Genomic DNA, 55,010 nt, shown 5'->3' on the forward strand with positions numbered 1-55,010 from the left:
CCCCGCCGCGCGGGCGACGCCGACCGCCGCCGAGCTGACACCGGCCCCCAGCGCACCGCCCACGCCGGATCGCTGCGGGTTCCGGCCGAGCCCGCTCGCGCCGCCACCCCGCCTCGCCGCGGCGACACCGGGCCGCAGCCCCTTCCCGCCGACACCGCCGCCCGGCCCCGGCGCAAGCCCCTGGCCGAAACCGGCCACGGGCACGGCCAGGCCGCCCGGCCCCGGCCCAAGCCCTTGGCCGAAACCGGCCACGGGCACGGCCATGGACACGGCCACGGCCCCGCCGCCCCCGCGTCCCGTCGTGTGCGGCTGCTCTTGATCTGGCTGCTCGCCCCGCTCGCCCTCGCCACCGTCGTCGGCATGATCGTGCTTTACCCCTGGGGCAAGGCCTCCCCGACCAGCGTCGTCCCCCAGGGCACGCCCGTGCACGCCGACATCCGCGCCACCGCCACCGGGCCGTGCCTCGCGCAGGGGCAGGTGCAGGTCGGCGACCAGTCCGACCCGAACGCGAAACCCTGCCTGACCGTCGAGCTCACCATGACCGACGGCCCCGCCACCGGGAAACCCCTGCGGCTGACCGTGCCCATCGAGCCCAGCACCCCGCGGTTCGCCGCCGGGGACGCCGTCGTGCTCGCCTACAACGGCGGGGACGCCGGCGATTCCGCCAGCTTCCAGCTCGTCGACTTCCAGCGCGGGACCCCGCTGCTCGTGCTGGCGGCGCTCTTCGCCGTCGCCGTGCTCGTGCTGGGCCGCTGGCAGGGCATCGCCGCGCTCGTCGCGCTCGGGCTGTCCTTCGTCGTCATCGCGCTGTTCATCCTCCCGGCCATCCTCGCCGGCGAGAACCCCCTGGTCGTGGCCATCGCCGGGGCCGGCGCGATCATGTTCATCGCGCTGTACCTGACCCACGGCCTCTCCGCGCGGACCTCCGCGGCCGTGCTCGGCACGCTCGTCAGCCTCGCCCTCATCGGCGTCCTGTCCGCGATCTTCTCCGCCGCCGCCTCGCTGACCGGCCTCGACGACAGCACCTCGACCCTGATCGGTTCGCTGGGCCACGGCATCGACGCGCGCGGGCTGCTGCTCGCCGGCGTCGTGATCGGGGCGCTCGGCGTGCTCGACGACGTCACCGTCACCCAGACCAGCGCGGTCTGGGAACTCCGGCGCGCCAACCCGGACCTGACCTGGCGCGAGCTGTACCACTCGGGCCTGCGGATCGGCCGGGACCACGTCGGCTCGGCGGTCAACACGCTCGTGATGGCCTACGCCGGGGCCGCGCTGCCGGTCCTGCTGTACTCGTCGATCTCCGGCGTCGGGCTCGGCGCGCTGCTCGGCAGCGAGGACATCGCGCAGGAGATCATCCGCACGCTCGCCGGCAGCGTCGGCATCGTCGCGGCCGTCCCGGTGACCACCGTCCTGGCCGCCCTGATCGCCTCACGCGAGCCCGCCGGGCACCTCAGTCCAGCGTTGCCACGAACCGGCTGACGGCTTCCATCGCGAAGCGCTGCACGTACTTGCCCGACGGCGCCACCGACGCCAGCCGGTGAAGCGGGCGCTCGGCCACGCCCGCGCCGCGCGCCTCCGCCTTCAGCTCGGCCACCAGGAGCTCGCCGAAGACGAGGCCGTTCGCCTCGGTGTTGTTCATCAGCGCGTTCGCGAGCTTCCGCAGCTGCAGGATGCCCAGCTCGCGCCCGCCCGTCCCGGAGAACACCGCGAGGTCGACCTTCGCGACCTTCCCCCGCTGCCCCGCGTTGACCAGCAGGCTCACCGTGCGGCTGCCCCGGACGTCGCCGACGACGAGGTCGAGGCGGGTGGCCGTGACCAGGTCGACCCGGCGCAGGCCCCACGTGCGCACCAGCAGCGTCGAGCCCTCCAGCCAGACGCGGCGGCGGATGCTGACCGCCATCACGTACAGCAGCGGCAGCGCGATCACCAGCGCGACGACCAGGCCGGTCACCGTGCCGCCGATCAGGCCGGCGATCCCGCCGAACGCCGCGGCGACGATCACCACGCCGATCAGGCCCGAGATCCCGCGGCGACGGCGGCCGCGCGGGTCCTCCTCGAACAGCGCAACGCGTTCGGTCACCGGCCCGCCCCCGTCCCGGCGAGGAACGGGTTGCCCGCGCGTTCCCGGCCGATCGTCGTCGCCGGGCCGTGGCCCGGCAGCACCACCGTGTCGTCCGGGAACCCGGCCAGCAGGCTCCGCAGCGCCTCCCCCACGTCCCCGCGGCCGACCGAGCCGGCGAACAGCGTGTCGCCGGTCAGCGCGAGCCTGCCGCCCTCGGGCGTCTCCAGCGCGATGACCACCGAGCCCGGGGTGTGGCCCGGCACGTGCCGCACGTCGACGTCCAGGCCCGCGAAGGTGCCGGACGTCAGCGGGACGCTGTCGCCGTCGTGGAGAGGCGCGTCGGCCGGGTGCAGGTGCAGCGGGACGCCGTGCTCGGCCGACAGCGCGGCGGCCGAAGCGACGTGGTCGGGGTGCCCGTGGGTGGCCAGCAGCGCCGCCGGGACCAGGCCGTGCTCGCCGAGCGCGGCGGCCAGCGGCGCGGCCACCTCCTGCCCCGGATCCACGACCACGCACGGCCCGCCGGCGGCCGCCGCCAGCAGGTAGCAGTTGGCCTGCAGCGGGCCGCTGCCGAACCCGACGACGAGCACCGAACGCCTCCCCGGACATCCGCGCCGGATGGCGCCGATCACGATCGGGTTGAGACTAGCGGGCCCTGTACATGGTCCTCACAGGCTGTGCCCATACACTGCCGCTACCTCAGACGTGTGACACGAGCGGAAACCTGGAGGGTACGGGGTGGCGACCAACCAGCAGCGCCGCGAAGCTGCGAAGCGCAAGCTCGAGCGGCAGCTCGAGCGCCGATTGGAGCAGCAGAAGCGACGCCGGATGATCGGGGCTGGTGTAGTCGGCGTGGCCGTCCTCGTCGTCGCCGGTGTCGTGGTGTGGATCGTGAGCGCCAACAGCGGCGACAGCACGGACACCGCGGCGTCGTCGTCTTCGGCCGCGCCGCCGCCGACCGACCTCCAGATCCCGACGCAGCGCACCGCGCTGCCGAAGCGGGCGACGGCGCTGCCGAATCCGACGACGTGCGACTTCAAGGCCGACACGACGGGCAAGGCACCGAAGAAGGTGAACCTGCCCGACGGCAAGAATGTTTCATCGACCGGCACGGTGAACGTGACGCTCAAGAGCACGGCGGGCGACATCCCGCTGACGCTCGACCGGGCGCTCGCCCCCTGCGCGGTGCAGAGCTTTGTCAGCCTCGCCGAGCAGAACTTCTACAACGACACCATGTGCCACCGGCTCGGCACCGAGGGCCTGCAGATGCTGCAGTGCGGTGACCCGTCGGCCACCGGTGACCCGACCCAGGACGGCCAGGGCGGCCCGGGCTACACGATGCCGGACGAGGCGTTCCCGGAGATCAAGTACGGCCGCGGCATCCTCGCCATGGCGAAGACGCAGGCCCCGAACTCCGGCGGCAGCCAGTTCTTCATGGTCTACGGCAACGCCGACGGCCTCCCGGCGGACTACTCGGTGTTCGGCAGCATCAGCGACGACGGCCTGAAGGTCCTCGACGCGGTGGCGAAGGCGGGCATCGCGAACCCGAACCCGCAGGACGGCACCGGAGCGCCGACCAAGCAGGTCAAGTTCACCGGAGTCACGGTCTCGTAGATTCGGCTCGAGCCACGAAGCCCGCCAGGTACGCCCTGGCGGGCTTCGTGCTGTCAGCCCGGCGGGCAGAGCCACCTTCGGCACGTCCGTGAGCCACCAGGCCCCCTGAGCGGGCTCCCGCACCGCCTTCGGCCCAGGCCGCGGCCAAGATCTGAACCCCGGCCGCGCCGGGCCCGTGTCAAGGGCAACACCGGAGACCCGCCGGGTCGCCGGGGGAAGGTGCCCACGATGGTCGAAAACCGGGTTCCCGCGGTTCGCCGCGTTCTCGGGCGGGCCGGCCAGGCCGGCTGCGCCGGTGCCCTCTTCGCCGTGCTCGCCGGCGGTCCCGCGTTCGCGCAGGCCGGTCCGCCGCCGCCGGTGAAGTACTACATCGTGCCGCACGCCGACAACCCCGACGACATCACGCTGTTCAAGATCGCCGAACGCGCGCTCGGCGACGGACAGCGCTTCCCGGAGATCTTCCGGCTGAACCAGGGCCGGTTGCGGCCGGACGGCACGCCGTTCACCGATCCCACGGCGATCGAACCCGGTCAGGTGCTCCAGCTGCCCGAGGACGCCGCGCAGGAACCGGGGGTGGAGTTCGGCCCGCTGCCGCCGGCCGCCGTCCCCGCGGCGAACCCCGCGCCGGCCGGGGAACCGTCCGGGCTCGGCGTCGGGCTCGCTTCGGCCGTGAGCGGCACCGGGGGCCTGCTGACCGGCCTGCTCGCCGGGCTCTGGTGGCGGCGCCGGCCGCGGCCGGCGGCCCCGGCCGAACCGGCGGACGAGGACTTCGGCTCCGGCTCGGTGAGCGGCACCCTGCCGCTGCCGGTCGTGGTTCCCGAACCGCGTCCGGACGTCGTCCTGCGGCCCGAGCCCGTCACCACCGAGCTGGCGATCATCGTGCTCGACGCGGCCGAGAACCAGGTGATCGCCGCGGTCCGGCCGGGCTCGCGGTTACCCTTCCGGATCGGCCCGGAGCCGGACTTCGCGGACAGCTCCACCGTGCTCGTGATCGACGGCGAGCGCGACGCGCCCTGACCCCCGCGGCGTGCGTGCCGATCACGGCTTCCGGCCGGCTCGGCGGCTCTGCGCTGAACGGATCAACCGGCCCCGGAACACTGGCCATCGGGCCGCCGGGCCCGCGATAGTCGTCTCATGACCTGGGATCCGTTCGGCACCCTCCAGAAGGCGCTGTGGATCGGCGGCGCCCCCTGGACCGGGAAGTCCACCGTCGCCCGGCTGCTGGCCGAGCGGCACGGCCTGACGACCTACCACCACGACGACCGCGCGCGCCCCGGCAACCCGCTGCCGGACGACCTCCCGGCCGGCGACCAGCTGACCGCGATGATGGCCGAGTTCGGGCACCGCTTCCGCTGCGCGCTCGACGACCTGCGCGCCCTGACGTCGCCGCGGCCGATCGTCGCCGAAGGGCGGGGACTGCGGCCGGAGCTGGTCGCGCCGCTCGTGGACTCCCCCGGCCGCATGGTGGTGCTGGTGCCGACCGAGCTGTTCCGCCAGCACCAGCTCCGGCACCGGCCGGGCGGACCGGCGATCCCCGAGCAGCGGACCCGGCTGACGCGCGACCGGATGCTCGCCGCCCACGCCGTGCGCGCGGCGCGCGACCTGGGCATCCGCGTCATCGAGATCGACGGGCGGCTCGACCCCGCCGGGGTCACCGACGTCGTCGCCGGGCACTTCCACGCGTACCTGGAGAACTGAGGGGTCAGCGGAAGGTGAAGCGCGGCGGGCGGCGCTCGAGGAACGCGGCGACGCCCTCCGCGTAGTCCTCGCCGTGCAGGGCGTCCGAGCGGATCTCCTCGACCTCGGCGTCCGGGGCTTCCTGCCCGGCGACGATCTTTTCGATGATCCGGTTCATCCCGCGGATCGACGCCTGGGAGCGCGAGCACAGCGTCTCGGCGAAGGCCAGCGTCGAGGCTTCCAGGTCATCGGCCGGGAAAACGTCGTTGAGCAGGCCGATTTCGCGGGCCCGGCCGGCGGAGATCAGCTCGCCGGACAGCAGGAAGTACCGGGCGTGGGCGGGGCCGACGAGCGACACCAGCTGGCGCGTCGAGTCGAAGTCGTAGACGATGCCGAGCTTCGCCGGGGTGATGCCGAACCGGGAACCCTCGGCGGCGAACCGGAAGTCGCAGGCGACCGAGACCTGGCAGCCGCCGCCGATGCAGTTGCCCTGGACCATTGCGATCGACGGCTTGCGCATCGCGGTCAGCGCGGCGACCGCGCCGGCGACGGCCTTGTCGTAGCTCGCCGCGCCGTCCGCCGTGGTGCGCAGGTCCCCGAACTCGCTGATGTCGGCACCGGCGGAGAAGTGCTTCCCGGCGCCGGCGATCACCAGCACCTTGAGCGCCGGATCGGCCTCCACCTCGGCCACGACGTCCGGGATCGCCGACCACATGCCGTAGGTGATGGCGTTCATCTTTTCCGGCCGGGTCAGCGTCAGGCGGGCGGCTTCGCCGTCGCGCGTCAGGTGGAATCCGTCGGTCATGAACCGCACCCTAGCCGCTCGCCCTCAGCGAAACCGGGGGTGTGTGACGCGGTCGTGCCGCTAGCTTGGGGCCATGGCGACGATCGAGATGGACGGGACGGCGTTCGGCTACGACGAAGAAGGTGAGGGGCCCGCGGTCGTGCTGCTGCACGCCGCCATCGGCGACCGGCGGATGTGGGACGCGCAGTTCACCGAGCTCGCCGGCGGCCACCGGGTGATCCGCTACGACCGCCGCGGGTTCGGCGAAACCGGCGGCGAAACCGGCGAACACGCCCACTACGAGGACCTGCTGGCCCTGCTCGACGCCCGAGGGATCGAGCAGGCCGCGCTGGTCGGGGCGTCGATGGGCGGGGCGTGCGCGCTGGACGCCGCCCTGGCCGCGCCGGAGCGGATCACCCGGCTGGTGCTGCTCGGTTCCGGGCTCACCGGGCACGCGTGGCCGGACCACATGCAGGCGGACATCGCGGCGGTGACGGCGGAAATCCTGCCCGCCGGCCGCCTCGACCGCTACCGCGCCCGCGAGGGTGACGTCGATCCGGCGGACGTGCGGGCCATGGCGGAGGCCAACATCCGGTACCTCGTCGCCGGCTCCGGGCGCGACGTCTCGGTGCTGCCGGCGGAAATGCTCGCGCTGGTGCGGGAGATGTGCGAACAGGTGTACCGGCACGACTGGACGGCTCCACAGTGGACGGAACGGATCCCGGACACCCGGCACCGGCTCGCCGAGATCACCACGCCCGCCCTGGTGGTGATCGGGACGGCGGACGCGCGCGGGCTGGTGGAGCTGTCCACGCACCTGGCGGAATCGTTGCCGCACGCGGAACTCGTCGAGCTCGCCGACACCGGCCACCTGCCGTCGATGGAACGGCCGGCCGAGGTGAACGCCCTGCTGCGGAAGTTCCTCTAGCCGAAGATCTTCTGCACCTGGTCGGAGATCTTGGCGACCAGTTCCGAGAACTGAGCCACCCCGCCCAGCAGGCCCTTGACCTTCTCCCAGCGGCTGCGCACCACCGCCGGCTCCGCGGCGTCACCCGCGCGCAGGTCGGCCGCCAGGTCGGTCAGCGTGTCCGCCAGCACCTCCTGCTTGGCCAGGTCCTGGCCGCGCACCTCGGCGGCCAGCCGGTCGACCAGCGCCAGCAGCGAAGCCACGTCGCCGCCGGCTTCGATGCCGGTCTGGGTGATGTCGCCGGCGTTGTCGCCGCCGATGCTGACCTTGTTCGTGATCCGGTGTCCCATCAGGTCTCCGTCCTGGCCGGGCGGCCGGGCGCCGCGGGCGGGCGCGGGTGCCGGCCCTGCTGCCCGGTCTGGGTGATCGGGGCGCGGTTGTCGCCCCGGATGGTGACGTCGTTGTTGATCACGACCGCCGCCTGCTCCTCGAACTTCGCCGTCGAGAACCCCGCGTCGCCGAGGCGCTTGCCGACGGCGGGCAGGAGCCGGCTTTCGATGATCTTCTCGTACCGCACGATGTCGACGAGCTGGAAGTAGTCGGCGAACCGGTTCACCGACGCGAGTTCCCGCAGGGTGCTCGCGGCGCCGTAGCGGTCCGGGTCGAGGACGCCCGGCTCGCGCTTGGGCTGCCGGATCCACGACCCGAGGTGGGCGATCCGGCCCGGCAGGCTCGCCGGCATTTCCAGCCACGCCTGCAGTCCCTGGCCGAGCGGGCGCAGCGAGTCCGGCCGCATCTTGTCCACCACGCGGTACTCCGCCCGGATCGGCGGGAGCACGAACGGCGTCCACTCGACGTACAACGTCGTGTCGTCCACGGCGACGTGCAGGAACGTGGTGAGGACCAGGTCGCGGTCCCAGGTTTCCACCTGGAAGCAGAGGTAGTAGCGCGCCCACTCCTTCGGCTCGGTCCGCAGCCGGGCGACCTCGGCCGCGGTGAGCCGGGTGAGCGGCGGCAGCTCGATGTCCGGCAGGTACGCCTCGGCTTCCGGCTCTCCCAGGTGGTCGATGAGCTCGGTGGCCGGGGTGAACACGCCCTCGGTCACGGTCAGCCCGCCCAGCCGGTGGGCGGGCGACAGCGCGGTCGCGTGCCGCAGGTTCTCGACCGCCACGCGGATCCCGTCGTACAGCGCTTCGGTGGTGAGCTCCGGCCGGCCTTCGCCGTCTTCCAGCCGCTCCAGCGGAATGGCCATCGACCACGCGTCACGCCGGAACCCGGCGCCCACGAACGGGTTGTAGCCGCGGTAGACCACCAAGGGGGCGCCCGGCGCGTCGGCGGGCCCGTCGTCTTCGCGGTAGCGGACGAGCTGGTCGCGGAAGTCTTCGGTCAGCAGCCCGGTGAGCCGGCCGCCGCCGTCCGTCGGTTCGGCGAGGCGCTTGAAGCGGGTCGTCAGCAGGTTCCACAGGGTCCAGCGCTCGATCGTCACGAGCACGAGCACGGCCACCGCGAGCAGGATGCCGATGACCGTCCGGGCGGTGTCCCCGTCCGATGACTCGTCTTCGTAGCCGTAGTCGTCGTAGTAGCGGGACGACCGGGTGCCGAACAGCTCGTCCGCGTTCGCCAGCAGCACCACGGCGATCATCACGGCGACGCCGAGCGCGACCAGCGTCCTGGTGTTGAAGGGTTTCTCCGGCGAAGCGGCGGCGTTCCTCCCCGCCCGCGCGATGACGAGCAGCACCGACAGCACGATCCAGCCGTACAGCAACGGGTTGTCCCACATCAGCCCGATGACGACGGCCATCAGCACGACGAGCGCACCGTCGTAGGTCTTCCGCCGCGCCCGTGCCCGCACGGCCTCGGTGAGCACGCGGCCCGCGTCGAGGCCCGGCGACGGCGGGACCGGCCGGGTCGGCTCGACGAGGAATTCGGTGATCGCCCGCTTGCCGTACCCGGGATCGAGGTAGGACGCGGCGCACAGGTAACGGGTCGTGTCGTCGGCCATGCCGGCCCCCTCCGTCGGGTCGGGGACCCCGGCCACCGGGCAGCGCGCTCCCCCGCAAGCTGCGGACGGTATCATGCAGGACTCGGGAAGCGGGACGGCAATTGCCGCAATTCCGGCACGCGGACGGTCAGGACAGCAGCGTCGCGGTCAGCTCGCCCCGGCTGCGCACCCCCACCTTGCCGAACACCGACGTCAGGTGGTCCTGGACCGTGTGCGCCGAGCTGGCCGACCGGCCCGCGATGTCCACAGTGGACCTTCCGGCCGGCACCTCGCGGCAGACGTCGCGCTCCCGGGCGGTGAGGCCGTAGGCGGCGAGCAGCACGCCCAGCAGCTCGATGCTTGACGCGCGGCCGACCGTCACGACCGTCTCGCCGTCGTCCTCCCCGGCCACCAACCGGCCGGCGTGCCACACGATCCACCCGCCGCGGGCGTCGCGGACGCGGGCGCGGAAGCTGCCCGTCGCCGCCGCGCGGGCCCCGGTCACCACCGCGCGCAGCAGCACCGCGAACCGACCCGGCGCGATCTCGTCCAGTTCGGACCGCCACGCCGCGGTGGCCGTCCGCTCCCGGCCGTCCGGGCCGGCCACCACGACCGCCGGCTCGGCCCGCTCCCCCGCGCCGCGGATGCGCGCGGCCACCCGCGTCGCGGCCGCCAGCGCCGGCGCGGCGGACGTCAGGAACTCCCCCTCGCGGTCGCCGAACTCGCCCCGGCGCACCAGGCCGGCGGCGCCCCACGACGTGCCGTCGACCCGGAACACCACGCGCAGCTCGTGGCCGAGCCCCAGCGGCCGCCAGACGTCGGCGAACCGGCCGCTGCGTTCGACGACCCGGCGGGGCAGGTCCGACAGCCGCGCCACGGGCACCGGCCGCCGGGCCAGCTCGGCGAAGGTGTGCGGCTGGGCGCCGTCGTATTCGCAGGTCGCCAGCAGCGGCTCGTACGCGCCGGGGACGCGGGCCCGGCCACTGGTCATCGAGCTGATCACCGCGGTGTCCGGGTCCAGCGAAGCCCAACACGTGAGGTCGGCGGGCACCACGCGCTCGACCAGCTCGATGGCGGCGGCGTGCAGCTCGGCGACGCCGAGGCCCGCCGCCGCCAGCGCGGCGACGTCCCGGCGCACCGCCTCGGCCCGGCCCTCCCACATGGACGCAGTATGCGCCGCCCGCTGCGGCGCCGGTATCCCGCTTTTCCGGGATGTCGCCGCGGCGCCGGGGTTCCTACCGTCGTCGTCCAGACCCACTTCACCGCCCCGGGCGAAGGCCCGGAACTCGACACCTCCGACGCCCGGATCACCGTCAAGGCCGGCGCGGAGGACACCGGCGGCGCCTACGAGCTCTTCGAGACGGCATCGAGCTCGTGCCGTGAACGCCGTCGCGCAGGTCCTCGCCGTGGTGGCGGTGCTGGTGCACGTGCTCGCGTTCACCTGGGAGGTACTTCTGTTCGAGCGGCCCGGCGTGCACGAGGGCATCTTCCGCATCCCGGCGGCCGACCTGCCGGCCACCCGGCTGTGGTCGTCCAACGTCGGCTTCGACAACCTGTTCCTCGCGGCCGGCCCGGCCACGGGGCTCGCCCTGCTGCACACCGGCCACGCCGACGCGGGCCGCGCGCTGGTGCTCTACTGCTGCGGATTCATGCTGCTGGCGGGGATCGCGCTCGGCGTGTCGGACGCGCTCGCCCTCAGCCGTCCCCGCGGCGCCGGCCGCACCGGCGCGCTGGCCCAGGCCCGCCCGGCACTGGGCGCGCTGCTCGCCGCGCTGTGCTAGCCGTCGAGGCGACCGACGACCTGCTCGCTCCAGCCCCGGATGACCTCGGCCTGCTCCGGCGTCAGCCGGTCGAGGACGTGCCGCCGAACGTTGGCGCCGTGGGCCCGGGTTGCGCTCTCCGCCAGGCGGCGGCCTTCGGCCGTCAGCTCGATTCCCGTGCGCCGGCCGCCCGCGCCGTCCTCGGTCCGGGCGACCAGGCCGCGCTTCTCCATGCGGGTCAGCAGGTGGGAGACGCGGCTCTTCTCCCAGCCGAGCGCGTCGGCCAGCTCGCCGACGCGCATCGGGCGGCGCAACGCCACCAGCACGCTGAACTCGGCCTTCGAGATGCCGCAGTCGCGCTGGAGGCCACGGTCGAGCTCGCGGAGGAGCAGGCGCTGCGCGCGCATCCAGGTGTCCCAGAACGCCCAGTCCTCGGGGCTCATGTCCGCCATGACCCTCAGTCTAGGCTAGAGTTGACGTATCAACTCTTGGGGAAAGGACAACCATGGACACGCTCGTACGCGGCGGCACGGTGGTCAGCATGGATTCGGCGGCCGGGACGCTCCCCCGCGGTGACGTGCTCATCCGGGACGGCCGGATCGCCGCGGTCGCGCCGGGCATCGACGCGGCCGGGGCCGAGGTCGTCGACGCCTCGGGCATGCTCGTCCTGCCCGGTTTCGTCGACACCCATCGGCACACCTGGCAGACCGCGTTTCGCGGCCTCGGCGCGCGCTGGACGTTCGGCCAGTACCGCGTCGCCGTGCACGGCACGCTCAAGCCGCACTACCGCCCGGAGGACGTCTACCTGGGCAATCTGTCCGGCCGCCTCGAAGCCCTGAACTCGGGCGTCACGACGATGCTCGACTGGTTCCACTGCGCCCGGAGCCCGGAGCACGCCGACGCCGCGATCCAGGCCCTGCGGGACGCGCCCGGCCACTCGATCTTCTGTTACGGCGCCGACGGGCCCGGCATCGCGCCGGAGATCCGGCGGGTGCGAGCTCTGCTGCCCGGCGACGAAATGGCGCTGGGCCTGCGCGGACCGGTCATCTCCACGATGGACGAAACCGCGGCGGATGTTGCGCTGGCGCGGGAACTCGGGCTGCCGGTGAGCATGCACGTCCACGGGACCGGCGGCTGGCCGCACGGCGACCGCCCGCTCGCGGGGATGCACGAGCGCGGGCTGCTCGACGACCGCACGACCGTCGTGCACGGCAACGGCCTCTCCGACGACCAGCTCGCCATGCTGGCCGACGCGGGCGGCTCGGTGTCGATCAGCCCGGACGTCGAGCTGAAGATGGGCTTCGAGCCGCCGATCACCGGGCGGGCGCTGGCCGCCGGGATCCGGCCGTCGCTGTCGGTCGACGACTGCCCGTCGGCCGGTGGCGACCTGTTCGGCGCCATGCGCACGGCGATCGCCGTCGAGCGCGCGGTCACGGCGCGGGACGTCCTCGGGTTCGCCACGATCGACGGCGCCCGGGCCTGCGGGCGCGGCGACCGGACCGGCAGCCTGACCGTGGGCAAGGACGCCGACCTCGTCCTGCTCGACGCCGAGGACCCGGCGGTCTTCCCGGTGGGCGATCCGGCCGGCACCCTCGTCAGCGCCGGGCACCCCGGCCTGGTCGACAGCGTCTTCGTCGCCGGGAGGGCGGTCAAGCGCCACGGCCGGCTGCTCGGCGTGGACCTGCCGTCGCTGCGCGCCCGGCTGCTCGCCTCCCGCGACCGGATCGCCGCGGCCGCGGGTATCGCCGTCGACGGGTCGTGGCAACCTCAGGAAGCCGACGTCACGCGGTAGACGTCGTAGACGCCTTCCACGCCGCGGACCACCTTGAGGACGTGGCCGAGGTGCTTCGGGTCGCCCATCTCGAACGAGAAGCGGCTGACCGCGACCCTGTCCCGGGACGTCGTCACCGAGGCCGACAGGATGTTGACCTTCTCGTCGGCCAGCACCTTGGTCACGTCCGAAAGCAGCCGGTGCCGGTCGAGCGCCTCGACCTGGATGGCCACCAGGAACACCGAGGACGCCGAAGGCGCCCACTCGACCTCGACCAGCCGGTCGGGCTGGGACTGCAGGTCGCCGGCGTTCGTGCAGTCCGTGCGGTGCACCGAAACGCCACCGCCGCGGGTGACGAACCCGAGGATCTCGTCGCCCGGCACCGGGGTGCAGCAGCGGGCGAGCTTCGCCCAGACGTCGCTGGCGCCCTTGACCACCACGCCGACGTCGTTGGAGCCGCGGCGGCGGGTCACCGTGGACGGCGTCGCGCGCTCGGCGAGCTCCTCCTCCGCCGCGTCGACCCCGCCGATCAGCGCGACCAGCCGCTGGACGACGTGCTTCGCGCTGGTGTGGCCCTCGCCGACCGCCGCGTACAGCGACGAGATGTCGGCGTGCCGCAGCTCGGTGGCGACCGCGCCCATCGACTCCGCGGAGACGAGCCGCTGGATCGGCAGGCCGACCTTGCGGATCTCCTTGGTGATGGCTTCCTTGCCGCCTTCGATCGCCTCGTCGCGGCGTTCCTTGGCGAACCACTGCCGGATCTTCGCGCGGGCCTTCGGCGAGCCGGCGAACTGCAGCCAGTCGCGCGACGGGCCGGCGTTCTCCGCCTTCGACGTGAAGATTTCGACGACTTCGCCGTTCTCCAGCTTGCGCTCGAGCGCGACCAGGCGGCCGTTGACGCGCGCGCCGATGCAGCGGTGGCCGACCTCGGTGTGCACGGCGTAGGCGAAGTCCACCGGCGTCGACTCGACCGGCAACGTGATCACGTCGCCCTTCGGCGTGAACACGAAGATCTCGCGCGAGGCCAGCTCGTAGCGCAGGGACTCGAGGAAGTCGCCCGGGTCCGCCGCCTCGCGCTGCCAGTCGAGGAGCTGGCGCATCCACGCCATCTCGTCGACGTCCATCGCGTTGCCGTTGTGCGTGCCCTTGGTTTCCTTGTACCGCCAGTGCGCGGCGATGCCGTACTCGGCGGTGCGGTGCATCTCGTAGGTGCGGATCTGCACTTCGAGGGGCTTGCCGTCCGGGCCGATCACCGTCGTGTGCAGCGACTGGTAGACGCCGAACCGCGGCTGGGCGATGTAGTCCTTGAACCGGCCGGGCACCGGCTGCCACAGCGCGTGCACGACACCCATCGCCGCGTAGCAGTCGCGGACGTCCTCGACCAGGATCCGGACGCCGACCAGGTCGTGGATGTCGTCCAGGTCGCGGCCGCGGACGATCATCTTCTGGTGGATCGAGTAGTAGTGCTTCGGCCGGCCCTCGACCTTCGCGGTGATCCGCGAGGAGACGAGGTTGCTGGTCAGATCGGTGATGACCGAGCGCAGGTAGATGTCGCGCGAGGGCGCGCGGTCGGCGACCAGGCGGACGATCTCGTCGTACTTCTTGGGCTGCAGGATGGCGAACGCCAGGTCCTCCAGCTCCCACTTGACCGTGGCCATGCCGAGCCGGTGGGCCAGCGGCGCGAGGACTTCGAGAGTCTCGCGGGCCTTGCGGGCCTGCTTCTCCGGCGGCAGGAAACGCATGGTGCGCATGTTGTGCAGCCGGTCGGCGAGCTTGATGACCAGCACCCGGGGATCCTTGGCCATCGCGATGACCATCTTGCGGATGGTCTCGGCCTCGGCGGAGGAGCCGAGCTGCACCTTGTCCAGCTTCGTGACGCCGTCGACCAGCTCGGCGACCTTGTCGCCGAAGTCGGCCTTCAGGCTCTCGACGGCGTAGCCGGTGTCCTCGACCGTGTCGTGCAGCAGCGCCGCGACGAGCGTGGTCGTGTCCATGCCCAGCTCGGCGAGGATGGTGGCGACGGCCAGCGGGTGGGTGATGTACGGGTCGCCGGACTTGCGCCGCTGGTTGCGGTGCAGCTCCTCGGCGACGTCGTAGGCGCGCTGGAGCAGGCCGAGGTCGCCGTTGGGGTGGAGCTCGCGGTGGATGACGGCCAGGGGTTCGAGGACCTGCTTGACCGGGGCGGCGCGCTGGGCGGTGATCCGCCGGGCGAGGCGGGCCCGGACGCGGCGGGTCGCGGACGGGTTCGGCGCCGCGCCGTTCGGCTTCGGCGACGCGGGCTGTGCCGCCGCCTGCCCGTTCTGCTGGGCACCCTGCTTCGCGGGCACCGCGGCGTCGAGCTCCTGGCTCACCCGCACCTCCTGCTGCTCGTGCGGCCTTCGGACCACCAGAGTAGCCGTTGCGCCTCGCAGCCTTGTCGGGTGCGCCCGTTCAGGGGGATGTGGCCGCCGCCACCAGCCGTTCTCCGCTCAGCAGACCTGCAGGGCGTGGACCTTGCGGTCGCCGAGGATCCGGCGGCCGCCGAGGGCGGCCAGTTCCAGGACCACCGACACGCTGTCGACCACCGCGCCCGCGTCCTCCAGGAGCTTGCCCGTGGCCGCCACCGTGCCGCCCGTGGCCAGGACGTCGTCGAGGACCGCGATGCGGTGGCCCGGCCGGACCACGCCGGCCGGGAGCTCCACCGTCGCGGTGCCGTACTCCAGGGCGTAGTCGACGCGGCCCGCCACGGCCGGCAGCTTGCCGGGCTTGCGGATCAGGACCACGCCCAGGCCGCGGGCGTACCCGACGGCCGCGGCGAGGAGGAACCCGCGGGCCTCCACGCCGGCGAGCAGCTCGACTTTCGCGTCGAGCGTGCCCGCCAGCGCGTCGGTCACCGCTTTGAACGCACCCGCGTCCGCGAAGAGCGGGCTCAGGTCGCGGAACAGCACGCCGGGCTCGGGGAAGTCCGGCACCTCGGCGATCAGGCCGAGGGCGTCGTCGAGCTGCACGTCAGCGCTTCCGCTTCCCGGCCGGGCGCTGCTTCTGGATCCGGGCGGGGACGCTGGACGCGGCCGCGTACGCCTTCTCCTTGCGCAGTTCCTTCGCCAGGGCGTCGTCGTCCGAGGCGTCGAAGTCCTCGCCCGCCGCCGCCTTGCGCTCCTGGCCGGCGCGACGCTGGCGGACGCGCTCGGCCTGCTGCGCGTACTTCGGGTCGCGCATCTTGAAGTCGACCAGCAGCGGCGTCGCCAGTGCGACCGACGACAGGACGCCGACGAGGGTACCGGTGAGCTGCACCAGCGCGAGGTCCTGCAGCGTGCCCGAGCCGAGCAGCACGTACCCGACGATCAGCAGGCCGAGGATCGGCAGCAGCGCGATGAACGCCGTGTTGAACGACCGCATCAGGGTCTGGTTCAGCGCGAGGTTCGCGGCCTCGCCGTACGTGCGGCGGGTCAGGCCGAGCAGGCCGCGGGTGTTCTCGCGGACCTTGTCGAACACCACCACCGTGTCGTACAGCGAGAACCCGAGGATGGTCAGCAGGCCGATGACGGTCGCCGGGGTGACCTCGAAGCCGACCAGCGAGTACACGCCCGCGGTGACGAAGATGTCGTGCAGCAGCGAGATCAGGGCCGCCAGCGCCATCCGCCCGTCGAAGTAGATCGCCAGGAAGATAACGACCGCGACGAGGAACACGCCGAGCGCGATCAGCGCCTTCTGCGAGATCTCCCCGCCCCACGACGCGCTCACCGCGCTGTCGGAGATGGCCTGGACGCTGGGCTGGCCGTTGGTGCCCTTCGGGCCCAGGTCGGCGACCAGGCCCTGCTTCAGCTTGGCGACGTCGGCCGCGTTCAGCGTGTCGGTGCGGATCTGGATGGTCGCCGCGTTGCCGGTGCCGACCTTCTGCGCCTCCGCGGCCGGGCGGCCCAGCGCCTTCTGGAACGACTCCTTGGCCTGCTCCTCGGTGATCACGCCGTGGATGCCGTCGGCCGGCATCTGGAGCTGCGTGCCGCCTTCGAACTCGATGCCGAGGTTGAAGCCGCGGAAGATCATCGAGGCGAGGCAGACGAGCACCAGCCCCGTGAAGAAGATGTACCAGCGCTTGCGCTTGCCGACGACGTCGAACGCGCCGGTGCCGACGTACAGCCGGTGGAAGACGCTTTCCTTCTTGCCGGGCTTCGCCGCGACCTTGGCGTCGCCGTCGGCGTCCGTGCCCAGTCCTTCGACCCCCACGTCAGGCCTCCTTCACGTTCGCGCGGCCGACCGTGGTCGACTTCTTACGCTGCGAACCCACTTGCTGCACGGCGCCGAGACCCAGGTGCCTCGGATTGGACAGGAACGCGTTCTTCGACGTGGACACCATGGCCACCAGCGGGTGCGTCACGAGGTACACGACGACCAGGTCGAGCACGGTGGACATGCCCAGGGTGAACGCGAAGCCCTGGACGTCGCCGACCGCGATGACGTACAGGATCGCCGCGGCCAGGAAGCTCACCGCGTCGGACGCCAGGATGGTGCGCCGGGCGCGGACCCAGCCGCGCGGCACCGCGGACCGGAACGACCGGCCCTCCCGGATCTCGTCCTTGAGCCGTTCGAAGTAGATGACGAACGAGTCGGCCGTGATGCCGATGGCGATGATCAGGCCGGCGATGCCCGCGAGGTCCAGCGTGTAGCCGATCCAGCGGCCGAGCAGCACCAGCACCGCGAACACCAGCGCGCCGGACAGGGCCAGCGACAGGATGGTGAGCACGCCGAGCAGGCGGTAGTAGAACAGGCAGTAGATGAACACCACCAGCAGGCCGATGCCGCCGGCGATCAGGCCGGCCTGCAGCGAGGCCAGGCCGAGGGTCGCCGACACCGTGGTCGCGTCCGAAGAGGCGAACGACAGCGGCAGCGAGCCGTACTTGAGGATGTCCGAGAGGTCCTTCGCCTCGGACTGGGTGAACTTGCCGGTGATCTGGGTGTTGCCGTCGAGGATGGCCACCTGGATGTTCGGCGCGGACACGACCTGCGTGTCGAGCACGAACGCGGCCTGCTGGCCGGTGTTCTTCGACGTGAAGTCCGCCCAGGTCTTGGTGCCCTCGCTCTTGAAGCTGAGGTTCACCACCCACTGGCCGCGCTGCTGGTCGTAGCCCGAGGTCGAGTCGGCGATCTCGGTGCCCGGCAGGAACTCCGGCTCCAGCAGGTACTTGTAGGTGTTGTGGTCACCGCAGGCGACCAGCGGCAGCTTCGGGTCGTCGTTGCCTTCGAGGGCGTCCTTGGCGTTCGGCGCGCAGGTCAGCGACGCCATCGCCTTGGCGACGAGCTCCTGGTTCGGCTGGCCGTCGGCCCCGATGAGCTGCGGGTTCTGGCGGACCGCCTTGGCGGCCTGGATCTGCTGCGCGGTCTGCGCGTCGACCGAACCGTCCGCGGGGGCCGGCGCCGGGGTGGCGGCGGGCGGCGGCGTGGCGCTGCTGCTCGGCGCGGCCGGCGTGCTGCTCTGCTGCTGCGCGGGCGCGGCACCCGGGGCGCCACCGCCACCGGACTTGGTCGAGCTCGGGGCGCCGGAGGAAGCCACGGGAGCGCCCGAGGACGGCGGCGTCGAGGCCGGCGCGCCCGAGGTCGGGGTGCCGGTGGCCGGCGGCGGGGTGGTCGTCTGCGGCGGCACCACCGGCTGGGTGGCGTTCGCGACGACCTTCCGGAAGCCGAGCTTCGCGGTCTTGCCCAGGTTCTTCGCCTGGTCGCCCTGCTCACCCGGGACCGTGATGACGACGTTGTTGCCGTCGAGGAGGACCTCGGTGCCGCTGACGCCGATCCCGTTGACGCGCCGCTCGATGATCTGGCGCGCCTGGTTCAGGGACTCGCGGGTCGGCTGGCCGCCGTCGGGAGTGCGGGCGGTGAGCGTGACCCGGGTGCCGCCCTGCAGGTCGATGCCCAGCTTCGGGGTCGGCTTGTGGTTGCCGGTGAGGAACACCAGCGCGTACAAGACGATCACGATCAGGGCGAACAGGGCGAGATAGCGTCCCGGGCGGAGATGCCCGGCGGAAGCTGCCACGGTGCTTCGGTCTCCTCGGACGGGGTGGACCCCAACGTTGCGGTGCCCGCCCGGAGGGTTACCGGGAGGGACTGTGTGCGATTCACTCCCGGGCACGGGTATGACGGCGGACACGCACGCAGCACCGAGACAGTACTCGGTGCTGCGTGAGCCCGGCGTGCGAGGCCGTACCGACTTTCGTCGGGAATCCCGCCCGGCCCAGGAGTGCCGCGGACGGCTACTTCTTGCCGTGCTCCAGCGGCGGCGCCACCTGGGCGGTGGTCTGCGGCTCGTCGGCCTTGACGCCGGCGCCCGACTCGATGATCGACGGCTCCTCGACGGGGGCCACCGCCTCGTCGGCGGCGTCCTCCTCGGTCTCGACGACCGGCTCGACCTTCTCGCGGACCGCGAGCCGCAGCCAGGTGGTGACGACGCCGGGCGCGATCTCGATGTCGATCGTGGTGTCACCGGACGTGTCCGCGACGGTGCCGTAGAGACCGGAAGTGGTCATCACGCGGTCACCGGGCGCCAGGCTGCTCTGCAGATCCTGCTGCGCGGCCTGCTGCTTCTTCTGCTTGCGCGTGCTCATCACCAGCGGCACGGCGAGGACGAGCACGAGCAGCAGGGGCAGCAATAGCTGTTGCATGATTCTCCGTTCGACGGACACCGGGCCCAGCCGAAATGTCCGGTTTTTGGGTATGTGCTCCGGTCAAGTGTGCCAGGTACCAGCGCGGACGCCAGCACCCACCCGCCGGTTCCGGCCGCCCGCTCCTGTTTGAACTCAGTCCTGCTCGAACGGCGACGGCCCGCCCTGGTCCGGGCGCCCCGGGAGGTCCGCGGGCGGCACCATGCCGAGGTGTTCCCACGCGGTCGCGGTCGCGACGCGGCCGCGCGGGGTGCGGGCGAGCATACCGGCGCGCACCAGGTAGGGCTCGCAGACCTCTTCCACGGTGGTCGCCTCCTCCCCCACGGCCACCGCCAGCGTCGAAATGCCGACCGGCCCGCCGCCGAACGACCTGGTCAGCGCGGTGAGCACGGCCCGGTCGAGGCGGTCGAGGCCGAGCTCGTCGACGTCGTAGACGGCCAGCGCGGCCCGGGCGACCTCGAGGGTCACCTTGCCGTCGGCGCGCACCTCGGCGTAGTCGCGGACGCGCCGCAGCAGCCGGTTCGCAATCCGGGGGGTGCCCCGCGAGCGGCCGGCGATCTCCGCGCAGCCGTCGCGGTCGATCGGGATGTCGAGGATGGTCGCCGCGCGGCGGACGACCAGCTCCAGCTCGGCGTCGGTGTAGAACTCCATCTGGCCGGTGAAGCCGAACCGGTCGCGCAGCGGGCCGGTCAGCGAACCGGACCGGGTGGTCGCGCCGACCAGCGTGAACGGCGCGATCTCCAGGGGGATGCTGGTCGCGCCCGGGCCCTTGCCGACCACGACGTCGACCCGGAAGTCCTCCATCGCCAGGTAGAGCATCTCCTCGGCGGGGCGGGCGATCCGGTGGATCTCGTCGATGAAGAGGACGTCGCCGGGGGCGAGGTTGGACAGCATCGCGGCGAGGTCGCCGGCGCGTTCCAGGGCGGGACCCGAGGTGATCCGGATGGCCGCGCCCAGCTCGGCGGCGACGATCATCGCCATCGACGTCTTGCCCAGGCCGGGTGGCCCGGACAGCAGGACGTGGTCCGGCGGCACGCCGCGCCGGCGCGCGCTTTCCAGCACCAGCTCCAGCTGCTCCCGCACGCGCGGCTGGCCGACGAACTCGTCGAGCTTGCGCGGCCGCAGGGTGCCCTCGACGTTCTCCTCGCCGGTCTGGGCCCACGCCGAGAGGGCTTCGTCATCCTCCACGGCTTCATACTCCATGCCCGCGCCTACCGCTTCCGGCCGAGGGTGGCCAGCGCGGCCCGCAGGACGCCGGGCGTCGTGTGGCCGTCACCGTCGGCGAGCACCTTGTCGACCGCCTGCTCGGCCTGCTTGGCCGGAAAGCCGAGCCCGGCCAGCGCCTCGACGACCTCGGCGCGCAGGGCGCCGGGCGCGGTCACGGCCGGCGCGTCGCCGGTGCCGCCGAGCGCGGTGACCTTGTCGCGCAGTTCGAGGGTGAGCCGTTCGGCGCCCTTGCGGCCGATGCCGGGCACCGAGGTGAGCACGGTGATGTTGCCTTCCACCAGCGCGCCCCGCAGCTTGTCCGGGTCCAGCACGGCGAGGGTGGCCAGCGCGAGCCGCGGCCCGATCCCGGACACCGTCTGCAGCAGGCCGAACAGCTCGCGCGCGTCGGCGTCGGCGAAGCCGAACAGGGTCAGCGAGTCCTCGCGCACGATCAGCGCGGTGTGCAGGCGGGCCTCTTCGCCGCGGCGCAGCGTGGCGAGGGTCGCCGGGGTGGCCTGCACGGCGAAGCCGACCCCGCCGACCTCGACCACCACGTGGTCGAGGCCGACGATGAGGACTTCTCCGCGTACCGACGAGATCATCGTGCTGCTCCTGGGTTCTTGGCTTGTTTCGCGGCCGCGGCGAGGCGGGCCTTGTGCGTGCGGGCCATCTCGGCCGCCCGGGCTTCGGCCTCGGCCAGCCGGGCCCGCATCGGCTCCCGCCAGAGGTGGCAGATGGCCAGGGCGAGGGCGTCCGCGGCGTCGGCCGGGTGGGGCGCGACCTCGAGGTTGAGCAGGCGCATCACCATGGCGGTGACCTGGGCCTTGTCCGCCCGGCCGGACCCGCTGACGGCGGCCTTGACCTCGCTCGGGGTGTGGAACACGACGGGCAGCCCGCGGCGGGCGGCGGCGAGCGCGACCACGCCGCCGGCCTGCGCGGTGCCCATCGCGGTCCGGACGTTGTGCTGGGCGAAGACGCGCTCGACCGCCACGGCCTGCGGCCGGTACCGGTCCATCCACCGCTCGACCTCGTCGGAGATGCCGAGCAGGCGGTGCGCCAGATCGGCGTCCGGCGGCGTCCGCACCACGTCGACGGCGACGCAGCGGACGGCCCGGCCCCTGCCGCCGTCGACCACCCCGAGGCCGCACCTGGTCAGACCGGGGTCGACCCCGAGCACCCGCACCCGTTCTTCCTTCCCGCCGCGAACACCAGTTCGAGGTTGCAGGCTACTGGGCAGGTCTGCGGCAGGATGGGTGACATGCCGGAGCCGTCGGATTTCGTCACCCACCTGGACCTTCGGCCGCTGCCCGTGGAAGGGGGGCGGTGGGCGCAGAGCTGGCGGTCGGAGGCCGGCTCGGCGATCTACTACCTGCTCGTCGCGCCCGAGTCCTCCGCGCCGCACCGGCTGGACCGCGTCGAGGTCTACGCCCACCACGCCGGCGCGCCGGCGGAGATGCTGCTGCTGCACCCGGACGGCTCGGTCGAGCGGCCGGTGCTCGGGACCGACGTCGCCGCCGGGGAACGGCCGCAGGTCGTGGTGCCCGCGGGGACGTGGCAGGCCACCGTCACGCGCGGGGCGTGGAGCCTGCTGGGGACGGTCGTCGTGCCGCCCTACACCGACGAGTGCGTGGAGTTCGCGGCCGCGGCGGACCTGGCGCTGCGGTACCCGGAAGCGGCCGCCGACCTGCGGAAGTTCTAGGGGCCGTCGACGCCGGGGGTCCAGCTTTCGGGGCGGCCGCTTTCGGTCAGCACCGGCTGCCACCGCGCGAAGCCCTCGGGCGCGTCCGGGTGCCACGGGAACTTGCCCTCGGGCGTGGCCACGATCAGCTGCAGGGCCGGGAAGTCGCCGTCCGGGTAGATGAGGAACGCCGTGCCGAAGTACTCGGGGTAGTGCCCCTTGGCGACCCGCTCCAGGACCACCGGGACGCCCTCGAAGAAGTCGTCGTAGCGGCGGCCGACCTCGAAGATTTCGCCGTTGGCGGCCCGGTCGACGTAGGCGTCGAGCAGGACGGGCCCCATCTGCACGGGCAGCCCGACCACGACGGCCTCGGGCACGTTGTGCAGCGCCCAGGCGCAGGCGGTGAAGCAGTAGCCGGCGCCCTCGTCGTCACCGGCGACGTCGATGACGGCGTTGCCGCGGTCCTTCGCCTGCCCCTCGATCCATTCGATGAGGCGCAGTTCTTCCGCGGACAGCTCGGCGGTGATGTCGGCGGCAGCGGCGGGGGTCGTCGAGGTCACGGCGCACATTCTGCCTGACGAGCCCGCCGCAGCCCAGGGCCCGGGCCGGAAAGTTTCCGGCCCGGGCCCGAAAGCGCTGCGGCATAAGGGTAGAGTCAGCCGACTTCGGCGAGCACCTCGTCGGAAACGTGGAATGCCACGCCGTGCGTAGACGTTCTGGACGTCGTCAGCCGACTTCGGCGAGCACCTCGTCGGAGACATCGAAGTTCGCGTAGACGTTCTGGACGTCGTCGCAGTCCTCGAGGGCGTCGATCAGCTTGAAAACCTTCTTCGCGCCGTCGACGTCCAGGGGGACGTTGACCGTCGGGAGGAAGGTGAGCTCCGCCGACTCGTACTCGAACCCGGCCTCCTGGAGCGCCTTGCGCACCGGCACCAGGTCGCCGCCCTCGCAGACGATTTCGAAGCTCTCGTCGAGGTCGTTGACCTCTTCGGCGCCGGCGTCGAGCACCGCCATGAGGACGTCGTCCTCGGTGGCGTCGCCCTTCGGCATGATCACCACGCCCTTGCGGTTGAACATGTAGGCGACCGACCCCGGGTCGGCGAGGGAGCCGTTGTTGCGCGTGAGCGCGGTGCGGACCTCCATCGCGGCGCGGTTCTTGTTGTCGGTGAGGCACTCGATCAGCACCGCCACGCCGTTGGGGCCGTACCCCTCGTACGTGATGTCCTGCCAGTCGGCGCCCCCGGCCTCTTCACCGGCACCGCGCTTGCGGGCGCGCTCGATGTTGTCCTGCGGGACCGAGTTCTTCTTCGCCTTCTGGATGGCGTCGTAGAGCGTGGGGTTGCCGTCCGGGTCGCCACCACCGGTGCCCGTGCGGGCGGCCACCTCGATGTTCTTGATCAACCGCGCGAAGAGCTTGCCGCGCTTCGCGTCGAGGTTGGCCTTCTTGTGCTTCGTGGTGGCCCACTTGGAGTGGCCGCTCATCTCTCCTCCATCTGTTCCGTACCCCGGCCGGGCACCGCGTCTCAGGCAGCCTTTCGCACGAGGTCGACGAACAGCCGGTGCACCCGCACGTCGGGCGTCAGTTCCGGGTGGAACGCGGTCGCCAGCACCGCCCCCTGCCGGACCGCGACGATCCTAGCGGTGTCGTCCGCCACGCCGGCCACGCCGCTGACGGTGGCGAGCACCTCGACGCCGTCACCGGCCTTCTCGACCCAGGGCGCCCGGATGAACACGGCGTGCACTTCGTCGTCGATCCCGGCGAAGTCGAGGTCCGCCTCGAAGGAGTCGACCTGCCTGCCGAAGGCGTTCCGCCGCACGACGACGTCGAGCCCGCCGAGCTGCTGCTGGTCGGGCCGCCCGTCGAGGGTCTGCCGCGCCAGCAGGATCATCCCGGCGCAGGAGCCGAAGGCGGGCAGCCCGTCGGCGATCCGCGCTTTGAGGGGTTCCAGCAGTTCGAAGCTCTCCAGCAGCCGCGACATGGTGGTCGACTCGCCGCCGGGCAGCACCAGACCGTCCACTTCGGACAGCTCGGCCGCCCGCCGGACGGGCTTGGCCCGCGCGCCCGCGTCGGCCAGCATGGCGACGTGCTCCCGCACGGCACCCTGCATGGCGAGCACACCGATCACCGGCTCCGACGACACCCGACCTCCCGAAAGACCTTCCCACCAGCCTAGACGCACCACCTCGCCGCCTTACCGGCAGGTCAGCCCCCCTCACCCGTGACCAGAGAGGCATCACCCGTGACCGGAGGGGCATCGGGCCGATGCCCCCTCAATCACGCGTCATGCCTCTTTCCGCACGCGGCCCGGTCAGGGGACGCCGGCCAGGCGGAGCAAGGCCGCTGTCGCCGCGGCCGCGATCACCACCAGCGCGAACGGGGCCTTCCGCCACGCCAGCACCCCCGCCACCAGCACCCCCGCCGGGCGGGCGAAGCCCGCGAAGCCGTGGCCCTCCGTCAACGCGCTCACCGCGACCAGCGCCGCCAGCAGCACCACCGCCGCCAACGCCATCAGCCGCTCGGCCTTCGGCGACAGCTTCACCTGGCTGCGCAGCACCGGGCCCGCCAACCGGAACGCGAACGTCCCCAGGGCCAGCACCACCGTGCCGATCAGCAGCTCACCGGTGTCCATCAGCGTGCCTCCTGCAGCTCGGGTTCCTTGGCCGCGACGCCGGCCACCACGCCGGCCAGCGCGAGCAGCACCGGCAGCCCGGCCGGCAGGAACGGCGCCGCCGCCAGGGCCACCACCACCCCGATCAGCACCGGCAGCCGCGCCGCCTTGTCGCGCAGCGACGGCAGCACCAGCGCCAGAAGCACCGCCGGGAACGCCGCGTCGAGGCCGAAGGCGTCGGTGTCGCCGATCACCGTCCCGGCGAACGCGCCCGCCACGACCCCGATGTTCCAGCAGGCGAACAAGCCGATCCCGCACGCCCAATACGCCGCGCGGCGGCGGTGGGCGTCCCGCTCGGCCAGCGCGAACGCCACCGATTCGTCGATCATCAGGTGGCTGCCGGCGAGCCGCGCCGCCCAGCGGCCGCCCAGCACGTCGCCGACCGCGAAGCCGAACGGCAGGTGCCGCGCGTTGGCCAGCAGGCCGGCCAGCACCGCCGCGAACGGGTTGCCGCCCGCCGCCACGATCCCGATGAACATGAACTGCGACGCGCCGGCGAACACCAGCAGCGACATCAGCATCGGCAGCCACAGGGGGAAACCCGAACTCACCGCGATGGCCCCGTACGACACCCCCACGAGACAATCGGCGAGACAGACCAGGCCGACGTCACGGGCGAGGCCCCGATCGAGTGTTCGCCATATCGAACGCATGTGTTCTATAGTGAACACAGCACCGCGTGTTCGTCAAGGCGAACGAACAGACCGATGGAGCGAACAGTCATGAGCCAGGAAGCCACCGGCGCGCCACTGGAGATCATCGCGGCGTCCCTGCGCCGCGAACGCACGCGCGCCGGCCTGTCCCTGACCGAGGTCGCGCGCCGCGCCGGCCTGGCCAAGTCGACGCTGTCCCAGCTCGAATCCGGCACCGGCAACCCGAGCGTCGAGACGCTGTGGGCGCTCGGCGTCGCCCTCGACGTGCCGTTTTCCCGGCTGGTCGAGCCGGACCGGCCCAAGGTCCGCGTGATCCGGGCCGGGAAGGGCCCGACGGTGTTCGCCGAGCACGCCGACTACGCGTGCACGCTGCTGTCGGCCTGTCCCCCGTCCGCGCGGCGGGACATGTACCTCATCCGGGCAGAACCCGGGACGCCGCGGCGGTCCGACCCGCACATGACCGGCGTGATGGAGCACATCGTGCTGTGCGCGGGACGCGCCCGGGTGGGCGTCCTGGAGGCACCGGAGGAGCTGAACCCCGGCGACTACATCTCCTACCCGGGCGACGTCCCGCACATCTTCGAAGCCCTCGAGCCGGGCACTTACGGCGTCGAGATCTCCGAATACATCTGAGAGGTCACCAGCCGCGCTCGGCGAGGCGGTGCGGCTCCGGCAGCTCCTCGACGTTGATGCCGACCATCGCCTCGCCCAGGCCGCGGGACACCTTGGCCAGGACGTCCGGGTCGTCGTAGAAGGTCGTCGCCTTGACGATGGCCTCGGCGCGCTGGGCCGGGTTGCCGGACTTGAAGATGCCCGAGCCGACGAACACGCCCTCGGCGCCGAGCTGCATCATCATCGCCGCGTCGGCCGGGGTGGCGATGCCGCCCGCGGTGAACAGCACCACCGGCAGCTTGCCGGCCTGCGCCACCTCGCGAACCAGCTCGTACGGCGCCTGCAGCTCCTTCGCCGCGACGAACAGCTCGTCCTCCGGCAGGTTCTGCAGCCGGCGGATCTCCTGGCGGATCTTGCGCATGTGGGTGGTGGCGTTGGAGACGTCGCCGGTGCCGGCCTCGCCCTTGGAGCGGATCATCGCCGCGCCCTCGGTGATCCGGCGCAGGGCCTCGCCGAGGTTGGTCGCGCCGCAGACGAAGGGGACGGTGAACGCCCACTTGTCGATGTGGTTGGCGTAGTCGGCCGGGGTGAGGACCTCGGACTCGTCGACGTAGTCCACGCCGAGGGACTGCAGGACCTGCGCCTCGACGAAGTGCCCGATGCGCGCCTTCGCCATCACCGGGATCGAGACGGTCTCGATGATGCCGTCGATCAGGTCGGGGTCGCTCATCCGGGCGACGCCGCCCTGGGCGCGGATGTCGGCGGGCACGCGCTCCAGCGCCATCACCGCGACCGCGCCGGCGTCTTCGGCGATCTTGGCCTGCTCGGCGGTGACCACGTCCATGATGACGCCGCCCTTGAGCATCTCGGCCATGCCGCGCTTCACCTTGGCGGTGCCGGTGACGGACTGGACGGTGCCGCTGGTGGGGGCGGTCTGCTGCTCGGACACGACGAGGCCTTTCGACATGAAACCGGGGGGTACGCCTCCGAGGGTAGGTCCGTGGTGGACCCTTCAGGCAGGCCAGTACGCGGGTATCTCAGCAGTCCACTTCGCCGGTGCCCGCGACCAGGGCTTCCGCCAGCGCCGTGCGCGCGTAGAGCACGTGACGTCCGGCACGGTGGCCGCTGACCAGGCCCGCAGCCTTGAGGACGCCGAGGTGCTGCGACACCGCGCCGGCGGTCAGCCGGGTCCGGCGGGCCAGCTCGGCGGTCGACGCCGGCGCGGCCAGTTCGGTCAGCAGCATCGCGCGGCCGCGGCCGACCACGGCGGCCAGCGCGTCCGGCGCGGTCGCGGTGCCGGTCTCCCACAGCGTGGCGATCCCGCGCGGCGGGTAGCGCAGCACCGGCTGCCAGCGCGCGTCGGTCTTGGAGAACACCCGCGGCCAGACGAACGCCGAGGGCACCAGCACCAGGCCGCGCCCGTCGAGCGGCACCGCGGCGTGCAGGTGCCGGTGCGCCACCGTGAGCGTGCCGCCCTGCCAGCGGACCAGCGGGGTGAGGTCGTTGAACAGTTCGGCGGCCCCGCCTTGGGCCAGCAGCCGCGACCGGTGCAGCACGTCGGCCTCGAGCAGCGCGCGGATCCGGGGCCAGTCGGGCGCCAGCACGAGTTCCCAGTACTGCTCCATCAGCGCAGCGAGCCGATCGAGGCCCGCCTCCGGGTCGCGGTGGAAGCGGCCCAGCGCGGGCGTGCGCGGCCCGGCCATCGCGTCCAGCTCGCGCCGGACCAGCCGGGCCGGCACGTCCCGCAGGTCGGCGAGCTCGTCGGCCAGTTCCGGCAGCGGCGTCGACGGCGTCGCGGCCAGGAACCCGGGCAGGTGCCGGAGCGGGACGAGGTCCCGGAGCAGCTCGATGTCCAGGCCGGCGCCGTCGAGCGCCGCCGTGGCGCGCTTGACCCACGGCAGGTGCAGGGCGTGCCGGCCCGGCGAGTTCAGGACGCGCACGCTCGCCACGATTTCCCAGGCCGGGGAGAACGCGAACCGGGTGTGCGCCAGGTCCTCGGTGGAGAATGCCAGGTCGAGCACGCGCGCTGCCTCTCTCTGCCGACGTCCGGCGGAGTCTATGTCGCTCCGATGTGGACAGTCGAGCGGGGCGCGGAAAGCCCTTGCGGGAAGGCGAAAACTCCTCGCGGGTCATACTTCCGGGCGACAGCGCGCAACCGCGGCAGGTTCACCCCGTAGTACGCCTGCGCCCAGTCCGGCATCTCCGGGTCGAGGTAGTTGACGTACCCGGTGGTGCCGAACTCCGGCCCCAGCCCGTCGCGCGCGGCGGCCACCGCGCGCCGGGCCGCGGCCTCGCCGCCGCGTTCGGGTTCCGCCCCGCGCAGGAACTGGAAGCTCGCCAGCGCCTTCCGGTGCGGGAACGCCGTTTCGCGGGCGCCGACGCGGGCGATGGCGCCCCCGCCCGCGTCGATGATCGTGTCGACGCCGGGCGGCCCGAGCAGCACCTCGACCACCGCGGCGGGGTCGGGAGCCCGCCGCATGAGCATCCGCGACGTCCCGACGTAGGCCGCCCGGTTCAGGGCCAGGCCGGGCCGGGACTCGCGGTCGTCGAACGACCGCATCGCGCTCAGGTGGTCCCGGACCTGCCGCCGCCGTTCGAGCGGCGGCGTGCCGACCCGGCGGATCAGGTCGTCGAGCAGCGCGTCCAGCTGCGCCTGCGGCCCGAGGAACGTGCCGCCGAGGTTCGCGTGGTCGGCGCCGAGGTTCATCCCGGACCACAGCTCGTCCGGCATCGCCGGCTGCCAGTCCTGCCAGGCGGCGAACAACGCGGCCTGCGTGCCCGGCGGGAACTTGAGGTCGAAGGTGGCGACGTCGGTGAGCGGCACGGTCCGGAAGGTGAAGCCGGTGACGATCCCGAAGTTCCCGCCGCCCCCGCCGCGCAGCGCCCAGAACAGGTCCGGTTCCGCCGAGCGCGACACCGTGCACGCGCGGCCGTCGGCCGTGACGATCCGCGCCGCCTCCAGGTGGTCGCAGGTCAGCCCGTACGCGCGGTCGAGGACGCCGACCCCGCCGCCGAGGGCCAGCCCGGCGATGCCGACCGTGTCGCAGCTGCCCGCCGGCAGCACCCGCCCGGCCGCCGCGAGCGTCGTCGCGATCGGGCCCAGCCGGGCGCCGGCCCCGATCACCGCGCGGCCGTCCGCGCGCACCTCGACGCCCGAGAACCGGCTGAGGTCCACCACGATCCCGCCGTCCACAGTGGAATAGCCGGGGTAGCTGTGCCCGCCGCTGCGGGCGGCGACCGGCAGCCGGTGCCGCGCGGCGAAGCCGACCGCGGCCTGGACGTCCTCGACGCGGGCCGCGCCGACGACCGCCGCCGGCATCCGGGCGTCGTACATCGTGAAGTAGCCCTGCTTGGCCTCCGGGTAGCCCGGGTCGCCGGGCCGGAACAGCGGCCCGGCCAGCTGCCGGCGCAGCTGCGCCCAGTCGTCCGGCGGCGGCCACACCCCCAGGCCCGCCACCGGTACCGCCCCGGAAATCCGCAGGAAAGTCCGCCTGTCCATGCCACTCCCTCCCCCGCCCCCGGGGCATTCGGCTGGTCCCGGGAGCCCTGCCTTGCCGTGACCAGGGTAGCGGGTGTGTGATCGAGGACACATCCCGTACGCCAGCCGTTCGCCGAGGAGTCGTCATGGCAGACAAACAAGCCAAGAACGCCGACACCGGGGCCGCCGTCGCTGTGGACGACCCCGCCAAGGTCCGCAACGTCGTGCTCGTCGGCCCGGCCGGGTCCGGGAAGACCACCCTCGCCGAAGCCCTGCTCGCCGCCTCCGGCACGGTGCCGCGCGCGGGCTCGGTGGTCGACGGCACGACGGTGTGCGACCACGACCCGGCGGCGGTCCGCCAGCAGCGTTCGGTCGGCCTCTCGGTCGCGCCGGTGCTGCACCAGGGCCACAAGATCAACCTGATCGACACGCCCGGGTACGCGGACTTCGTCGGGGAGCTGCGGGCCGGGCTGCGGGCGGCCGACGCGGCGCTGTTCGTCGTCTCCGCCGCCGAAGGCGTCGACGCGGCCACGGTCGCGGTGTGGGAGGAGTGCGCCGCGGTCGGGATGCCGCGCGCGGTCGTCGTCTCCCGGCTCGACCACCACCGGGCCGACGCGATGTCCGAGATCGCCGCCTGCCAGGCCGCGTTCGGCGCCGGCGTGCTGCCGCTGTACCTCCCGGCGGGCGACGGCCTGGTCGGGCTGATCACCCAGCGGTACTTCGACTATTCCGGCGGCCACCCGCCGAAGACCGGCGAACCCGACCCGGCCGACCTGGAACGGATGGCCGAGGCCCGCAACGAGCTGATCGAAGGGATCATCGCCGAGAGCGAGGACGAGTCCCTGATGGACCGCTACCTCGCGGGCGAGGAGATCGCCGAGGCCACCCTGATCGCCGACCTCGAAACCGCTGTCGCGCGCGGTTCCTTCCACCCCGTCATCCCGGTGTGCTCGACCAGCGGGGTCGGCCTGGCCGAGGTGCTCGACGGCATCGTCCGCGCGTTCCCCTCCCCGCTGGAGCACCGGCCGCCCGAGGTCACCACGCCGGACGGCGGCGAGCACGCCGCGATCACCGCCGACCCCGCGGGCCCCCTCGCCGCGGAGGTCGTCCGGACCGCGGTGGACTCCTACGTCGGCCGGGTGTCCCTCGTCCGGGTGTTCTCCGGAACGCTGCGCCCGGAGCGGCCGGTGCACGTGTCCGGGCACGGCCTCGCCGAGCGCGGCCACGAGGACCACGACGCCGACGAGCGCGTCGCGCACCTGTATTCGCCGCTCGGCTCGTCCTTGCGGGAGGTGCCCTACTGCGTCGCGGGTGACCTGTGCGCGCTGACGAAGGTCGGCTCGGCGGAGACCGGCGACACCGTCTCCTCCCCCGACGACCCGCTGCTGATGGAGCCGTGGGCGATGCCGGAGCCGCTGCTGCCGGTGGCGGTGGTCGCGAAGACCCGCAGCGACGAGGACACGCTGGCCCGCAACCTGTCGCGGCTGGTCGCCGGTGACCCGACGCTGCGGCTGGACCGCAACGCCGAGACCGGCCAGCTGGTGCTGTGGTGCATGGGCGAGGCCCACGCCGACGTCGTGCTCTCGCGGCTGCGCGCGGGCGGCGCCGACGTCGACACCGAACCGGTGAAGATCAGCCTGCGCTCGACGTTCGCCAAACCGGCCAAGGGCCACGGGCGGCACGTGAAGCAGTCCGGCGGGCACGGCCAGTTCGCGGTCTGCGACATCGAGGTCGAGCCGCTGCCGCGCGGCGGCGGGTTCCAGTTCGTGGACAAGGTCGTCGGCGGGTCGGTGCCGCACCAGTTCATCCCCAGCGTGGAGAAGGGTGTGCGGGCCCAGCTGCAGCGCGGGCTGGCCGACGGCCACCCGGTGGTCGACGTCAAGGTGACGCTGGTGGACGGCAAGGCGCACAGCGTGGATTCGTCGGACGCGGCGTTCCAGACGGCGGGCGCGCTGGCCCTGCGCGAGGCCGCGGCGAACGGGCACATCACGATGCTGGAGCCCCTGGAGGAGGTGGCGATTTGGCTGCCGGACGAGCACCTCGGCACGGTGCTGGGCGACCTGTCCTCCCGGCGCGGCCGGGTGCTGGGCACGGAGGCCGGCGACGGCGGCCGGACGGTGATCCGCGCGGAGGTCCCGGCCACGGAACTGATCCGCTACCTGATCGACCTGCGCTCGATGACGTCCGGAACGGCGACGTTCACCCGCCGCCACGCCCGCTTCGAGCCCATGCCGGAAGGAATGGCGGTCCACTAGCCGTAACTCGCGTGATCAGAACCGGAACTCGCGTGATCGAGCCCGGAACTCGCGTGATTCGAGGCGGTACGGGCGCAATCACGCGAGTTCCGGCTTCAATCACGCGAGTTCCGGCTTTAATCACGCGAGTTACGGGAACCGGCCCGGTCAGGACGTGAAGTCGAAGCCGCCGGGGCGGTCGTTGCGGTCGGCCAGGAGGCCCGCCAGCGTCGCCAGCGCGATTTCCGGCGGGGTGCGGGAGCCGATGTTGAGCCCGACCGGGCGGTGCACCCGGGCGATGTCGGACCCGGGCACGCCCAGCCCCTGCAGTGCGGCCACGTGCGGACCCGGGTGACGCGGGTTGCCGAGCACACCCACCCACCGCGGCTGCCCCGCGAGCGCGGCCTTGAGCACCGCGCCCAGCTCGGGCCGGTGGTGGTCGGTGACGACCACGTCCGCCGACGCGTCGAGCGGCGGCAACGTCGTCTCCGCCTCGAACCCCTCCGGGACGTCGGTCGCGCGCGCCGCGTCGGGCTCGAACAGCGCCACGCGGTAGCCGAGGTCCTTCGCGAACTTCAGCAGGTACCGCGAAACCGGCGACGCGAACACCGCCACCAGGGTCCGCAGTCCCGGGTCGGCCGGGGCCGTGCCGTGGGCGACGTCGCAGGTCTCACTCATGCCGCCCAGTGTGTCAGCCGCCGACCTGCTCGCCCACCGTCACGCGGAACTGCCAGACGTCGGTCCTGCCCTTGACGAGCACCAGGTACCCGTCGCTGACCCGCAGCACGACCCGCTTCTGCGGCGACGACGGCCGCGGCGGCCGGTGCCGCTTGGCCAGCAGGTGCGCCTCGCCGAACGCGGTGTCGCGGTCCGGGTAGCCCGCCGCGTCGGCGACTCCCCAGCCGCGGCCGTCCCCCGCGCCGCCCTGCTCTTCGATGACCACCCACCACATCGCACCCATGCCGGTCCGACGCGCCCGGGTCGCCGGCGGTTTCAGATCTCTTCGAGCACGCTCAGCCGGAAGTGGAACGTCGACGTCCGGCCCTCGACGATCACCACGTACCCGCCCGGGCCCCGCAGCACCGTCCGCGACTTCGGCGACCACGGGTAGGCCGGCTGGTACTCACGCGCCAGCCGCAGCGCTTCGGCCTCGGCGGTCTCCTGGTCGGCGTAGGAAAACCGCTCGGACAGCGACCAGTTCCGCTCCGAGGTGCGCTGCTCCTCCACGAGCACCCACCAGGTCATTCCGGTTCCGCCACCGTCTCGCCGAGCGTCACGCGGAAGTGGAACGTCGTCGTGCGGCCGGTCGCGATCACCAGGTAGCCGTCGCCGACCCGCAGCACCTTCCGCTCCTTGACCGCCGGCGGGTGCACCGGCTGGTGCGAGAACGCGAGCCGCCGCGCCACCTCGTCGGCGTGGGCGCGGTCGGCCCCCGCCGGTTTCGTCTTCGTGACGTTCCAGGCGCGCGCGTCACCGCCACCGCGCTGCTCCTCGACGACCACCCACCACATGTCAGACCTCCGGCTCGGCGAACTCGAAGTACTCCGGCAGCGGCGCGGTCCCCGCGAGGCGGAAGTACCGCACCTTCCGCCGCCGCCGCAGCCGCAGCGTGTCGCGGACGGCGTCGTTGTGGACGCGGCGGGCGATCACCACCCGGTGCTCGGCGTCGGTCAGCTCCTCGGCCAGCTCGGCCGGCAGGCCCGCCCGGTCGACGCGGCCCAGCTGCAGCGTCAGCTCGTTTTCCGCGCCCTCGCGGTCGGCCCGCGGCGCGGCTTCGGCGCGCTCGGCCGACGTCCGCAGCGTGGTGTCACCCGAGACGGCCGCGACCGCCCGCGCGACCACCGACCGCCGGGCCAGCGCGGCGTCCAGGGCGGCCCAGCCGGCGTCCGTGCGGATGTGCAGGCGGTCGAGCCGGTTGGCCGTCGCCACCAGGAAGAGCCCGCCCAGCAGCACCACCAGGGCGAGCACCGGGAACAGCCAGCCGAGCACGCTCACCGGGCGAGCTCCCGCTCCGGCGCCGCGACCCGCCGGGGATCGGCCGCGACGGCCGTCTCGTAGACGCGCAGCACCTGCGTGGCCACCACCGACCAGTCGTACATCGTGACGCGCTCCCCCGCCGCCGCGGCCAGCGACGCCCGGCGCGCCGGGTCGCCGAGCAGCTCGCGCAGGCCATCCGCGAGCGCGGCCGGGTCGCCGGTGTCGACGAGCAAGCCGGCGCGGCCGTCGTCGAGCACCCGCCGGAACGAGTCGAGCCCGCTGGCCAGCACCGGGGTGCCGGCCGCCATCGCCTCGGTGAGGATCATCCCGAAGCTCTCGCCGCCGGTGTTGGGCGCGCAGTAGACGTCGACGCTGCGCAGCGCTTGGGCCTTCACGTGGTCGTCGGCCTGGCCCAGCAGCTCCAGGTGCGGGGCCAGCTCCGGCCCGGCGTCGCGGCGCAGCTGGTCTTCGTCGCCGCGGCCGACCACGACCAGCCGCAGGTCCTCGAACTCCGGCAGGATCCGCCGCAGCGCTTCCAGCAGCACACCCATGCCCTTGCGCGGCTCCCCGAACCGGCCGACGAACCCGACGGTGCCCCCGGCCCGCGGGTAGCCCGGCAACGGCGTCGCCGCGGAAAAGAAGCCGACGTCGACGCCGTTGGGGATCTCGACCGCGTCGCCGCCCGCGTGCTCCACCTGGACGCGGCGGGCCAGCGCGGACACCGCGATCCGCGCCGTGATCTTCTCCAGCAGCGGCCGCAGCACCGGCTGGAACGCCGACAGCGTGCGCGAACGCGTGGTAGCCGTGTGGAACGTCGCCACGATCGGACCGTCCGCGATCAGCAGCGCCAGCAGCGCCAGGCTGGGCGCGGCCGGCTCGTGCAGGTGCAGGACGTCGAAGTCGCCTTCACGGATCCAGCGGCGCACGCGCGCGTAGGACACCGGGCCGAACTGCAGCCGCGCGACCGAGCCGTTGTACGGGATCCCGAGCGCCTTGCCGGCCGGGTGCACGAACTCCGGCAGCTCCGCGTCCTCGTCCGCGGGCGCCAGCACCGACACCTGGTGGCCTCGCGCGAGCAGCGCCTTCGTCAGGTCGATGACGTGCCCTTGGACGCCGCCGGGCACGTCGAAGGAGTAGGGGCACACGATGCCGACCCGCATCGGCCGCGCGGCCACCGCTCAGCTCGCTTCTTCGAGGCTGACCCGCTCGGCGGCCTCGAGGTCGGCCGGCCAGAACTTCTGCACCATGTGCCAGTCGGCCGGGTGCGCGGCGATGTCGCCGGCGAAGATGTCCGCCAGGGCCTGGGTGGCGGCCGGGACCTCGGCCCGCGCGGTGACGCGGATGCGCGGGTGCAGCCGGATCTGCCAGCCGTCCTCGGTGAACCAGCAGCCGGCCGGGATCAGCGCGGCGCCGGTCGTCGCGGCCAGCCGCGCCGGGCCGCCGGGCAGCCGGGCCGGCTCGCCGAAGAACTTCACCGGGATGCCGCTGGTGGTCAGGTCGCGGTCGCCGACCAGGCAGACGGCCTTGTTCTCGCGCAGCCGCTTGAGCAGCACGCGCATCGCCGAGCTGTCACCCGTGAGGGGGACGATTTCGAAGCCGAGCGACTCCCGGTACTCGACGAACCGGCGGTAGAGCGACTCCGGCTTCAGCCGCTCGGCCACCGTCGTGAACCCGCCGAGGTAGCCGGCCAGCCACACGCCGGCGACGTCCCAGTTGCCGCTGTGCGGCAGCGCCATCACCGCGCCGTTGCCCTCGGCCAGCGCCGCGTCGAGGTTCTCCACGCCGGTGATCGACGCCGCGACCTTGGCGCTGACCTCCTTGTGGTCCATCGACGGCAGCCGGAACGTCTCGTGCCAGTAGCGGGCGTACGAGCGCATCGCGCGCCGGGTCAGCTCGTCGAGCTCGACCGGGTCGGCCTGCGGCACCACGCGGGCGAGGTTCGCGCGCAGCTGCCGCACGCCCCCGCCGTCGCGGCGGACGGCGAGGTCCGCGCCGAGCGAGAAGACCGTGCCGCCGAACCCGGCGGGCAGCCAGCCGGCGAGCTTCCACCCGGCCGCGTAGCCGAAGGCGCTCAACCGCTCTGACAGCTTGCTCATGCGCACGCCTCGCTGACGCTCCGCGCGGCCTGAGCCGAAAGCGCAGTGGTGGATGATGCGTTCGCAGGCTCTCTCATGCGGGCTGCTCCCCCGCGGCGGCCTCGCGGGCCGCCTTCGCCACCGCGGCCGTGCGCTGCAGCAGCGTGATCACCGACAGGACGGCGAGCAGCCAGAGCGTCACGTCCACGGTGTACGGGATGCCGAAACCGTGCAGGCCGGTGCCGACCAGCGCGATGATCAGCCGCTCGGCGCGTTCGACGAGCCCGCCGTCGACCGGCAGGCCGGAGGCGTCGGCGCGGGCCTTGACGTAGGAGATGACCTGGGCGAGGACCAGGCACAGCAGGGCCGCGGCGGCGGCCGGGCGGTTGTCGTCGACGACGAAGCACCACCAGGCGATGGCGGCGAACAGGGCGCCGTCGACCAGCCTGTCGCAGGTGGCGTCGAGGACCGCGCCGAACGGGGTGCCGTAGCCGCGGGCCCGGGCCATGGCGCCGTCGAGCAGGTCGAGCATGGCGAAGCCCCACACCGTGAAGGTGCCCCACAGCAGGTGGTCGGTCGGGAAGAAGGCCAGCGCGCAGACGACCGCGCCGGCGGTGCCGAGCACGGTCATGGCGTTCGGGGTCAGCCCGGCGCGGACCAGCGCCTGGCCGATCGGATCGGTGACGCGGGAGACGGAGGCACGCGCGAAGATATTGAGCATCGGTTCGTCGAGGCACCTGGCTACGAGGGTCGGGTGGGCGAATGCAGCCTATCCACCCGCCTCGGTGATCCCGACGCGCCGTCCCGGGTCAGCCCGATTTGGTGAGCTCGCCCTCGTGTTCCCGCGCGTCTTCGGCGGCCTTGGCGGCCGCGCACTTCGGCGAGAGCTGACGCCGGATCGCGGCGCTGATCTCCCCGAGCGCCGTCACCTGCTCGGGTGTCAGCGGGTCGAACAGGCTCTCGCGGACGGCTTCGACGTGCCCGGGCGCGGCCGCCTCGAGCGCGGCGAAGCCGGCCTCAGTCAGCACGGCCCACGCGCCGCGCTTGTCGGTCGGGCACGCCTCGCGGCGCACCCAGCCGTTCGCCTCCAGCCGGGCGACGGCGTGCGAAAGGCGGCTGCGGGACGCCTGCCGCGCGTCGGCGAGTTCGCTCATCCGCAGGCGGCGGCCGGGCGCTTCCGAGAGGGCGACGAGGACTTCGTAATAGGTGTGCGGCATGCCCGAGTCGTGCTGCAGCTGGCCTTCGAGGTGCGCGCTGAGCATGCGGGTGGCCGAATTGAACTCACGCCAGACGCGCTGTTCGTCGTCGCTGAGCCATCGGGTTCCGGACATAACCCCATCATACTCTCGGTTGAACACTCAATCAGGAGTTTTTGCCGGTCAGGGCGCCGGTGATGCGGACGCGCGTCACCAGGCGCCGGCCAGCAGGTCCCGCGTTTCCCCCAGCAGCTGCGGGAGCACCTTCGTCTGGCCGATGACCGGCATGAAGTTCGCGTCCCCGCCCCACCGCGGCACCAGGTGCTGGTGCAGGTGCGCGGCGATGCCCGCGCCCGCGATGTGGCCCTGGTTCAGGCCGATGTTGAACCCGTGCGCGCCGGACACCGCGCGGATCACCTTCATCGCGTGCTGCGTGAATTCGGCGACCTCGCGCGTCTCCTCGACCGTCAGGTCGGTGTAGTCCGCGACGTGCCGGTACGGCACCACCATCAGGTGCCCCGGGTTGTACGGGTACAGGTTCAGCACCGCGAAGACCAGGTCGCCGCGGGCGACGATCAGGCCGGTTTTGTCGTCCAGCGAAGGGATCCGGCAGAACGGGCAGCCGGTGTCGCCGTCGTCGTCCGGCCTGTCCTGGCCCTTGATGTAGGCCATCCGGTGCGGGGTCCAGAGGCGCTGGAACGCGTCCTGGACCCCGACGCCCTGCTGCTCGACGAGCTCGGGACCCTCACTCACCGAACGACCGTCTCCAGCGCGTCGGCCGACGGCGACGCGTTTTCGCGGCGCCCGACCCACTCCGCGATCGCCTCGACCGCCTTTTCCACCGGCACGCCGTTGATCTGGCCGCCGTCGCGGAAGCGGAACGACACCGCGCCCGCCTCGACGTCCTTCGCGCCGGCCAGCAGCATGAACGGCACCTTCTGCGTGGTGTGCGTGCGGATCTTCTTCTGCATCCGGTCGTCGCTCGCGTCGACTTCGGCGCGGATCCCCTTGGCGCGCAACGCCTTCTCGATGCCCTGCAGGTGCTCGACCTGGTCGGCGGTGATCGGGATGCCGACCACCTGCACCGGCGCGAGCCACGCCGGGAACGCACCCGCGTAGTGCTCGGTCAGCACGCCGAAGAAGCGCTCGATCGAGCCGAACAGCGCGCGGTGGATCATGATCGGCCGCTGGCGCGAGCCGTCCGGCGCGGTGTACTCGAGCTCGAACCGCTTGTTCTGGTTGAAGTCCAGCTGGATGGTCGACATCTGCCAGGTGCGGCCGATGGCGTCCTTCGCCTGCACGGAGATCTTCGGGCCGTAGAAGGCCGCACCGCCCGGGTCCGGGACCAGCTCGAGGCCGGAGTCGACGGCGGCCTGCCGCAGCGTTTCGGTGGCCTCCTCCCACTCCCAGTCCTCGCCGATGAACTTGTCGGAGTCACCGCGGGTGGACAGCTCGAGGTAGAAGTCGGAGAGGCCGTAGTCGGCCAGCAGGTCGAGGACGAACTTGAGCAGCGACCGCAGCTCGCCCGGCATCTGCTCCTTGGTGCAGTAGATGTGCGAGTCGTCCATCGTCAGGCCGCGCACCCGGGTGAGGCCGTGCACCACGCCGGACTTCTCGTAGCGGTAGACCGTCCCGAACTCGAACAGCCGCAGCGGCAGTTCGCGGTAGGACCGCCCGCGCGAGCGGAAGATCAGGTTGTGCATCGGGCAGTTCATCGCCTTGAGGTAGTAGTTCTCCTCTTCGAACTGCACCGGCGGGAACATCGTGTCCGCGTAGTACGGCAGGTGGCCGGAGGTGTGGAACAGCTCGCCCTTGCTGATGTGCGGGGTGTTCACGAACTCGTAGCCGGCCTCCTCGTGGCGGCGGCGCGAGTAGTTCTCCAGCTCGCGGCGGATGATGCCGCCCTTCGGGTGGAACACCGGCAGGCCGGAGCCGATCTCCTCGGGGAAGGAGAACAGGTCGAGCTCGGCGCCGAGCTTGCGGTGGTCGCGGCGCTCGGCCTCGGCGATGCGCTCGAGGTAGGCGTCCTGCGCCTCGGCCGACTCCCACGCCGTGCCGTAGATCCGCTGCAGCTGCGGGTTCTTCTCGCTGCCCCGCCAGTACGCGGCGGCGACGCGGGTCAGCTTGAACGCCGGGATGAACTTCGTCGTCGGCACGTGCGGGCCGCGGCAGAGGTCACTCCAGACACGTTCCTTGGTGCGCGGGTCGAGATTGTCGTAGATGGTGAGTTCGCCCTCGCCGACTTCCATCACCTCGGAGGTGTCCACTTCGGACTTGAGGTCGACCAGTTCGAGCTTGAACGGCTCGTCCGCCAGTTCCTTCTTGGCCTTGTCGACGGAGTCGAAAACGCGCCGCGAGAACTGCTGGGCGCCCTTCACGATCTGCTTCATGCGCTTTTCGAGCGCCTGCAGGTCTTCCGGGGTGAACGGCTTTTCGACGGCGAAGTCGTAGTAGAAACCGTCCTTCACCGGCGGGCCGATGCCCAGCTTGGCGTCCGGGAACTGCTGCTGCACGGCCTGGGCGAGCACGTGCGCCGCCGAATGGCGGATGACGCTGCGGCCGTCGTCGGTGTTCGCGGCGACCGGCTCGACCTCGGCGTCGGCTTCCGGCGCCCAGGCGAGGTCGCGCAGCTTCCCGCCGGCGTCCCGGACGACGACGATCGTGTCCGCGCCCTTGGTCGGCAGGCCGGCTTCGCGGACCGCCGCGCCCGCCGTAGTGCCCGCCGGTACCACCACACGGGAGGCGGCCACGGGGGAAACGGGGGGCGACTGGGACACGATCGGCTCCTCAAGCTGGAGTGACAAAGATGACGCCGTCGATGCTAGTCGTCGGCGTCTTCGGGCCTCACGCGCGTGGCGCGAACGCCGGACCGGCCGCTTCCCCGCGGGGAAGCGGCCGGTCCGGTCGGGCTCAGAGGGTCTCGACGACCTGGTCGAAGTCCAGCCGCGGCAGGCGGTCGAACCAGGGGTTCTCGCCCGGCTTGCCGACGTTGACGACGACCAGCGAGCGCCACTTGCGGTCCGCGAAGAACTCGTCGTCGACGCCCTGGGCGTCGAAGCCGGTCATCGGGCCGGCGGCCAGGCCGGCGGCGCGGACGCCGATGATGAAGTAGCCCACCTGCAGCAGCGAGTTCAGCTTCGAGAACTCGACGCGGCCCTGCTCGTCGGCGAAGTTGTCCTTCACGTGGGGGGCGTGCGGGAAGACCTGCGGGATGTTCTCGTGGAAGTCGACGTCCGCGGCCAGCACGACGGTCAGCGGCGCGGCTTCGGTCTTGTCGCGGTTGCCCGGCGACATGTGCGGGAGCAGGCGGGCCTTCGCCTCGGCGGTCCGGAGCACCAGCGCGCGCAGCGGCTGGGTGTTCATCGACGTCGGGGCCCACTTGACGAGGTCGTAGATCGCGCGGACCTGCTCCTCGGTCACCGGCTCGGAGCTGAAACTGTTGGCCGTGCGGGCGTCGCGGAACAGCAGGTTCTGGACGTCCGCGGGGAGGGCGAGGGCCTCGTTCTGCTCGGCAAAGGTGGTCATGGGGCTGGGCTTCCTTCCGTTGGGTCGGTACCCCGTGCAACCAAGTTGAGCGTTGAACTATTTCGCGTTCGACCAGTTGCCTGGATCACAGGCGGAAGACACCCGGACGCGAGCCGTTCACCCGGCCGGCGACGGCAATCCCGGGAGTACCTGCGCCCCCGGATGCGAACACGGCCGCCGGCTCCCCACGGCGGGGAGCCGGCGGCCGTGGCGCGCGGCGCGGCGTGGACGGGTCAGTAGGCGCCCTGGCCGCCCATCACCGCGCGGAAGGTCTTCCAGAGGATCACCAGGTCCAGGGCGAGGGACCAGTCCTCGACGTAGCGCAGGTCGAGCCGGATGCTCTCCGCCCACGTGAGGTCGCTGCGGCCGCTCACCTGCCAGAGACCGGTCAGCCCCGGCTTGACCAGCAGCCGGCGGCGGGCGTCCGGCGCGTACTGCGCGGTCTCCTCCGGCAGCGGCGGCCGCGGGCCGACGAGCGACATCTTCCCGGACACGACGTTGAACAACTGGGGCAGCTCGTCGAGCGAATAGCGGCGCAACAAACCACCCACCCGGGTGATACGCGGGTCGCGCTTCATCTTGAACAGCGGCCCCGCGCCCTCGTTTTCCTGCTCGAGGGTTTTCCGGATTTCGTCGGCATCGGTGACCATCGTCCGGAACTTGAGCATGGTGAACGTCGCGCCGTCGCGGCCCACGCGGCGCTGGCGGTAGATGACCGGGCCGCGGTCGTTCAGCTTGATCGCGACGGCGATCACCAGCAGCAGCGGCGACATCAGGGTGAGCAGCAGCGCCGAGCCGCAGCGGTCGACGATCTCCTTTACCACCCGGCGGCCGCCGGTGAACATCGGCGCGGTGACCCGCAGGAGCGGCATGCCGAGCACGCCGGTGACGTTGAGGCGGGGCCCGGCGACCTCCATCAGCACGGGCGCCACGACCATCTCCGCGCCGGTGCCCTCCATGTCCCAGGCCAGCCGCTGCAGCCGCTTCGGCGTCCAGTACTGGTCGGCGGTGATCGCCACGACCCGGTAGCCGCCGCGCCGTACGTGCCGGGACAGCTCCTCCAGCCGGCCGACGACCGGGACGCCGTCGATCTCGCCGCTTTCGCGCTCGGCGCCGTGGCCGCTGAAGGTGCAGGCCGCCTCGACGCGCCAGCCGACGTGCACCTCGGAGCGGGTGCGGGCGATCAGGTCGGCGACGGTTTCCGGGCTGCCGGCGGCCATCACCGGCAGCAGGCACAGCCCCTTGGCCCGCTTGCGGTGCAGCACCTGGCGCAGCAGGTACCGCTGCGGGAAGGCGACCAGCGCGATGGCCGGGACGACGACGAACACCCAGATCTGGACCTCGAGCGCGCCGAACAGCAGGCCGCCCAGCGCGACGAGGACGGCGGCGGTGATGAAGCCGCGGCCGAGGGTGCGGTACTCCTCCGCGCCTTCGCCGAGCACGCGCGGACTCCAGGCCCGGCTCACCGGCAGGGAGACGAAGATCGCGAGCATGGTGCCGAAGGCGTGCATGTCGTGTGGGGCAACGCGGTCGATGACGAACGCGCTGATCGCGATCACCAGCAGCGTGATGAACACGTCGCTGCCGATGACCCAGGCTCTGTACCGCGCTTCCCAGGCCGCGGGCCACGCCTTGGCGGCGGGGCCGCCGGCGTCGTCACCGTCCCGCTTGGCGGGACGCGGGATGGCCTGGAGGTCGATGTGCGGCGGTGGCTGGCTCACCGTGTACGAAGGCCGCACCGACTCTTCCATCTGACCTCCCGGGAACATGATCCAGTTGACCCGCGGGCACGCAGCGTCACCGAAAACGATTTCGGAGAGTCACTACAGTTCTGTAGTCGCGCAGAGCCCGCGGAGGCTTCACACGGCAAGTTATCGGCGACTCTCTCGGCAGCGTTACAAGGATTTCCAGCCACATGGTGCGAGAGTTCCCCGCCAGAAAATGGCCGGGACATAACAAGATGATGACGATGGGTAATAGCGCGTATCCCCGTGAAAATCACGTTCCGTAGCCAATAGAGCGATGCCCGCACTCGGGTGGACCAAGCAGCGCCGAACGGCCGAACGGGCCGGTCGGCTCTACTGTGGACACTGACGGCGCCCGCTGGTCCACAGTGGACCAGCGGCCCGGCGGCCGCCGGCGCGCGGACCGTCAGTGACATTCATCGCCACCGCGTCACGCGCGACCGTTGTGTCACACGTCGGGCCGCGCGGGTCCGGCGCGGGAACGCGGGCGGCTCGGGCGCTGCGGCGTGCCGAGGATCACATCGTCCTCCCACGGGGTCACGTTCGACAGAAAGCCGTCGCGGCGACACGGTCCGGAGGCAGTTCCGGCGGGCCTCGGCGGCGGGGGCGCTGACTGCGCTCGTGAGCAGATACGGCCGGGCCGAACGGATCGTTCACTCCGGTTGGCCCGGCGACGGCGGCCGGCGCGGAAATGCGGCCCGGCCTGGGCGCGGCTGCGGCGGCGCGCATGAAGAAAGCCCCGTCCGCATCTCGGCAGACAGGGCTCTCTGAGTTCTCGCGTGGGCGATACTGGGATCGAACCAGTGACCTCTTCGGTGTGAACGAAGCGCTCTCCCGCTGAGCTAATCGCCCGCTCGCGGTGGTGTGGTGAACTCTACCGTACGACTTTCAGGCGCCTGCAAACGGGTGGTCCTCGGCGACCACACTCCGCTTACCGGCGGGTACGGAACGCACAACCCCGAGCTAGCCGGGGTTGCGCGGACGGGGGGCCGCCTGACGCCACGTTCGACATCCGTGCGACGGTGCTATCGCCCGGCGGCTAAACCGCGCAGTATGGAGGTCGTGGGCCCCACGGGGCGCGCCGGTCAGCTGCGCGCCGTGGGTGGTCACGGGTGGAGACGGGGGCCGAAGAGCCCGTACGGGTGATCTGCGGCGCACCCGCGACGGAACAGGCCTCCCGATGCGTCCCAGTGGTGATGCCCTCGGCCGGGCCGGGCCGGGAAGGGAGACGAAGGGTAGGACGATGCGCAACGATCACGTGACGCTCCGCTCGACGGCGGTCTTCGACCTGCTGGCGCCGCGGACTCCCGCGGTTCCGGTGAAGGTGGAGCTGCGCTACGACACACGCGACCCGTACGCGGTCGTCGCAGCCTTCCGCACCGGCCGCGCCGGCTGGGTCGAGTGGGTGTACGCACGTGACCTCCTCGCGGACGGCCTCCTGGCCGACGCGGGCGACGGCGACGTCCGCATCCGCCCCTCGGTCGAGGACCCCGAAGCGGTCCTGATCGAGCTGAACTCCCCGTCCGGCCACGCGATGTTCGAGGCGTCGGCCCAGGAGCTGGCGGACTTCCTGGACCGCACGTACGACGTGGTCCTCCCGGGCAACGAGCACCTCTGGGTCGACGTCGACGACGCCCTCACCCACCTCATCCCCCACGATCTGGCCTGATGACGGGGTTGCAACAGCGGAGTGACACCCCGGTGTCGGACGCGGTTTCGGGATCCGATATGGTTTTCCCACACCACGGCGACGGGTTCCCGGAGCTGCGGAGTGCGGATGTAGCGCAGCTGGTAGCGCATCACCTTGCCAAGGTGAGGGTCGCGGGTTCGAATCCCGTCATCCGCTCGATAGGCTCTCGGGCCTAGTCACGGTGGAGTGGCCGAGAGGCGAGGCAACGGCCTGCAAAGCCGTGTACACGGGTTCGAATCCCGTCTCCACCTCGCGCGATTAGCTCAGCGGGAGAGCGCTTCCCTGACACGGAAGAGGTCACTGGTTCAATCCCAGTATCGCGCACTCGATCGCGGGAGAGCCCTGTTTGCGGAACACGCAAACAGGGCTCTCTTTGTCGTGTCCTGTGGGGGCCGAGCCTCACACCCCCGCCGGGGCGCACGCACCCGGACCCCCAGGGTGGTCACCTTCCGGGGCATGCTCGGCAGCCGGCCTCGAGGTGCGATGGTCCTCAGTCCCCGTGTCCGCAAAGCCTGGGAGCCTTACCAACTCTGCCCTCGCCCCGCCCGCTGCGCGACCTCCGGAATCCGATCCTTCGTCAGCCACCTGCTGTGGCTGTGGCCCTCTTGGAAGGCGGACGTCGGCAGAATCGGCGGACGCCGCTCCTGCCCACGCCCCGGGGTCGTCGAGCTCGTTGCCGTCCCAGGCCGGCCACCAGAAGCGGATCCGGAAGTTGAACCGCCGCCACGGATGTCCCTCCGGCGTACACAGCACGAACGGCTCCTGATGGCTGTCCATCAGCTCCGCGTAGAGCACCGCGATGCCGGGCGGCAGCACCACGAACCTCGTGCCCGCAGGCGTCTCGGTCCGTCCCTTCTTCGGGCGTGAGTTCCCACGCCGCGTCGGGGGTTGCTGACGGCCGTCCGCATGATGATCATCACCCTTCCAGCCTCCTTTGTAGACCTTCCCACCGACCTCCTTCAGCGGCGTCCGGATCTCGATGCCACGGCGCTCGGAGTCGTACTCGTGCCGCTGCTGCCCGACAAGTTCACCCCATCGGGCGCCGGTATAGGAATCCATACCCGAACGTCGTTACACGGGTTCGCCGGGATCATCCGGGCGCGCACGGCGGCGTTGAGGATGGTGGAGAACAGCGCGAAGTACGAGGCCACCGACGACTCGGCATAGTCCTCGTGCAGCTCCGACAGCCACCGCTCGATCTCGACATAGCCGTTGAAGATCGCGATCAGCGGCCACGCCTTCCACTGCGGCAGCAGCTGCGTGTCGAGGAACGACCGGTACTTCGCGACCGTGTTCAGCTCCAGCCGCGGAGCCACGCCCGCCAGCCACTCCTCGGCAAAGTCATCGAACCGGGTCTCCCCATCCCGCGGGCCCAGCCAGAGGTTTCGCCGGATCAGGGCCTCCTGCTCCAGCCCCACTCCTCGGCAGCCTTCTTGGTGGGGAAACCGGACCTACTCCCCCACGTCCCGTCGGGACGCTTGTACCGGGCACGCCACTCACCCGTGCCGGGCTCTTCCTGGCCGTGGGCCATCCTTGACTCCTCTTCTTCTCTACGATCTCGGCGACATCGGCGCGGGTGAACCGGTAGTGCTTGCCGAACCGGTGATGCGGCAACACGCCGACAGCGGCCTGGTCCTTCAACGTCCTCGGCGACAGCTGCAACAACTCCCCCACCTCCTCCGCGGTCAACAACGCATCCGGATCCGGCAGCGGCTCCGTCAGTGTCGCCCGCACCGCCACGGCGAGCTCACGGATGGCCACGGCGACAGCACAGCTGTCGCCTTCGCCGTGGTCGCATTCGATCTCCATCGCGCACTCCATTCTTCTTGTCGAGCAATCGAGCCAGCTCGAAATAATCTCGAAGAGCCTCGAGCATGAGCAAACCCAACGACGGCCCCACGATTCCACGACGCTGCTATTCATAGAACCGATATCCGAACCATCGTTGAACGTGGGCTCGAGAAAACGGAAATGATGCCCCATCAGCACCGAAACACCTCTGGATTTTCACGACCCCTCCGAAGCAGCGATGATGCGCCAAGTGCGGCACACCGACGCTCCCAACTCTGGCGATCGGCTCCGCCGGAGACATGCAGTGGCCAGCAGACCAGCTCCGAGGGCGACAGCCGTCCGGTACGTCCCGGCCACCGCCACTGGAGAGGATCCCAGGCGGGTCGCGGTCGATGCCCAGTCCGCCAGGGGCAGTATCGGTTGTCGCCCACGTCGGCCGGGGATCGAAGACGAGGGTGCTGATCAGGTAGTCGTCGCGGGGCAGGGTCAGGTGCGCGGTGTCGCAACCACTGGACCACCCCGAACCTGCGCTCACCCGAGGCCGGCGACCGCTGGACCTGGCTACTGCTCACCGCCTACACCCAGCTCCGCCTCCCCCGCGACGTCACAGCGGATTTCCGTCGTCCCTAAGAAACCCGGCCAGCCCAGCGGCTCACCCCGGCCAGGGTCCGCCGAGGGTTTCGGAACCTGCGTCCACAACTCGCCTGTCCGACCCGTGTCCCGACACCCTCCCGGCCCGGCCCGCAGCGCGCCACGACGTCCACACCAAGTCGAGTAACCCACGACCCCGTCGAACAGGTTGAAACTCAAGTTAGGGATCAGGTGCTGTTCTGCAAGCCGGACGGCGAACCGCCGGATGTGCTGCTGCCGGGAAAGCCGTGGAAGACGAGGTTGACGTCGTCGGCTTTCGAGGTCGACAGCGACATAATCGGCAGATGGGTCGACGCGAAGGTGTTACTCGGATTCCGCGATCTTGCTCGGAGCCGGTGGGAGGGGATCGGCCGTCGTCCGCACGTCATCGACGAGTCGGCACAATCGTGACGCCCTGCTTGCCACCAATAAGACCACCGCGCAGCCTACAACTGCTTGGTGGTGCGGTACTTCTGCGCCAGCGAAACGGTGTGGACGCACTCGAAGTACCTGCTCGTCGAGGGCAGGTGCTCCCTGGGCCGGAGTGACGAGACCGTTCTGCAGCCGGAAGACCCGACCGTTTTCGTCCAGTACCTGACCGGCTTCCGCATCGCCGCGACACAACACGGCTCACCAGCCGCGAACGGCGCCGCGATCGCCTGTTGACGGTGCAGCGGTCATCTCACCACCAGGGTGGTGCTGCCCCGGCCGGCCAGCCTGCCGTCCAGCGCACCGGTGTAGTCGACCCGTCCCTGGTTGTCGGTCGTGAAAGCGTAGGTCGGGCCGTTGTTCAGTGTGGTGCGGTGCACCCCGGGCAGGAGGTGGTAAGGCTGGCGGGCACCGGTGCTCCGCCAGCCACCCGCGCCCTGCACGTACAGGAGGTCCCGCCCGCTCGCGGCCGCGTCGATGCCGGTCTCGGCCCCCACCGCAGTCAATGTGCCGCTGCCGCGCCCGTCGAGCACGGGTTCGAGGGGATCGCCGTAGCTGACCATGCCGTTCCTGTCGATGACGAAAGGGGTCTGCACGGAGTCCTGGGTCAGCAGGGTGTGTGCGCCGGGAACGAGCCGGTATCCGCGTCGTTCCCCGGCGTTCTGCCATCCGCCGTCGGTGCCGATCAGGATGAACCCCGCGTAGTCGGTCGGCTTGAGGTCCACGATGATCGGCGCGCCACGCACGGTCAACGCGTCGGTACCCGCCCCGGCCAGGTATGGCGCGATGGAGCCGGTATAGGCGACGTGGCCGGCGTCGTCGACGGTGAACACGAACATGGGACCGCTCTGCACCGCGATCTGGTGGGGGCCGGGCAGCACCTGGAACGTCTGCGGCGTCCTGGTGCTGAGCCAGGACGTTCCGGTGCCGACCACGATGAGTCCTGCGTAGCTGGTGTCGTTCGCGGTAACGCTCACCGACCGGCCGTGCGCGGTCAGGACCGACTTCCCCCGGCCGGTCAGGTAACCGTTCATCGCGGACGGGTACTCGACGGTGTGCGCCGCCGTGACGGTGAACGAGACCATGGGGCCGGCCCAGAAGACGAGCTGGTGCCCGCCCGGAGCCAGGTCGAAGCCCTGGGGACGGCGCCCATCGCGCCAACCCGGCTGGTTGTCCACCGCGAACTCGCGGTACGACGTGCCCGAGACGTCGACCGCGATGTCACCGGGCCGCGGTGGTTCGTCGATGACCGTGGGCGGGATGACCGGCGGATCCGGCTGGGGCGGCGGGGCCGGCGAGTGGGTAGGTGGCGGCGTCGACGGGGCCACCACATGCGTCCCGGACGCCGCCGGCGTGGTCGGCGGGCCGGACGAGGCGGGGGTCGTGGACGCACCGGGCAGGGGCGTCGAGGTTCGCGGCGGCAGTGCGGCTGTCGTCTCAGCCGAGTGGATGCGATCGGCACGCCTGTCCTCATCGCCGCGGCCGGCGTCCAAGCCGATGGCGGCGAACAGCAGGGCCGCCGCAGTGACCGCGCCCGCCACCCGGGCGACCGCCGACGGGTGCTGCTGGACGTATTGCACGAGCGGCTGCACCGCCGGTCGCACCACGACCCGAGCGGCGGCCAGCCGCACCCGCTCGGCGACGCCGGCGCCAAGCCGGCCCAGGGCGGGCCCGGCGGTCACTGCCGCGGCGCCGGCGAACGGTGTGCCGGGGGAGTCGCCGAGACCGAGGACCTCGTCCCCGACGACCAGGCGTGTGCGGTCACGGCTCGGGGCCTGGTCGGTGCGCCAGACGACGGCCAGCACCGCCATCCCGGGCAGGGGCACGCGGATGACGGCCTCCCGCCAGCGCCGGCAGTACCGCTGGGCGGCCGCAGGCACATCCCGGTCGTCGTCCAGTGCCGCGCTGAGGGCTAGGGCTTCCCGGAACCGGCTCCGCGCGGTGTCAGGCTGCTCCCCCTCGATGGCCGCGTACAGTTCGGCCGCCTCAAACACCGCGTCCCGCACCTGCTCCGCACCGTCCGCTGTGGACTGCCCTGAGGCGAGCAGGTGCCGGGCCGAGTCGAGCAGTGCGTCGGCCAGCCACACCCGGTGCAGCGCGGACGGCCGGGCGGCCAGCAGCGCCCGGAACTCCGCGACGGCCTGTGCGGTCGCCACGCGGGCGTCGGCAAACCGGCCGGCCGCGGCCCGCAGGTAACCGAGGTCGGCGAGCGCCGCCGCGAGGTCGGCACCCGGGTCGACGCGTTCCCGCTGCAGCGCGACGACGCGCTCGGCGGTCGCGAGGTCGACGTCGCCGGACTCGGTGCGGTGCAGCACGAGGTTGACCAGCGCGGCGGCGAGGGCGGCGCGGTGAGCCTGTGGGGCGGTCCCGGCCAGGTCCTCGTACAGTGCCACGGCCCGGCGCAGCTCCGCCAACCCCTCGGCGCGGCGGCCGGTCCCCGACAGGCGCAGACCGAGGTTCATGCGTGCCGCCGCGAGAGCGGGGGTGAAGGCGGCGGGCGTGTCGCCTGCGAGCCCGGTGTAGACGTTGACCGCCTCCGCGGCCAGCTCGGCGGCCCGGTCGGGTTCTGCCGGTGCCAGCGAACGGGACAGCACGGTGACCGCGGCGGCGAGCCCCGGCAGGTACGCATCGGGCCGGTCCTCGGCCAGCTCGCGGAGGAGTCGCACCGCCTCCGTCGCGGGTGGGACCGCACGTCCGGGGAACCCGGCCGCGTCGAGCACCTGTGCCAGGCCGACGAGTGCGGCCGCCCGGCGGGGCCGCAGGTCCTGGTCGGCGGCGACCAGCAGATCAGCGGCCTCGGTGGCAGCGGTAACGGCCTCGTCGAACCGGCTGAGGTCGCTCAGGCGCGACGCGAGGTTGTGCAGGGCGTACCCGCGAACTACCGGTGGCTCGGTGCGGCGCAGGTCAGCGGCCTCCTCGGCGGCCGCCAGTGCCTCGATGAGCCGGTCGTGCTCGGCGAGGCGGTGGCACAGGGCGGTGAGCGCGGACGCCCTGTGCGGCGGATCCTCGACGCGCTCGACGGCGCGCTGAGCCGCGTCCAATGCGGTGTCGAGGTGGCCTGCCTCGGCGAGGCGGGCGCTCAACGTGGCCAGGTGCCACGGGTCCGTCGAGGCGAGCCGCTGGGAGACCGCCACCGCGATGGCGAGCCGGGACGTGCCGGTACCCGCGGTCGTGAGCTCCGCGTCCATGGCCGCCACGGTCTCGACGGGGATCTCGGCGATCCGCGCGACGACGAGTTCGCCGAACCCGACGGGGTTCAGGCGGGCGAGCGCCGGCACGTATGCCGCGTACGTTCTCGCGAGCTCCACGACCGACTCGGACAGCCGCTCGACCCCGACCGGGTAGTGGCGGTCGGCGCCCGGCGTGGTCAGCGCTCGGGTCATCACGTGCGTGACGTGGTCGGCGACCGCCGGGTCGGCAGTGGCGCAGACCGCGTGGACGTACTCCAGCCAGTCGGTGCGGGTCGGCATGGACTGCGCGGTCGCCAGCAGGTGCGTGTCGGCCAACCGGTCGGGCGCGGGCGGGCGCCACAACGACGTCCCGTCGCCCGGGTAGGCCGCGGCGAGCGCCTTTGCCGCGACACGCACGCCGTGCTCACCGAGACCACGCAACTCCGATATGCCAGCCAGGACTTCGGCACCCGCGGTGACACCGGGGACCTCCCGCAGGATCACGGTGGACAGCGCCAGATCACGCCACCCACCGTCAGCGAGCCCGGCACGCCGCGCGGCGGCGTGGAAGGCGGCGCGCTCGTGGCGCAGCACCCCGCTCAGCGGATCGGTGTCGCTGATGTCCGGGTCCAGGAGGCGCAACAACGCCGACGCGTAGAGGTCGAGGGTGGTCGCGAACCGCTCCGGCGGGTTGGTGGTGTCGGCCGTCCGCCCGAGCCGGGCGGCGAACACGGTCACCGCGTCGGACCACAGCCTCGTGGTGTCGGGGAGGGTGCCGAGGTGCAGCACCTCGGGGACGGCCCAGCGGCGGGGGCCACTGTCGACGAGTTCGCGCCACCAGTGGGGCGTGGTCCGCGCCAGCACGAGCACGCGGACCCGAGGATCCACCGCCGCGAGCAGTTCGCGGACGAGACGTTCCTGGGCCTCGGCGTAGTCGACGACGAGCAGCGCGCCGGCCAGCCGGAACCGGCCCAGTGCCCGCGCCGCGCCAGCGGTTCGGGCGCCTCCCGGCGTGACGAACCCGGCCAGCCACCGCTTCCCGCGCCGCAGGCCCCGCAGTGCTGCGCAGACCTGGGTGGCCAGATGCGTCTTGCCCTGGCCGCCGGCGCCGGTCACCAGACGGGCCGTCGGCGCGCCGGGGTCGCGGCACCACGCGAGGAGCTCGGCCACCTCTTCGCGGGGGACCGTCGGCAACACTCCCGCACGCACGTCCAGCCAGGCGCTGGGGCGGTCCGGCGGGGGCGGGTCCGGCGGACCGAACAGGATCCCCGCGGCGGCACCGACCGACCTCGGCAGCCGCTCCCGACCGGTGTCCAGGATGCCCACGACCCCACCGTTGAGGTCGACCGGGCCGTGGAACACGGCGGTGACGTGCTGCTCGACCCGGCCGAACAGCGAGGAGCGACGTGCGGTCGTCACGAATTCCGGATCCCGATCACACCGCCGTGCACGTCCACCGGGCCGGTGAACGTGGCGGTGACCACCTGGCCGCCCGGTCGCACCACCGGTGCCGGTTCTGCGCCGGTCGGGGCGGTGGCACCCAGATCGACCCCCGGTGCCCGTACCCACGCCTGGGTGTGGAACTCCTTGTTCCGCACGGTGATCATGCGGAACTCCGCGGGCGAGCAGGCGTGTCCGGCCTCGACGACTCCCTGGTAGAGGTGGTCGGACAGCACCTGCACCAGCGGGGCGCTGTCCGCCGCCTCGAGCACGTCGCGGACGGCCTGCGCGTCGAGTATCCGCGCCACTCCCACGACCGTCGCACCGGCGAACCCGTTGTCGTCCACCCGCGCCAACCCGTGGTCGACCGCCATCCGCAGCCGCAGTCGGTCGAGACCGAAACGGCCGGCGTTGCGGCTGAAGAGGAGCCGCGCCAATGCCAAGGTGAAGTCCTGGATCACCACCGTCTCCGGCTCACCCGCTGGGATCAGCGCCAGCTCACCGTCGCCGCTGCCCTGCCTGTGCCACCGCGTCCGGTCCAGCCCCACGGCAGCCGCAGCCTCGTCGAGGAGCGCGATGAGCTCGCGCTGGAGGCGAACCTGGCCACCGTCGTCCCTGCGGCTGTAGGCCTGGGCATCGACGGAGAGACACAGGTAGCGGGTGAACTGCGTGGTCACGCCCTCCACTTTTCCCCATTTCCACCCGGCAGACCCGGTACCAGTACGGAATCGCGCAGACCGTCCAGGTCGCGCACGACGATGTTCCGATATCCCAGGCGCACGACGTTCGCCCGGCTGAGTGCGCGCAGCGTCTTCTCCGCCGTGTTGAGGCGGACACCCGCCAGCGTCGCGATGTCCTCCTGCGTGAGCGGGGCGCCGAGCTCGTGACCGTTTGGCCCGGCCCGGCCGTGTGCCTCGGCCAGGGCGACCAGGACCCGGCGGACCCGGGCCGCGGCGTCCAGCGCGGCGATGTCGATCCGGCGCGCGTTGGCCCAGCGGAGGCGGTCACCGAGCATCCCGGCCACCTCGATCGCAGCCTCCGGGAAGGTGCGCAGGTAGGCGCGGAAGTTCGTGCCCGGGACGACCCGTGCGACCACCGTGCCGCACGTGACCACCCCGGCGGACCGTGGCGCGTGCAGCAGTACCGACATCTCACCGACGAGGTCCCCGGCGCCCCGGACGGCGAGGAGCGGTTCACGGTCTCCCTCGACGGCAGTCACTTTCACCGCGCCCGCGAGCAGGACGTAGACAGTGTCGCCGTCCTCGCCTTGGTGCAGGATCCGCCGGCCGGCGGGCACGGTGACCTCGGTCCCCAGCGCGAGCAGTGCCGCGCGGGCCGGGCCGGAAAGCCGGGCCAGGACCGAGTTCGGGGACCACTGCGCGCCATCCATCACCCAAGATGATGGCCTTGTCCACAGCCGCCGTGACCCGCCGGCCGGCAATTCACTCCATCGGAGGAATGGCCGTCAGTACCAGATTCTGAGCCAATACCGCCAATATCCGGAGTTGTCGCCGATGTTGTCGTCGTTGATCTGCAGGCCCAGTCGAACCGGGACGTTCGGCGCGTAGGCGCAGGCGGTCAGCTCTCGGAGCGGGTGCGGGTTGTACGGGTTGGGGTCGTGGCCACTGGCGACCCAGCCGCCAGGGTCGTTGTTGAACCGGTAGAACGACCCGAACCTCGGCCAGCCGGGGAACGGAAACCCCTGCGGGGCGGGGTCGTTGTGACCGTCCACGCCGTAGCTCTCGCCCCACCAGTTGATCGCCACCCTGGTGGACTCGTCGATGACGACCCGGACGACGTCCCCGGGAAAGATCGCGTTGGGCGGGTTGTCCCCGGGCGGGTAATTGAGCCCGCTGGCATTGCCGAACTGGGTCATCTGGTAATCCACGTTCGGGCTCTGCCCCGCCAGACAGCGTTCCATCGGGGTCAGTGGCGCCGCCTGTGCGGCGGACGCGGTCACCGTGACCGCCCCCGCCGACGCAACCAGTGCGGCCGCGATACCGGCCACGCGCTTCCGTGTCCTACTCGTCATCGTTTCTCCCCGGGTTCCCGCCGAATTCACCGCGAATTCGACTGCGTCCACCTTCCCGTGCCGTCGCCGTCAGGAATCGGTACTGGTAACGGATCCGGGGAATTTCTTTCGCCGGCAGGGTACGGCGGTTGTGCCGCGCGGGAGACGGTGGTCGGCTGGCGGTCTCGCCGCCGGACCCGGAGAGGAGCCTTCGATGTCGAAGCGCCCGGCAAGCGGAAGATGCGCAAGAAGCGCGGCGCGAACGACGGCAAAGCGACCCAACGGCAACTGAGCCCCACCGCACGTTGCCAGCGTGTGCTGCCCGGCGGCGCGGTCACCCACCGCCGGCGCCCAGCCACCGCACGGGGGATCACGTTCTTCCACCTCGAGGCGAGGCCGGCATGGCCAACGTCTTCGTCTCGCCCGGTCTGTTCTCGGCCAGCTCAAGATCCGTTTGCTCGCCGACAACACCGCTCTGCCAGTGGGCCGCCGCTACTTGCTCAACGGTCTGCACATCCCGCCCCGCGCTCCTGTCACCGCGGTGGAGCTGTCCGAGCCGGGCAACTTCTCCCCGCTCAGCTCGCGACCCGGACATGCGGTACCCGCGCAACGAGCGGATCGGTGAGCCGATCACGACCGGCCCGTGCCCCTTCTGCAACAGTGCCATGTGCTGCGGTCCGGAGAGATCCCCCGCGCCCGGTAGCAGTCGGATCTGGTCGAGGTTCGATTTGGCGTGGCGGAACCGGAGACCACGAGCGCAAGCCGCAGCTCCGGCTGATCTGAACGTGTGATGTGACGTCATTTGTCCGCGATCTGTAACGGCAGTTATGGGGTGTCACCTGCGGTTCGCACAGGCGATGCAGATCCGCGTGGCCGGCAGGGCGAGCAGCCGGTCCTCCGCGATCGGACCGCCACAGCGTTCGCAGACTTCGTAGACACCGCCTTCCACCCGTTCGGTGGCCTTCCCGAGCGCCGCGAGGTCGTCCTGCGCCTGCCGCAGCAGAGCCTGGACCTGTGCCCGCTCGAAGGCAATGGTCGCGCCTTCGGGATCGTGTTCGTCGTCGCCGCTGTCGAACTGCGACGCGGCCACGATATCGTCGCATTGCCGCGCCAAGGCCGTGACCAGCCGCTCGGCCTCGGCTCGAGCCCCCTCGATCAACTCCGTCGCGACGCGCTTCTCCACGCTTCCGACGATACGCCGGAATATCAGATTCACCTTATGTCGCGAACGTAGCATAAGGTGAATCCGGCATTCCGTTCTGGGAGGAGGCCGGCGCGGTGCGCAACCGCGACGACGGCCCGCTGCGCATCCTCGGCGCCTACGTCCCCTCCCGCGACGCCACCGAAGCGGAAACGACCCGCAAACGCGCGTGGATCGACGCCTTCCACCAAGCTTACGAGGCCACCGCCGACGACGCCGCCGTTCTTCCTCTGGGTGACCTCAACGTCCTGGAGCCTGGGCACCGTGCCTCTTCATCCGGGGCAGTTCGCGCCTTCCGAGACCGCCTTCTACACCAGCCTGACCCACCGGCACGGCCTCACTGACCTCTTCCGCGCACTGCACCCGACCACCGTCGAGCACAGCTGGGCTCGACGCGCCGAACTCGGCTACTGCT

The 55,010-nt window shown here is 72.0% G+C and carries 57 protein-coding genes and 4 tRNA genes (1 of these 61 running past the window's edge); 17 read left to right on the forward strand and 44 right to left on the reverse strand.

The annotated features are described in order from the left end of the window. The coding region (locus C2L59_RS38765) for a YibE/F family protein (protein WP_233223928.1) at positions 1–1,479 on the forward strand (1,479 nt) is incomplete at its 5' end. Here the strand turns inward: C2L59_RS38765 and C2L59_RS38770 are convergent. Both C2L59_RS38770 and C2L59_RS38775 read right to left on the reverse strand, forming a co-directional pair. Beyond that, complete coding sequence (locus C2L59_RS38770) at positions 1,451–2,080, reverse strand: hypothetical protein (RefSeq protein WP_103354578.1); 630 nt, start codon at positions 2,078–2,080, stop codon at positions 1,451–1,453. The two genes, C2L59_RS38765 and C2L59_RS38770, sit on opposite strands and share 29 nt — an antisense overlap. Further along, a complete protein-coding gene (locus tag C2L59_RS38775; protein ID WP_103354579.1) occupies positions 2,077–2,649 on the reverse strand; it encodes an MBL fold metallo-hydrolase in 573 nt (190 codons plus the stop codon). The genes C2L59_RS38770 and C2L59_RS38775 overlap by 4 nt, the downstream gene beginning before the upstream one ends. A 148-nt stretch (positions 2,650–2,797) precedes the next feature. On the opposite strand from C2L59_RS38775, the gene C2L59_RS38780 reads away from it, so the two are divergent. The 3 genes from C2L59_RS38780 to C2L59_RS38790 all read left to right on the forward strand — a co-directional run bounded on the left by C2L59_RS38780 (position 2,798) and on the right by C2L59_RS38790 (position 5,371). Next, a complete protein-coding gene (locus C2L59_RS38780; protein WP_103354580.1) occupies positions 2,798–3,673 on the forward strand; it encodes a peptidylprolyl isomerase in 876 nt (291 codons plus the stop codon). Between the two features lie 228 nt (positions 3,674–3,901). Continuing rightward, a complete protein-coding gene (locus C2L59_RS38785) occupies positions 3,902–4,690 on the forward strand; it encodes a LysM peptidoglycan-binding domain-containing protein (protein WP_103354581.1) in 789 nt (262 codons plus the stop codon). Between the two features lie 117 nt (positions 4,691–4,807). Beyond that, a complete protein-coding gene (locus C2L59_RS38790; RefSeq protein WP_103354582.1) occupies positions 4,808–5,371 on the forward strand; it encodes a hypothetical protein in 564 nt (187 codons plus the stop codon). 4 nt (positions 5,372–5,375) lie between these two features. Here C2L59_RS38790 and C2L59_RS38795 read toward each other — a convergent pair whose 3' ends face one another. After that, a complete protein-coding gene (locus C2L59_RS38795) occupies positions 5,376–6,155 on the reverse strand; it encodes an enoyl-CoA hydratase/isomerase family protein (protein WP_199199506.1) in 780 nt (259 codons plus the stop codon). 73 nt (positions 6,156–6,228) lie between these two features. Between C2L59_RS38795 and C2L59_RS38800 the strand changes: the two genes are divergently transcribed. Further along, a complete protein-coding gene (locus tag C2L59_RS38800) occupies positions 6,229–7,062 on the forward strand; it encodes an alpha/beta fold hydrolase (RefSeq protein ID WP_103354584.1) in 834 nt (277 codons plus the stop codon). Here C2L59_RS38800 and C2L59_RS38805 read toward each other — a convergent pair. The 3 genes from C2L59_RS38805 to C2L59_RS38815 form a co-directional block, all read right to left on the reverse strand. Further along, positions 7,059–7,391, reverse strand: coding sequence for a hypothetical protein (locus C2L59_RS38805; protein WP_103354585.1), 333 nt, complete (start codon positions 7,389–7,391; stop codon positions 7,059–7,061). The two genes, C2L59_RS38800 and C2L59_RS38805, sit on opposite strands and share 4 nt — an antisense overlap. Next, entirely contained in the window at positions 7,391–9,043 is a 1,653-nt protein-coding gene (locus tag C2L59_RS38810) for a hypothetical protein (protein WP_146060486.1), read from the reverse strand. The genes C2L59_RS38805 and C2L59_RS38810 overlap by 1 nt, the downstream gene beginning before the upstream one ends. A 127-nt stretch (positions 9,044–9,170) precedes the next feature. Further along, positions 9,171–10,184: a helix-turn-helix transcriptional regulator gene (locus C2L59_RS38815; protein ID WP_103354587.1), complete on the reverse strand. Its 1,014-nt coding sequence runs from the start codon at positions 10,182–10,184 to the stop codon at positions 9,171–9,173. 217 nt (positions 10,185–10,401) lie between these two features. Here C2L59_RS38815 and C2L59_RS38825 point away from each other — a divergent pair, with 217 nt between their 5' ends. Continuing rightward, entirely contained in the window at positions 10,402–10,803 is a 402-nt protein-coding gene (locus C2L59_RS38825) for a DUF1304 domain-containing protein (RefSeq protein WP_103354588.1), read from the forward strand. Here the strand turns inward: C2L59_RS38825 and C2L59_RS38830 are convergent. Beyond that, the gene (locus C2L59_RS38830) at positions 10,800–11,234 is read right to left on the reverse strand and encodes a MarR family winged helix-turn-helix transcriptional regulator (RefSeq protein ID WP_103354589.1); all 435 of its coding nucleotides are present in this window, start codon (positions 11,232–11,234) and stop codon (positions 10,800–10,802) included. The two genes, C2L59_RS38825 and C2L59_RS38830, sit on opposite strands and share 4 nt — an antisense overlap. A gap of 53 nt (positions 11,235–11,287) precedes the next feature. Between C2L59_RS38830 and C2L59_RS38835 the strand changes: the two genes are divergently transcribed. Next, positions 11,288–12,574, forward strand: a complete 1,287-nt coding sequence (locus C2L59_RS38835) for an amidohydrolase family protein (protein ID WP_103354590.1) — start codon at positions 11,288–11,290, stop codon at positions 12,572–12,574. Here C2L59_RS38835 and C2L59_RS38840 read toward each other — a convergent pair. The 8 genes from C2L59_RS38840 to ruvC form a co-directional block, all read right to left on the reverse strand. After that, positions 12,550–14,904: a bifunctional (p)ppGpp synthetase/guanosine-3',5'-bis(diphosphate) 3'-pyrophosphohydrolase gene (locus tag C2L59_RS38840; RefSeq protein ID WP_103354591.1), complete on the reverse strand. Its 2,355-nt coding sequence runs from the start codon at positions 14,902–14,904 to the stop codon at positions 12,550–12,552. The two genes, C2L59_RS38835 and C2L59_RS38840, sit on opposite strands and share 25 nt — an antisense overlap. Positions 14,905–15,021: 117 nt before the next feature. Then, the gene (locus C2L59_RS38845; RefSeq protein WP_103354592.1) at positions 15,022–15,540 is read right to left on the reverse strand and encodes an adenine phosphoribosyltransferase; all 519 of its coding nucleotides are present in this window, start codon (positions 15,538–15,540) and stop codon (positions 15,022–15,024) included. Between the two features lies 1 nt (position 15,541). Next, entirely contained in the window at positions 15,542–16,759 is a 1,218-nt protein-coding gene (gene secF / locus C2L59_RS38850; RefSeq protein WP_103354593.1) for a protein translocase subunit SecF, read from the reverse strand. 1 nt (position 16,760) lies between these two features. Then, entirely contained in the window at positions 16,761–18,560 is a 1,800-nt protein-coding gene (gene secD / locus C2L59_RS38855; protein ID WP_199199508.1) for a protein translocase subunit SecD, read from the reverse strand. 217 nt (positions 18,561–18,777) lie between these two features. Further along, the gene (yajC, locus tag C2L59_RS38860) at positions 18,778–19,185 is read right to left on the reverse strand and encodes a preprotein translocase subunit YajC (protein WP_199199516.1); all 408 of its coding nucleotides are present in this window, start codon (positions 19,183–19,185) and stop codon (positions 18,778–18,780) included. A gap of 135 nt (positions 19,186–19,320) precedes the next feature. Next, positions 19,321–20,388 (reverse strand): Holliday junction branch migration DNA helicase RuvB, encoded by a 1,068-nt coding sequence (ruvB, locus tag C2L59_RS38865; RefSeq protein ID WP_199199525.1) that lies wholly within the window; start codon positions 20,386–20,388, stop codon positions 19,321–19,323. 8 nt (positions 20,389–20,396) lie between these two features. Continuing rightward, complete coding sequence (gene ruvA, locus C2L59_RS38870; RefSeq protein ID WP_103354595.1) at positions 20,397–20,993, reverse strand: Holliday junction branch migration protein RuvA; 597 nt, start codon at positions 20,991–20,993, stop codon at positions 20,397–20,399. Beyond that, positions 20,990–21,574 (reverse strand): crossover junction endodeoxyribonuclease RuvC, encoded by a 585-nt coding sequence (gene ruvC, locus C2L59_RS38875; RefSeq protein WP_103354596.1) that lies wholly within the window; start codon positions 21,572–21,574, stop codon positions 20,990–20,992. Before ruvC ends, ruvA begins: the two co-directional genes overlap by 4 nt. A gap of 75 nt (positions 21,575–21,649) precedes the next feature. Here ruvC and C2L59_RS38880 point away from each other — a divergent pair, with 75 nt between their 5' ends. Beyond that, positions 21,650–22,090, forward strand: coding sequence for a cupin domain-containing protein (locus C2L59_RS38880; protein ID WP_103354597.1), 441 nt, complete (start codon positions 21,650–21,652; stop codon positions 22,088–22,090). Here C2L59_RS38880 and C2L59_RS38885 read toward each other — a convergent pair. From C2L59_RS38885 to C2L59_RS38905, 5 genes are all read right to left on the reverse strand, one after another. Then, positions 22,087–22,638, reverse strand: coding sequence for a DUF4262 domain-containing protein (locus C2L59_RS38885; RefSeq protein WP_199199527.1), 552 nt, complete (start codon positions 22,636–22,638; stop codon positions 22,087–22,089). The two genes, C2L59_RS38880 and C2L59_RS38885, sit on opposite strands and share 4 nt — an antisense overlap. Positions 22,639–22,795: 157 nt before the next feature. Then, positions 22,796–23,551 carry a YebC/PmpR family DNA-binding transcriptional regulator gene (locus tag C2L59_RS38890; protein ID WP_013227126.1) on the reverse strand — a complete coding sequence of 252 codons (756 nt, stop codon included), beginning with the start codon at positions 23,549–23,551 and terminating at the stop codon, positions 22,796–22,798. A 41-nt stretch (positions 23,552–23,592) separates the two neighbouring features. Next, positions 23,593–24,210, reverse strand: a complete 618-nt coding sequence (pdxT, locus tag C2L59_RS38895; protein WP_103354599.1) for a pyridoxal 5'-phosphate synthase glutaminase subunit PdxT — start codon at positions 24,208–24,210, stop codon at positions 23,593–23,595. A 168-nt stretch (positions 24,211–24,378) separates the two neighbouring features. Continuing rightward, positions 24,379–24,699: an AzlD domain-containing protein gene (locus C2L59_RS38900; protein WP_103354600.1), complete on the reverse strand. Its 321-nt coding sequence runs from the start codon at positions 24,697–24,699 to the stop codon at positions 24,379–24,381. Next, on the reverse strand, positions 24,699–25,391 hold the full coding sequence (locus C2L59_RS38905) for an AzlC family ABC transporter permease (protein ID WP_146060487.1): 693 nt from the start codon (positions 25,389–25,391) through the stop codon (positions 24,699–24,701). The genes C2L59_RS38900 and C2L59_RS38905 overlap by 1 nt, the downstream gene beginning before the upstream one ends. 69 nt (positions 25,392–25,460) lie before the next feature. Here C2L59_RS38905 and C2L59_RS38910 point away from each other — a divergent pair, with 69 nt between their 5' ends. Then, positions 25,461–26,024, forward strand: coding sequence for a helix-turn-helix domain-containing protein (locus tag C2L59_RS38910; RefSeq protein ID WP_103354601.1), 564 nt, complete (start codon positions 25,461–25,463; stop codon positions 26,022–26,024). A 4-nt stretch (positions 26,025–26,028) separates the two neighbouring features. Here the strand turns inward: C2L59_RS38910 and pdxS are convergent, their stop codons facing one another. The 3 genes from pdxS to C2L59_RS38925 form a co-directional block, all read right to left on the reverse strand. Beyond that, positions 26,029–26,970, reverse strand: coding sequence for a pyridoxal 5'-phosphate synthase lyase subunit PdxS (pdxS, locus tag C2L59_RS38915; protein WP_103354602.1), 942 nt, complete (start codon positions 26,968–26,970; stop codon positions 26,029–26,031). A 70-nt stretch (positions 26,971–27,040) separates the two neighbouring features. Beyond that, on the reverse strand, positions 27,041–28,024 hold the full coding sequence (locus C2L59_RS38920; protein ID WP_103354603.1) for a DUF5937 family protein: 984 nt from the start codon (positions 28,022–28,024) through the stop codon (positions 27,041–27,043). Positions 28,025–28,059: 35 nt separating this feature from the next. Next, positions 28,060–29,502, reverse strand: coding sequence for an FAD-binding oxidoreductase (locus C2L59_RS38925; protein ID WP_103354604.1), 1,443 nt, complete (start codon positions 29,500–29,502; stop codon positions 28,060–28,062). A gap of 125 nt (positions 29,503–29,627) precedes the next feature. Between C2L59_RS38925 and C2L59_RS38930 the strand changes: the two genes are divergently transcribed. Continuing rightward, entirely contained in the window at positions 29,628–31,736 is a 2,109-nt protein-coding gene (locus C2L59_RS38930; RefSeq protein ID WP_103354605.1) for an elongation factor G-like protein EF-G2, read from the forward strand. A gap of 147 nt (positions 31,737–31,883) precedes the next feature. Here C2L59_RS38930 and C2L59_RS38935 read toward each other — a convergent pair whose 3' ends face one another. From C2L59_RS38935 to C2L59_RS39000, 14 genes are all read right to left on the reverse strand, one after another. Continuing rightward, positions 31,884–32,393, reverse strand: coding sequence for an XdhC family protein (locus C2L59_RS38935; protein WP_103354606.1), 510 nt, complete (start codon positions 32,391–32,393; stop codon positions 31,884–31,886). 13 nt (positions 32,394–32,406) lie between these two features. Beyond that, complete coding sequence (locus tag C2L59_RS38940; RefSeq protein ID WP_103354636.1) at positions 32,407–32,667, reverse strand: hypothetical protein; 261 nt, start codon at positions 32,665–32,667, stop codon at positions 32,407–32,409. A gap of 41 nt (positions 32,668–32,708) precedes the next feature. Beyond that, the gene (locus C2L59_RS38945; protein WP_103354607.1) at positions 32,709–32,960 is read right to left on the reverse strand and encodes a hypothetical protein; all 252 of its coding nucleotides are present in this window, start codon (positions 32,958–32,960) and stop codon (positions 32,709–32,711) included. Continuing rightward, entirely contained in the window at positions 32,957–33,226 is a 270-nt protein-coding gene (locus C2L59_RS38950) for a hypothetical protein (RefSeq protein WP_103354608.1), read from the reverse strand. Before C2L59_RS38950 ends, C2L59_RS38945 begins: the two co-directional genes overlap by 4 nt. Position 33,227: 1 nt before the next feature. Then, entirely contained in the window at positions 33,228–33,710 is a 483-nt protein-coding gene (locus C2L59_RS38955) for an NUDIX hydrolase (RefSeq protein WP_103354609.1), read from the reverse strand. Beyond that, positions 33,707–34,852 carry a glycosyltransferase family 4 protein gene (locus tag C2L59_RS38960; RefSeq protein ID WP_103354637.1) on the reverse strand — a complete coding sequence of 382 codons (1,146 nt, stop codon included), beginning with the start codon at positions 34,850–34,852 and terminating at the stop codon, positions 33,707–33,709. Before C2L59_RS38960 ends, C2L59_RS38955 begins: the two co-directional genes overlap by 4 nt. A gap of 18 nt (positions 34,853–34,870) precedes the next feature. Next, on the reverse strand, positions 34,871–35,788 hold the full coding sequence (locus C2L59_RS38965; RefSeq protein ID WP_103354610.1) for a phosphatidylinositol mannoside acyltransferase: 918 nt from the start codon (positions 35,786–35,788) through the stop codon (positions 34,871–34,873). Positions 35,789–35,861: 73 nt separating this feature from the next. Beyond that, positions 35,862–36,488 carry a phosphatidylinositol phosphate synthase gene (gene pgsA / locus C2L59_RS38970; RefSeq protein WP_103354611.1) on the reverse strand — a complete coding sequence of 209 codons (627 nt, stop codon included), beginning with the start codon at positions 36,486–36,488 and terminating at the stop codon, positions 35,862–35,864. Between the two features lie 88 nt (positions 36,489–36,576). After that, entirely contained in the window at positions 36,577–37,098 is a 522-nt protein-coding gene (locus C2L59_RS38975; RefSeq protein WP_103354612.1) for a MarR family winged helix-turn-helix transcriptional regulator, read from the reverse strand. A 75-nt stretch (positions 37,099–37,173) separates the two neighbouring features. Continuing rightward, positions 37,174–37,716, reverse strand: a complete 543-nt coding sequence (locus C2L59_RS38980) for an HIT domain-containing protein (RefSeq protein ID WP_103354613.1) — start codon at positions 37,714–37,716, stop codon at positions 37,174–37,176. Continuing rightward, entirely contained in the window at positions 37,713–39,740 is a 2,028-nt protein-coding gene (gene thrS, locus C2L59_RS38985) for a threonine--tRNA ligase (RefSeq protein ID WP_103354614.1), read from the reverse strand. Before thrS ends, C2L59_RS38980 begins: the two co-directional genes overlap by 4 nt. Before the next feature lie 133 nt (positions 39,741–39,873). Further along, on the reverse strand, positions 39,874–40,488 hold the full coding sequence (locus tag C2L59_RS38990) for a malonic semialdehyde reductase (protein ID WP_103354615.1): 615 nt from the start codon (positions 40,486–40,488) through the stop codon (positions 39,874–39,876). A 233-nt stretch (positions 40,489–40,721) separates the two neighbouring features. Beyond that, positions 40,722–42,239, reverse strand: a complete 1,518-nt coding sequence (locus tag C2L59_RS38995; RefSeq protein WP_199199529.1) for a sugar transferase — start codon at positions 42,237–42,239, stop codon at positions 40,722–40,724. 774 nt (positions 42,240–43,013) lie between these two features. Beyond that, positions 43,014–43,085, reverse strand: a tRNA-Val gene (locus tag C2L59_RS39000). Positions 43,086–43,476: 391 nt separating this feature from the next. Here C2L59_RS39000 and C2L59_RS39005 point away from each other — a divergent pair. The 4 genes from C2L59_RS39005 (at position 43,477) to C2L59_RS39020 (ending at position 44,247) form a co-directional block, all read left to right on the forward strand. Then, positions 43,477–43,902 (forward strand): SsgA family sporulation/cell division regulator, encoded by a 426-nt coding sequence (locus C2L59_RS39005; RefSeq protein WP_013227152.1) that lies wholly within the window; start codon positions 43,477–43,479, stop codon positions 43,900–43,902. A gap of 104 nt (positions 43,903–44,006) precedes the next feature. Further along, positions 44,007–44,079, forward strand: a tRNA-Gly gene (locus C2L59_RS39010). A 24-nt stretch (positions 44,080–44,103) separates the two neighbouring features. Continuing rightward, a tRNA-Cys gene (locus tag C2L59_RS39015) sits at positions 44,104–44,174 on the forward strand. Between the two features lies 1 nt (position 44,175). Beyond that, positions 44,176–44,247 (forward strand) — tRNA-Val (locus tag C2L59_RS39020). A gap of 635 nt (positions 44,248–44,882) precedes the next feature. Here the strand turns inward: C2L59_RS39020 and C2L59_RS49550 are convergent. Both C2L59_RS49550 and C2L59_RS49555 read right to left on the reverse strand, forming a co-directional pair. Then, the gene (locus tag C2L59_RS49550) at positions 44,883–45,341 is read right to left on the reverse strand and encodes a phage integrase SAM-like domain-containing protein (protein WP_233223929.1); all 459 of its coding nucleotides are present in this window, start codon (positions 45,339–45,341) and stop codon (positions 44,883–44,885) included. Next, complete coding sequence (locus C2L59_RS49555) at positions 45,265–45,906, reverse strand: helix-turn-helix domain-containing protein (protein WP_370444820.1); 642 nt, start codon at positions 45,904–45,906, stop codon at positions 45,265–45,267. The genes C2L59_RS49550 and C2L59_RS49555 overlap by 77 nt, the downstream gene beginning before the upstream one ends. A 630-nt stretch (positions 45,907–46,536) precedes the next feature. Here C2L59_RS49555 and C2L59_RS47235 point away from each other — a divergent pair. Continuing rightward, positions 46,537–46,755 carry a hypothetical protein gene (locus C2L59_RS47235; protein WP_146060488.1) on the forward strand — a complete coding sequence of 73 codons (219 nt, stop codon included), beginning with the start codon at positions 46,537–46,539 and terminating at the stop codon, positions 46,753–46,755. Between the two features lie 48 nt (positions 46,756–46,803). Further along, on the forward strand, positions 46,804–47,010 hold the full coding sequence (locus tag C2L59_RS39045; protein WP_146060489.1) for a hypothetical protein: 207 nt from the start codon (positions 46,804–46,806) through the stop codon (positions 47,008–47,010). Between the two features lie 11 nt (positions 47,011–47,021). On the opposite strand, the gene C2L59_RS39050 is transcribed toward C2L59_RS39045, so the two are convergent. The 5 genes from C2L59_RS39050 to C2L59_RS39075 all read right to left on the reverse strand — a co-directional run bounded on the left by C2L59_RS39050 (position 47,022) and on the right by C2L59_RS39075 (position 54,577). Next, positions 47,022–51,362 carry a hypothetical protein gene (locus C2L59_RS39050; protein WP_103354617.1) on the reverse strand — a complete coding sequence of 1,447 codons (4,341 nt, stop codon included), beginning with the start codon at positions 51,360–51,362 and terminating at the stop codon, positions 47,022–47,024. After that, complete coding sequence (locus C2L59_RS39055; protein WP_146060490.1) at positions 51,359–52,060, reverse strand: hypothetical protein; 702 nt, start codon at positions 52,058–52,060, stop codon at positions 51,359–51,361. Before C2L59_RS39055 ends, C2L59_RS39050 begins: the two co-directional genes overlap by 4 nt. Then, on the reverse strand, positions 52,057–52,773 hold the full coding sequence (locus C2L59_RS39060) for a Crp/Fnr family transcriptional regulator (protein WP_103354619.1): 717 nt from the start codon (positions 52,771–52,773) through the stop codon (positions 52,057–52,059). Before C2L59_RS39060 ends, C2L59_RS39055 begins: the two co-directional genes overlap by 4 nt. 75 nt (positions 52,774–52,848) lie before the next feature. Continuing rightward, positions 52,849–53,415 (reverse strand): hypothetical protein, encoded by a 567-nt coding sequence (locus C2L59_RS39065; protein WP_146060491.1) that lies wholly within the window; start codon positions 53,413–53,415, stop codon positions 52,849–52,851. Between the two features lie 814 nt (positions 53,416–54,229). Continuing rightward, positions 54,230–54,577, reverse strand: coding sequence for a TraR/DksA family transcriptional regulator (locus tag C2L59_RS39075; protein ID WP_370444819.1), 348 nt, complete (start codon positions 54,575–54,577; stop codon positions 54,230–54,232). A 282-nt stretch (positions 54,578–54,859) separates the two neighbouring features. Between C2L59_RS39075 and C2L59_RS39080 the strand changes: the two genes are divergently transcribed. After that, positions 54,860–55,010 carry the 5' portion of a hypothetical protein gene (locus C2L59_RS39080; RefSeq protein ID WP_199199531.1) on the forward strand. The gene runs 188 nt beyond the window's last position, so the window shows 151 of its 339 coding nt (coding positions 1–151); its start codon is at positions 54,860–54,862; its stop codon lies off the right edge, out of view.

Origin of the sequence: Amycolatopsis sp. CA-128772 (assembly GCF_002904295.1) — a bacterium.
In the GTDB taxonomy this organism is placed as follows: Bacteria; Actinomycetota; Actinomycetes; order Mycobacteriales; family Pseudonocardiaceae; genus Amycolatopsis.

Coding starts and splice junctions, on each gene's coding strand:
- C2L59_RS38785 (WP_103354581.1), top strand. CDS start 3,902: ATGGTCGAAAACCGGGTTCCCGCGGTTCGCCGCGTTCTCGGGCGGGCC.
- C2L59_RS38790 (WP_103354582.1), top strand. CDS start 4,808: ATGACCTGGGATCCGTTCGGCACCCTCCAGAAGGCGCTGTGGATCGGC.
- C2L59_RS38795 (WP_199199506.1), bottom strand. CDS start 6,155: ATGACCGACGGATTCCACCTGACGCGCGACGGCGAAGCCGCCCGCCTG.
- C2L59_RS38800 (WP_103354584.1), top strand. CDS start 6,229: ATGGCGACGATCGAGATGGACGGGACGGCGTTCGGCTACGACGAAGAA.
- C2L59_RS38805 (WP_103354585.1), bottom strand. CDS start 7,391: ATGGGACACCGGATCACGAACAAGGTCAGCATCGGCGGCGACAACGCC.
- C2L59_RS38810 (WP_146060486.1), bottom strand. CDS start 9,043: ATGGCCGACGACACGACCCGTTACCTGTGCGCCGCGTCCTACCTCGAT.
- C2L59_RS38815 (WP_103354587.1), bottom strand. CDS start 10,184: ATGTGGGAGGGCCGGGCCGAGGCGGTGCGCCGGGACGTCGCCGCGCTG.
- C2L59_RS38830 (WP_103354589.1), bottom strand. CDS start 11,234: ATGGCGGACATGAGCCCCGAGGACTGGGCGTTCTGGGACACCTGGATG.
- C2L59_RS38835 (WP_103354590.1), top strand. CDS start 11,288: ATGGACACGCTCGTACGCGGCGGCACGGTGGTCAGCATGGATTCGGCG.
- yajC (WP_199199516.1), bottom strand. CDS start 19,185: ATGCAACAGCTATTGCTGCCCCTGCTGCTCGTGCTCGTCCTCGCCGTG.
- ruvB (WP_199199525.1), bottom strand. CDS start 20,388: ATGGAGTATGAAGCCGTGGAGGATGACGAAGCCCTCTCGGCGTGGGCC.
- ruvA (WP_103354595.1), bottom strand. CDS start 20,993: ATGATCTCGTCGGTACGCGGAGAAGTCCTCATCGTCGGCCTCGACCAC.
- C2L59_RS38880 (WP_103354597.1), top strand. CDS start 21,650: ATGCCGGAGCCGTCGGATTTCGTCACCCACCTGGACCTTCGGCCGCTG.
- C2L59_RS38885 (WP_199199527.1), bottom strand. CDS start 22,638: ATGTGCGCCGTGACCTCGACGACCCCCGCCGCTGCCGCCGACATCACC.
- C2L59_RS38890 (WP_013227126.1), bottom strand. CDS start 23,551: ATGAGCGGCCACTCCAAGTGGGCCACCACGAAGCACAAGAAGGCCAAC.
- C2L59_RS38900 (WP_103354600.1), bottom strand. CDS start 24,699: ATGGACACCGGTGAGCTGCTGATCGGCACGGTGGTGCTGGCCCTGGGG.
- C2L59_RS38905 (WP_146060487.1), bottom strand. CDS start 25,391: ATGCGTTCGATATGGCGAACACTCGATCGGGGCCTCGCCCGTGACGTC.
- C2L59_RS38910 (WP_103354601.1), top strand. CDS start 25,461: ATGAGCCAGGAAGCCACCGGCGCGCCACTGGAGATCATCGCGGCGTCC.
- pdxS (WP_103354602.1), bottom strand. CDS start 26,970: ATGTCGAAAGGCCTCGTCGTGTCCGAGCAGCAGACCGCCCCCACCAGC.
- C2L59_RS38925 (WP_103354604.1), bottom strand. CDS start 29,502: ATGGACAGGCGGACTTTCCTGCGGATTTCCGGGGCGGTACCGGTGGCG.
- C2L59_RS38930 (WP_103354605.1), top strand. CDS start 29,628: ATGGCAGACAAACAAGCCAAGAACGCCGACACCGGGGCCGCCGTCGCT.
- C2L59_RS38935 (WP_103354606.1), bottom strand. CDS start 32,393: ATGAGTGAGACCTGCGACGTCGCCCACGGCACGGCCCCGGCCGACCCG.
- C2L59_RS38940 (WP_103354636.1), bottom strand. CDS start 32,667: ATGTGGTGGGTGGTCATCGAAGAGCAGGGCGGCGCGGGGGACGGCCGC.
- C2L59_RS38945 (WP_103354607.1), bottom strand. CDS start 32,960: ATGACCTGGTGGGTGCTCGTGGAGGAGCAGCGCACCTCGGAGCGGAAC.
- C2L59_RS38950 (WP_103354608.1), bottom strand. CDS start 33,226: ATGTGGTGGGTGGTCGTCGAGGAGCAGCGCGGTGGCGGTGACGCGCGC.
- C2L59_RS38960 (WP_103354637.1), bottom strand. CDS start 34,852: ATGCGGGTCGGCATCGTGTGCCCCTACTCCTTCGACGTGCCCGGCGGC.
- C2L59_RS38965 (WP_103354610.1), bottom strand. CDS start 35,788: ATGAGCAAGCTGTCAGAGCGGTTGAGCGCCTTCGGCTACGCGGCCGGG.
- pgsA (WP_103354611.1), bottom strand. CDS start 36,488: ATGCTCAATATCTTCGCGCGTGCCTCCGTCTCCCGCGTCACCGATCCG.
- C2L59_RS38975 (WP_103354612.1), bottom strand. CDS start 37,098: ATGTCCGGAACCCGATGGCTCAGCGACGACGAACAGCGCGTCTGGCGT.
- C2L59_RS38990 (WP_103354615.1), bottom strand. CDS start 40,488: ATGACCACCTTTGCCGAGCAGAACGAGGCCCTCGCCCTCCCCGCGGAC.
- C2L59_RS38995 (WP_199199529.1), bottom strand. CDS start 42,239: ATGGAAGAGTCGGTGCGGCCTTCGTACACGGTGAGCCAGCCACCGCCG.
- C2L59_RS39005 (WP_013227152.1), top strand. CDS start 43,477: ATGCGCAACGATCACGTGACGCTCCGCTCGACGGCGGTCTTCGACCTG.
- C2L59_RS49555 (WP_370444820.1), bottom strand. CDS start 45,906: ATGGGGCATCATTTCCGTTTTCTCGAGCCCACGTTCAACGATGGTTCG.
- C2L59_RS39060 (WP_103354619.1), bottom strand. CDS start 52,773: ATGGATGGCGCGCAGTGGTCCCCGAACTCGGTCCTGGCCCGGCTTTCC.
- C2L59_RS39065 (WP_146060491.1), bottom strand. CDS start 53,415: ATGACGAGTAGGACACGGAAGCGCGTGGCCGGTATCGCGGCCGCACTG.